Here is a 57,671-nt window from a genome sequence, read left to right as displayed (position 1 = left end):
TGGCCCCAGCCTGTTTTGCGACCCTGGGAATTTCCCTTAGTTATACTTTTGTATTGCCAGATTTTATCTTGTCTGTTATTACTTCGACCAGTATTAGGGCGAGTTTCTACTATATCCTGCTTATCCTATTGGGGATTTTAGGGCTTTATAGGGTCTTTACATTTCACTATATGATTTTGAAGGACCAGTCACTAAATGAAGCCCTGGCTTCTTCTGTTAACCTAATCAAGGTCCACAAGAGGAGTATTGCAGGCAGGTACTTTGGATTTTTACTTAGGACAGGTTTGGTCTTGGTGCTTATATTTGCAGTTTTTGGAATAGTACCATATATAATTCTAGAAATTGCAAGTCCACCCCAGTATATATATAGGTTTTTTCTCTTGCTTATAGTTTTTGTCACTACCTTGCTTGATGGTATATACGGTCTCCTATTTCTATCCTTTCAGTTCATGCGTTTGACCCAGATATTTGATGGATATGAATGTCCGGACCTGGTTCCAAGCAATGATAAAAAACATTTTTCAAGGAAGACCATTTTTATATCGGTTTTAGTTATAGTATTAATGTGTATTTTTAGTGCCATTGGTAGCTCGGTCTTTGATAGGTTATTTTCCGTGGAGAAGTCTACACAGATTATAGCCCACAGGGGTGGTGGCAGGCTTTCTACAGAAAATACCCTTGAATCAATTCAAGCAGCCATAGATAAAAAGGTTTATGCCTCGGAAATTGATGTGCAGAGGACCCGTGATGGTCACTATATAATCCACCATGATACTAATTTTTCTAGGCTGTATGGCGATATCCGTAGACCAGAGGATATGAAACTGGATGAGGTAAAGAGTCTGACTATGAAAGGTCTGCATAATAAAATTGTCAACCCTGCAACTTTGGAAGAAGCCCTGGAGACGGCCAGGGACAAAATTCACCTATATATAGAGCTAAAGGGGAGAACTGCTGATAGGAAGATGGTAGAAGACCTCTACAGGATGGTCAAGGCCAAGGGTATGTTGGGCCAATGTGCCTTTATCAGCCTTGACTATGATATTATCAACTATATGGAAAGCAAGCATCCAGATGCAGAGACTATCTACCTTTGCTATTATAGTTTTGGTGATATAGGCAGGCTCAATGTAGATGGAATTGGTTTAGAAGCGGAGTCTGCAACAGATTCCAATATACGTAAGATTCACAAGTACGGTAAACGCGTAGATGTATGGACCTGCAATGTACACAATATAATAATGCAGTTTTTGATGAGTGATGTGGATGGGATTATAACCGACGAAGTTGAATCTACCCAGTTCCTAAAAAATACATTTAAAGACAGTACAGATATAAACAGGATTATAAATTGGTTGAGACCGGAGAGTTAATTTGAGGCTTATATTTAAATATTCTTAAAGTAGGTAGGGTATAAGACCCTATATAAAGAAAAAGATATATAGACTAAGAGTGAGGAGAAAGAAATATGACTGATGAAAATATAGAAATAAAGGGGTTTGGGGGTGATAGTCAAAGGGCCAGTGACTCAATTATAAAAAGCGATTTTGTAATTAAGACCAGTGATGAATTCAATAGGTGTATAGACCATATATATGACCTATTAAATAGCTCACATGTACTCTATGATAAGGGTCTTTTTCCATCATCTAGCTTCTTTTCAATAGCAGCTATTGAAGAGATAGTCAAGGTCTACAATAGTCTCTTTTCTAAGAATGTAGATGGCCATGCAGGTAAGGGTACAGGCAAGAAGATATTTGGTCCAGACTACTATTTATGGATGGATGATCGTTTGACAGATGCCGTGGAAGAGGAAGACCTAAAGGGTATATTTGACCTTTATAATAGTGGTGGTATGATGAACTTGAAGCTTGACTCTGTATACACCAATCGTAGGTCGGATAGGATGACAATACCAGTAGATCTTGTAGATAAAAAATACGCTAGAAATATGCTTTTATTTGCCATCCAGGCCTATGAGGATAATATAGCCGGCTATAGCCTTTATGCCATCAATATATCTAAAAAGACGGACAAGCTTTTTGAAGAAGTTGTGGGTCAGGTATAGGATAATAAGAAGCTGGGACTAGTAAATAATAAATAAAAAGTAAACCCTAATAGGGAATTTCAAGCATAGAAAAGATATAAGTAGTCGTAAGTTTAGGAGGAAACCATGAAGATATACAAGGAACTAGAAGCTATAAAAGAAGAAGAGTATGCAGCCTTTCAGGCTAGGTTAATACCTAGCATAGACCCGTCTACAATCATGGGGATTAGGGTACCAAAACTTAGGGCATTGGCCAAGTCATATATAAAAGACCAGGAGTGTCAGGATTTTTTAGTTAGTCTACCACATGCCTACTATGATGAAAATATGCTACATGGAATCCTGATATCGGAGATTAAAGATTTCGATACATGCATAGAGAAGATAGAAGCCTTTTTGCCATATGTAGACAATTGGGCAGTATGTGATATTATGTCACCAAGGGTCTTCAAAAAGCACAAGGAGGAACTACTAGATAGGATCAAGCTTTGGATTTCTTCTGATCAAACCTATACATGTAGGTTTGGTTTGGAGATGCTGATGACCCACTTTTTAGATGACGACTTCAAGCCTGATTATTTAGAACTGGTAGCAGGTCTTAGGTCCCAGGAATACTATGTCAATATGATGATTGCCTGGTTTTTTGCTACAGCCCTTGCCAAGCAGTGGGAGGCCAGCCTTCCATATATTGAGGCCAGGAGTTTAGATGACTGGACCCATAATAAGGCTATACAAAAGGCCCGTGAGAGTCTTCGTATAAGCAAGGAGAGGAAGGACTACCTTAAGGGACTAAAGTAGTTATGATTTATGACCTAATATTATCCCGCGAAGAAGGAGGGATAGAAAAGAAAAAAAGTATTAACAACAAGTATATCTTGATGCTATTGAACCTGGGATATCCAGCAGAAGGGGCTGGTCCATTGGCAAACCATGGATCTCGTAAGGCAATAGAAGAAACTGTAAAAAATATATAATAAGATATATATAGGATATATACAATAATATATAACTAATATATAACTAAGATATAAATTAAGATATATACAAGGGGATAGGCATAAAAGTATATATAATAGTTTAGATTGATGGAGGTGGATATATGAATACCCTGATATGCTATAAGAAATGTACTACTTGCAAGGGAGTAGAAAAGATAATGAAGGACCAGGGTCTGGCCTATGAACTTAGGGAGATAGACAAGGAAAATCCTAGTATAGAAGAATTAAAGGCTTGGAGGGAAAGGTCAGGCCTGCCACTAAAGAGGTTCTTCAATACAAGTGGTAAAATCTACAAGGATATGGGCTTGTCTAAAAAACTGGCAGATATGTCAGAAGAAGACCAGTACAAGCTACTAGCTACAGATGGTATGTTGGTAAAGAGGCCAATTCTACTAGTAGGAGATGAAAAAATCCTGGTAGGTCCGGATGTAAAGAAATTCCTACTTGGTGAATAGGTATAGACCTATAAAAAATGAGGTCACCCAGTCCGTTGAAAATACATTCTTTGGGCAGGTGACCTCATTATTTTTAACTCTTAGACCTAGAGTCTATTTTTTTGATTATTGACGAAAGTCCATTTATAGGTACTTATAATAACTAGGCCTGGATCTTTCTTTCCTCTATATAGGCATCAAGCATTTCAGAAACCTGGACTACCAAGTCCTTGCAAGGTGGCTTCTTAGTCATTATAGGCTTGCCTTCAGGTGTTTTTTCACCAGTTAGACCCAATAGTTCCTTACAAATTATAGATCCGTTTTCTTCCTGGAATTTCTCGGCAAGTTTTCTGATTACCTTATAGTGTTCGCTTTTTGCCCCCTTGTCTTTGGGGTCTGTAAAGCCATTTAGTAGGCCTACTACCATAAACATACCACTGACAGCCCCACATACCTCTCTAAGCTTAGCCATTCCTAGGCCAAAGGGTGATGCCATTTTTAAGGCTGTATCCCTGTCTAGACCGGTTTCGTCACTAAAGGCTAAAACTATAGCCTGTGAGCAATTATAGCCCTCTTTAAATAAATCTCTAGCTAGATCTGAATGCTTACTCAATTTAATTTACCTCCATATTTTTACAGATTACCATACTTTCACATATCCATATATTATCATATATAAGAGTAGATTTATAGTCTAATATACTAGATTTTTTATATGGAAATTATAGTAATTTCTTACTCAGAGGTTAAATATTTAAGTACTACTTAACAGTTTTAGCCAGATCTACAAAACTCTGTCCAAAGAATGTAGAAGTTTTTGAACTTATGTTGATTAGTAGCCCATCGTCTTCCCAATCAATACTCTTGTTATTGGACATTATGGCCTTTTTGCTATTTAGGTAAACATACTTAGCATCATCTGTGCTTGTTTCATATCTATTTCCATCTCTTGCAAGTCTTTCCTGCATATAGATCTTTGCCCCATCCTTTTCAAGGATAAAGTCTGCTATATCTTTACCTGGAAGTCCATTTTCATCCTTGTAGATACCAACTTCTATCAGCTTGCAACCTGCTGGTAGCTTAGGCTTGAAAGCCAGATACTTTTGTGCCTCCTCAAGTGTCTTGAACTTGGCAATACCCTCGTCTATAACTTTATCAGCATCCTTTTCTAGGATATATGTTCCATTTTTTTCATCTATTTCCTTTATTTTATTTCCGTCCTTATCGAATACACCAGTATTTTTAGCTTCTTTGTAGCTGATATCATCTACCTGTCTTCCCTGGGCATCATATATTTTTCCCTTTAAATTTTCTGGGAAGTGGTAGATTAGTTTACCCAGGTCAATAAGTGGTTTTTCCTCATGGATAATTATATTTCCATTATCAGTCTTAAGGGTTTTAGTAGTTGTAAAAAATTCATTACCAATAACCGGTATGCCTATGCCTGCAACTATCAGTAAACCTGCTATTGATGCAGCTATTAACTTTCTAGACCAAGGTCTAGTCTTTTTCTTTCCAGCATTGTCTGTATTTCTTACCTTATCTATTTTATTAGCCATAATATTACCTCCCTTTATATCATCTACTGGGCTTTCACTAGGTCCACCAAGCAAATTATCCTCAGAATTTGATTCAAGTAACCTGACCCTAATCCTATTTTTACTAGCCTGGCTAGGCGAAAATTCCAGGTTTAGCCTTTCCTTTAGTTCATCTTCAAACTTTAAGTCATGTAGGCTTTCGACATTCTGATCTGGTCCTTCAAGAATATTATCAATTTCTCTTTCCTGATTAGGGCCAAGATTGATGTCAAGGTCGTTAGATCTATCTATATCTTTTTTATTCATAATAATCCCTCCTATTCTATGTTTTTTAATTTGTATATCCCTACTAAAGATTGTCTTTTTGGAGTTCCTTTTTTAGTTTTTTCAAGGCCCTAAATAGGACGACACCCACATTTGCACTGGATATACCTAAGAGGTCTCCTATATCAGTGTTCTTCATATCCGCCCCATACTTGTAGGCAATGATTGTACGTTCCTTGTCACTTAATTTAGCCAGGGCAAGCTTTAGGTCTGAGTTGATATCTGTCATTTCTACAATTTTTTCAGGTGACTGGTCAGTGTCAACCAGGGGTCCTGTAGCATCCATGCTTACAGTTTGAATCTGCTTTTTTCTATAGAAACTGGCTATTTCATTCCTGACTATTGAGAATAACCAGGTCTCAAAACTAGACTTGCTAGAAGAGTAGGTGTCCAGGTTGGCATGAACCTTCTCAAAGACAAGTAGGGCTATATCCTCAGCATCCATATGATTTAGAGTTTTCATATTTATGAATTTATATACTTTATCAAAATATTTATCAAAGATATCTTCAAAATTCAAAGAACCACCTCCCATCCTTGTGAATTGAATTAATCTAGATTAATTATAACCTCTTTCACCTATATATACGCTTAAAATAGGTTTTTCATTAACAAAAATTTAAAATTCATAAAAAAGCCCTCCTAGATATTTCACTAGAAGGACCCTTATCATGTTTTCCTAATTTTCAATTTTATTCGACTAAGACTCTTTGCTTGGAAGAATAGTTATTTAAATACTATATACATGTTCTTGTCTCTATTTTCTATAAAGCTATATGGATTCTTTTCAAGGACTATAGGTTTTTGATACTTAACGCTCATAACAGAAGTAACTATATCCTTGACTATATATTTGTCGCTTATACAGATGTAGGAAGCAGATTCAGGATACAAGCCTTTAACTATCTTTACAGAAGTATCAAATCTATCTTTGCCTGCTATCTTGTCTACCTTTACCTTCTTTTTACTCAATTGACTATATACATCACTGGTTATAGTCTGGTCTCCACCTATGGCTAATATACTTGAATCCTTTTTCACTAAATCATAAGTATGACCAGGCATACTATTTTTCTTAGTTAGGAGTATAGGAATCTTCTTTTCATAGGAGTATGGAGAGATTGATGGTGTATCGTAAAAGTCTTGTCCACTAACCAGGATAAACTGCTTGTCTGCATTCATAAACCTGGCAATCTTACTCGATGTTTCATACCTATCCTGACCCGAATAGTCATACAAGTTATATCCTTTTGCCTTAAGTTGGTCCTTGACTTTTCTGGATATAAGCTTGTCTCCTGATAGGACATAGATGTTCTTTGCATGAAGTCTGCCTAGTTCACTTAAAAGTTTTTCGTCTAACTCGTCCTTGTCAGACAAAAGTATAGGTGCATCCAGATAACCAGCTATTGAAGCAGAGCACAGGGCATCTGGGATACTATCCTTGCCGACTAGAACGACATTGTCATTCCTTCCAAATGTAGACTCTGATATATGGGCTGACATCTCAACAGGACCACATGATTCTATATTTCTCGGATTATTCAAATTTTTAAGGTTGATACTTACGCCATCACTGGAGTTTAGGACCTTCATAAGCTCTGAATATATGTTAACTTTTGTTTTGTAGGTATTGAAATTATGTGGACTGTCTTTTCTGATAAAACTAAGGATATAGTAGCCATTATCATTGCCATCTTTAGTAAGTCCTATTTCATAATTGTCTATTTCAATTATAAAATCATAGGTCTTAATCCTGGACTCGCTATTATAGTAGTCTCCCTTTATTGAATCCAGTATTTCAGCAAGCTTCTTTTGTGCCTTCTTATCATTTAAAGTGTACTTAGGTCCAAAAAAATCACCGAAGATAAGGCTGTTGGATTCGTTAACTTCTTTATTGATATCAAGATCGATCTTATCAGCCGCGTTTACTGCGACTAGGGAAGAAGCTGAAACTGTAGCAGCTAAAAGAGAAATTATCACTTTTTTATTAGTCATATTATCACCCCTTTTGTATACTTTTCTATAAAAATTACCATCACAAGAAAAATTATTTTATAAATACTTTCCCATAGGCATACCCCCTAAATATGATAATACATATAATAAACGTTTCCTATATATTTCATATTATTATATTTTGTTAAAAAAATCAATTCTGGGGGGGTTGCTGGATTTTATCGGATTAAAAATGATTTGTAGTGGATTCTGCCTTAAAACAGCTTGGAGTTTTAAAGGAGGAAGAAAAAAGATTTATAAATGAAAATGTAGTAATTTGGGAATTTATAAATATGCATGAAAGGGACATAAAAATAGGATAAAATATAATTATATAAAAAAATCTGAAAAATGAAAAATTTGTCTTTAAATATCCTTAGGAATAAGATATAATGAGGTTAAATTAGAATTTTTGGAGGGAATTATGTCGTTTTTAACAAATCACTATGTCTTGTCATTTATCAAATTTGCGATATTGGCAACTCTAGGCGAGGTAATAGCTAACAGCATCAGAAACAAGAAGCTGACTATACCTCATTCAATCGGATACAGGATGCTTATCTGGGGTCTTCTAGGTATATGGATAGCCTTCATGATGGGTATATTTGCCGAGGCTATGGGTGCTAAGTTGGCCAAGTCTAGCTCAACAATCCTGCATACAAAGCTTGCTTTTGCATTCTTAACTTCACTGGTAATGAATACATCATTTGGTCCAGTCTTCATGGTATTGCATAAGCACACAGATACCTTCTTAGACCTAAGGTATGAAACTAAGGGTGCTAAGGTATCTATCAAGGATATCTGCTCAAGGATTGACTACTTTGCCTATGGAAAAAATGTCCTATGGGGAACAATACCAACATTCTGGTTGCCAGCACATACGGTCACATTCTTGCTACCAGGTGAATTCAGAGTTATATTTGCAGCCCTATTGTCAATCTGCCTAGGTATCTTGCTTTCACTAAAATCATAATTAGAGTAAGCCAGTAACAGGTGATATGGGGTCATCCCAGTATCATAGTTGATGGAAAATAGGAAAAGAGCCTTTAATAACCTGGGTCAAAACCAAGGACTTATAGGGCTTATAAAAGAGAATATATGCCGACTTCAATAGTGGGGTAAACCTGCTGGCTGGAGTCGGTTTTTCTTATGCAAGCCTGCCTTGAGAAAAAATTATAATTTTTTTGAAAAATTTTGAAGAAAATTGAATATATATGAAAATATTGGATATATATAAAAATGAATTAAGTTAAGTTGTAAATTTTAGTATCATTTAAATTAAATCCCCTGAGGTTTGCTTATCCTCAGGGGATTTTTTTATGCATTTATTTATATGTAAATTTTCAAGTAAAAGTTTTTTATATGTGGTATAATCCTTATTGTATAATTGAGAGTTTTGTATGTACTATAGGAAGTATATTAGTAAAATTAAGAGCGGTTGGATTGTAAATATCAGCAATAGTATTGAAAGTAAGGTGTTAGATTTTGAAGAAGATTTTTAATAAAGAATTTAAAGAAAAATATATGCCAGACCCATCCAAGGTCCATGAGATTTTATATAAGGACTGTCAAGAGGTTATGAAAAATCGTTTGATAACCATTATAGTAGTGGCCCTAATGATATTTCCATCCTTATATGCCTGGTTTAATATTGAGGCCTTTTGGGATCCATATGGTAATACAAAGAATTTAAGTGTGGCAATTGTAAATCAGGACAAGGACTACGAGTTTAAGAACCAGAAATTGAATTTTGGTAATGATATAGTTAAAAACCTCAAGGAAAATAGGAGTCTTGATTGGAATTTTGTAAACTCTAAAACAGCCATGGAGGGCCTTAATACCGGTAGGTATTATGCTATTTTAACAATACCTAAGGACTTTACAAAATCCCTGATGTCTGTTACCCAGGTAGATGTGAGGAAGGCTAGGATAATATATACAACAAATGAAAAAACCAATGCAATAGCAGAAAAAATAACTGACCAGGGGGCTAATAAGCTTCAGGTAAAGATTAGTAACCATCTTATTCAGGTTATAAGTAAGACCTCATTAGGTGCCATGGGTGGAATTTCAAATATGACTGATGATATAACACCAAAGTTGACAGAAATGAAGAAATCTTTACAGAGGCTAGATGCCCAGTTGGTAAATAGCAAGAAGTTGGCAGAGAATAATAAAAATATGATAGGTGACCTAGACAAGTCCCTGGCGAGTTCTAAGGCGAGTCTTGATGCTATTAAAAGGACTATGAATGGTGCGAAGAAGATCAATGATGATATTGGAAGCATGGCTACGGATGCGACTTCAGGTATACAGAACTCATCAGCCAGTCTAAAGTCTGCCTTAAGAGATGTGTCAAGAATCTTGGAATCATCAGTCAACTTGGCCCAGTCCCTAAACTCTATTGGTGACAAGGGGGCCCAGCAGGCAGTCATAAGTATTGGTAATATTAAAGATAAAATAGACCAGGCAGCTATAAGGGTCAACAATATTAGCCAGGTCCTAAATGATATAAATGTAGTAAATTCAAATGTATTAAATAATGCAGTTACCAGGTTGAATAATGAGTACAGGTCACTAACAGATGCTAGTTCTAGGCTAGCAGGTATTATAGACCAGGTAAACTCTACTAGTAGCTTGACATATTCTCAAGTTCAAGACATTGTAAATATTGTTGCAGACTCTAACAAGGGTATAAATGATATTATTTCGGATTTCGATGACTTGGTCACAAGGCCACTTAGCAGGGTGAATGGAAATGTATCTACAATTACCGGGGATATCAGGAGTATGGTAGACTCTACAGGCCAGTTGTACCCAAGTGTAAATAATTTTATAAATACGGCATCAACTTTAAATGGTAGGGTCGGTTCTAGTATAACAATTCTAGAAAGCTCGATAGATATATTGAGGGGCCAGGTTTCTGACTCTATAAAGATGATTGATGAAATACAGAACAACAAGGATTTAAAGGCCTTTAATAATGTAATCAAGTCAAATATACTTGAAAGGGCAGATTTTATTAAGAATCCAGTTGAAATCAAGGAAGAAAAGTTGTATAAGATGGCCAATTACGGTTCTTCTATGGCACCATTTTACAGTGTCTTGGCAGCCTGGGTAGGGGTTATTATCCTATCGACTATATTATCTACAGAGCCGAGTAAGCAGTATAGGAGTATTGATAGGTACTTGGGTCGTCTATCATTTTTCCTAATCCTGTCTCTTATCCAGTCGATAATAATATCGACGGGAGACCTCTTATTATTAGGGGTGACAGCGAAGGAACCAGTCTTGTTTATATTGATCTTGATGCTGTGCAGTATAGCCTTCTGTATCCTAATATTCACCCTGGTATCATGCTTCAAGACCCTGGGTAAGGGGATAGCCATGTTCTTGTTGGTTATCCAGATAGGTGGTTCTGGGGGAACCTTCCCAGTCCAGATGACACCTACCTTCTTTAGGACTATAAACTCAGTCATACCATTTACATATGGTATAAATGCCTGCAGGGAAGCTATAGGCGGAGTATATATGCAAAACCTGCTTGGAGATATAGGGGCCTTGCTATTATTTGCCATTATACCGCTGATATTCGGAATAATGTTCAAGGAAGATATAAACGACCTTTTAGAACCCCTATCAGAAAAGTTTGAGAAGAGTTTCTTAATGCACTAGCATATTTGTCAAAAGTGTTATATACTGTAGTGAAGTAGAAAAAATTTATTAGGGTAGTATGGAGGAAGTAATATGTTAACTGTATTTGTAAGAGTTAAGGTTAAGCCAAATTTTGAGGATGATTATGTGGCAGCTGCGAAGGCCTTGGTAAAGTCTTCCAGGAAAGAACTAGAAAATATCACATATGATTTTTGTAGGATTGACGGTTCAGACCATGAATATTGTTTTGTTGAAAGATGGGAGAGCTATTCTAGTTTGGAAAAACACCAGGCTAGCCAACACTATATAGATGCCAAGGCTGTCTTTGAAGAGTTAGTTGAAGACATCCAGACTACGATTGGGGAAATGATATAATAATAGATTGTTATAAAAAATAAAATTTCCTATTGACTTTTATAAATTCTAATCGTATAATTAGATACAACAAATAGATAAGAGCCGATGATAAAGAGAGTAGCTTAAATGAATTTACAGCGAGTCAGGGTTTGGTGTGAGCCTGATATTGGAGTTTAAAGTGAAGAGAACTTTGGAGGTTATTAGAGGAATTTTAGTATTCTAATAGGTTTCCCGCCTTAAGGGTTTGAGAGGACAAGTTTTAATTGTCAATAAGAGTGGTAACGCGGTATATTCGTCTCTTAGCTAGTATTAGCTAAGAGACTTTTTTATTTTATTTACTGGGGTTAACTGGCCAGTCCTGGTAGATTGGATAAAATGGTTATATCAACCAAGACGATCGACTTGTCAATAAGAGTGGTAACGCGGTATATTCGTCTCTTAGCCAGTATTGGCTAAGGGACTTTTTTATTTTGAATTATTATATTATTTTTAAAGGAGAAGAAAAATGAAAGCAGGATTGAAAAAATTATTAGCATTAGGATTGGTAGCAGTTTTAGCAACAGGTCTAGTTGGTTGTGGCAACAAGTCATCTGACAATTCAGGTGGAAACCAGACAGCCCTTGAACAGATTAAGAAGAATAAGAAGCTGGTTGTAGCGACATCTCCTGACTACCCACCATTTGAGTTTATGGTATCAGAAAATGGTAAGAGTAAGATAGTGGGTGCTGACATAGACTTGGCCCAGAAGATAGCAGACAAGCTAGGCGTGGAGCTAGAGCTAAAGGCTATGGACTTTGACGCCCTACTACCAGCCCTACAGGCAGGTAAGGTAGATATGGTAATCACAGGCATGACACCAAATGAAAAACGTAAGAAGGCTGTAGACTTCTCAGATATCTACTTCAAGGGTGAAAATGCAGTAATAGTAAATGCTAAGGATGCAGGTAAGTTTACTTCAGAAGACCAGCTTAAGAAGGCTAAATTAGGTGTCCAGAAGGGTTCTACTCAGGAAACATACGTTAAGGACAACCTAAAGGTTACAAATTATAAGGCCCTAGTAGCAGTTCCAGACTTGATTGCAGACATGAAGAATGGCAATATAGATGCAGTAGTATTGAACAGCAAGGTTGCCGGTATAAATGTTACTAAGTATGATGGTATAAAGGTTGTTGAAAACTTGAAGCTAACTAGCGGTGGAGATGAAGAGGCCATGGCAGTTGCTATTAAGAAAGGCGATAATGCAGACCTAATCAAGTTGACAAATGAAGTTATTAAGGAACTACAGGACAGTGGCGAATACGATAAGATATTAGCCAATGCAGTAGACCTGATTTCAAAAGAAACAAAGTAATTGTAGAAGGTATTTATAATAGAGGAGTTTAGGATGGATTTTAGTTTTATAAATGATTACTACCTGTCATACATACAGGGTGCAGGAGTCACAATTTTAATATCTTTCATGGCCTTGCTATTCGGCTTTATAGTTGGTCTAGTAGCATGTGTATGTAAGATATCAAATAAATCAGTATTAAAGTGGATAGCAAATGTATATATAGAGGTTATCAGGGATACACCACTACTTGTTCAGGTCATGATTATGGCATATGGTTTTCCAATGATCTTAGGTGTCAAATACCCGACTATGTTCGGTTATGACGATACATTCACAGCTGCAGTAATGGCCATGATACTGAATTCAGGAGCCTATATAGCTGAGATACTAAGGTCAGGTATATCCTCAGTTGACAAGGGTCAGATGGAGGCCAGTAGGTCCCTAGGCTTGACATACCTACAGTCAATGAGGTATATAATAGTTCCACAGGCTGTAAAGAATATTTTACCAGCCCTGGCCAACGAATTTATATCACTTGTAAAGGAGTCTGCCATAGTAGCATTTGTAGGTGTAACGGATATTATGTTCGTAGCAATTTCAGTTAAGAACTCAACTTATAATGGATTTGGACCATACTTGTTTGCAGCATTGATTTACTTTGTAATTACCTTTACATTATCAAAATTAGTAGGCTTATTAGAAAAGAAAATGACTGTAGAAAGATAGGAGATTATAATGAGCAATAAAGAAGTTTTATTAGAACTAAAAGACCTACACAAGTCTTTTGGAAGTTTAGAGGTAATAAAGGGTATAGACCTCGAAATAGACAAGGGCGATATCCTGGTAATTATAGGGCCATCAGGTTCAGGTAAGAGTACCGTACTAAGGTGTATGAACCTACTGGAAGAACCTACATCAGGCCAGATTATTTTTGAAGGTCAGGATATACTTAAAAACCTAAAAACCATAGACAAGACTAGGGAGAAGATAGGTATGGTATTCCAAAACTTCAACCTTTTTCCAAACAAAACCATCCTAGACAACATAACTCTAGCCACAATGAAGGTGAAGGGTAAGACTAAGGAAGAAGCTGAAAAGAAGGCCAAGGAACTGCTTGAGAGGGTAGGCCTATTGGACAAGACTGATGCCTATCCAGTCCAGCTATCAGGTGGCCAGCAACAGCGTATAGCCATTGCAAGAGCCCTTGCCATGGAGCCGGACATGATGTTATTTGACGAGCCGACATCAGCCCTAGACCCGGAAATGGTAAAGGAAGTTCTAGACGTAATCAAGGAGCTGGCAGATGAAGGTATGACTATGGCAATAGTTACACATGAGATGGGCTTTGCCAAGGAAGTTGCAGATAGGGTCATATTTGTGGATGAAGGCAAGATCGTAGAGGATGGAAGTCCAGAAGAAGTATTTAATAATCCTAAGAGCGATAGGGCAAAAGACTTCTTCGACAAGATCCTGGTATAGTTTAAAAAGTAATTGATAGTTTGAAATTAATAGGGGTACAGCCATTTTTCCAATTTAAGAGGGGAGTTGGTTGTACCTTTCTGTTTATAGCTACATTTAGCACATATAAATATATAGGAATACATATAAATCATATTAATCAGGATAAATTATAAAAAGCATATAAATAGCTTTGGTCCAATCAAAGAAAAAACTTTACATCTAGGCAAGTCTGTAGTATAATATATGAGTCGTGTAATATTTACACAGTAAAGGCATAGCCTTTAAATGGACAATGTAGCGAAAATTCCTACTAAGGTGTGTTTGGTTTAGGAGTTTCACACATCCATTTTTTCAAGTGGACAATGCACAAGGGGTGCATCCATAGTTTATATTTAAAAAGGAGAAAAAATATGTCATCAATTACAAGAGGACCTAAGTTTAAGTTATCTAGAAGACTAGGACTTAACGTTTGTGGTCATCCAAAGGCAATGAACAGAGCTGGTAAGGGAACTGCAAGAAGTGATAAGAAGCTTACACCATATGGTCAGCAGTTACTTGAAAAGCAGAGACTAAGAGCTTATTACGGAGTATCAGAAAAGCAGATGAGAATCTACATGAAGAAGGCTCAGAAGGCTAAAATGACTACTGGTACTGCAGTTATAACAACTCTAGAATGTAGACTAGACAACCTAGTATACAGAATGGGTCTAGCTAACTCAATCAGACAGGCTAGACAGATGGTATCTCACGGTAACATCCACGTAAACGGAAGAAAGGTAGATATACCATCATATATCGTTAGTGTTGGAGATGAAATATCTCTAAGAGAAAAGTACAGAACTAACGAATTATTCAAGGCTAACTTTGAAGCAGCTGCTCTAAGCGAATATCCTTACTTAACTAAGGACCAGGCTAACTTCTCAGCTGTATTAACAAGATTACCTGAAAGAGAAGAAGTGCCAATCGAAATCAACGATGCACTAGTAGTCGAATTCTACTCTAAGTCTTCATTATAAGATTGATAAGAGGGACTATAATAATGTCCTTAGATGTACCGAGTGTGGTTATTCACATTCGGTACTTTTTTTGTAAATAAAGATAATAAAGGGATGGCAAACCATCCCTTTATTACAATTACTTTAAACTAATTAATTCTATAGCCTTTCTAGGCCAGTATCCATGATAAAAGTAGCTACCTGGGCAGCCTTGTCCGGATCCATTGGATGGAGAGGTAGTCTAAAGTTACCAACTTCATAGCCTAGCATATTCATGGCAGTCTTGACCGGTATAGGGTTGACGTCTAGGTTCATAAGGTCAATAGCCTTTAGGGAGTCATTGAAGACCTGTCTAGCCCCAGCAAGGTCACCCTCAATGAACTTGTCATATATATTAAAGATAAGCCTTGGGCATATATTCGCTAAGATAGATACATGGCCACTTGCACCCATAGCCAGGTTGGCCAGGATAGTCTTGTCATTGCCACTTATAAGGGCAAAGTTGTCATTGATTAGTGGTGATAGGTCAGCCAAGTGGTCAAGGTCACTAGATGACTCTATGATACCAACTATATTTGGTATTTCAACTAACTTGGCGATAAGGCCAGGAGCAAGGTTTAAGCCAGTCCTAGCAGGGTCATTGTCAATATAGGCTGGCAGGTCACCAGCTATGGCTATCGACTTGAAGTGGCTGATTAAGCCCAACTCATTTCCCTGGCCATAGTATGGGGCAGATAGGATTAGACTATCTAGTCCTAAGGCCTTGGCCCTTATAGATAGGATTACAGACCTAGAAGTATCATTTAGGCCAGTCTGGGCAAGGACAGGGACCTTCTTGTTGACCTTCTTTATCACAAAGTCTATCACTTCCAAAATTTCATTATCGTTCATAGCATAGAACTCTCCAGTCGTTCTCCCCAAGATAATGGCCTGGGACCCTACTTTTAGGTAGGTATCGACTAGGTTAGCTAGACTATTAAAATCAACTTCATTAGTATCTGTAAATGGTGTAACTATATTTACTCCACGACCCTTAAAAATCATATTATCTCCTCTTTTCCTTTTAAAATTCCTATATTATATCTTAGTCTTATTTTAAATTACCTAAATTTTATCCCACTGACATATATTAAGTCTTCCTAGATGGGACTTATATCTCTAATATAAATTAAAAACCTATTCTATACAATAGTTATTAAAATTATACCCACTAAGGCTATAAATACGCTTAATTTTTTAAGACAAGATGTATAGACCTAATATCTAGAGTATGATATAATAGGTGATGTTTTAAAGTTGAATTATGGAGGTAAATTATGGATACATTAAAAGAGTTATATAAAATAGGTAGTGGACCATCAAGTTCACATACAATGGGACCACAGAGGGCAGCCAAGAGATTTAAGGAAAAGAATCCTGATGCTGCCAGTTACAGGTGTACACTTTATGGATCATTGGCAGCTACAGGTAAGGGCCACCTTACAGACTATATAATAGAAAAGACAATAGCACCAAAGAAGGTTGAATTTATATGGAGAGATGACATCAATCCGGAATTCCACCCAAATGGTATGATGCTAGAGGCCTTGGATGAATCAGGCAAGGCCTTTGATGAATGGACTGTATTCTCAGTAGGTGGTGGTACCCTGGCAGAAGAGGGTAAGAGAAACCAGGTAGATGGTAAGGTGTATTACGAACACTCTAAATTAGACGATATAATAAAGTATTGTAAGGAAAATGACAAGTCGTTTGTTGAATATGTACTAGACAGGGAAGAGGATGACTTCCTGGAGTATATGGGTAATATAGTCGATACTATGAAGGCGGCTATAGACAAGGGAATAGAAAGTAGAGAAATAATTCCCGGTGAACTAAAGTTGAAGAGAAGGGCATCAAGGTTCTACAAGAAGTACCTGGCTACAAAGGACTACACTACTTTAGACTACGCATTTGCCCTAGCTGCATCCGAGGAAAATGCGTCAGGTGGTACTATCGTTACTGCCCCAACATGTGGTGCTGCAGGAGTAATACCAGGTGTATTCTTCTCATTGATGGTACACAATGGCTATACGAGACAGCATATAATAGAAGCTATAATAGTGGCAGGTTTGATAGGTAACCTAATCAAGACTAATGCATCTATATCTGGTGCAGAAGTAGGATGTCAGGGTGAAGTAGGTTCTGCCTGTTCAATGGCATCAGCAGGTGCTGCCTACCTATTTGGTGGTACTCTAGAGCAGATAGAATACGCTGCTGAAATAGGCCTAGAACACCACCTGGGTATGACATGTGACCCGGTATATGGATATGTTCAGATACCATGTATAGAAAGAAATGCAATGGCTGCTGAAAGAGCAATAGCTGCAGCTAAGTATGCCCTAAATACTGATGGTGCCCATACTATATCATTCGACCAGGTAACTATCACTATGAAGGAAACTGGAATAGACTTAATGGACAAGTATAGAGAAACAGCAAAGGGAGGACTTGCTAAGTGGTTCGAGTGCTAATTGAATTTAAGACCATAGTCAAGTTTTAACTTGGCTATGGTTTTGTTTTATATTAAGGAGGAAGAAAATGTTTAGACCAGTTAGAAGAAAAAACAGAGAAATCAGTATAGAAGCTGCAAAGGACCTGCTAAGAACATCACGTCGTGGAGTTTTGGCGGTTAATGGTGACAATGGGTATCCTTATGCCCTACCAATTAACTATACATATGATGAGGCCAGTAATATCATTATATTTCATGGGGCGAGGGCAGGCCACAAGCTAGACTCTATCAAGGCCTGTGACAAGGTGTGCTTTACTGTTTATGGAAATGAGACTATAAAGGAAGAAGCCTGGGCACCTTATGTCCAAAGTACCATTGTCTATGGAAGGTGTCACCTGGTAGATGACCAGGAAAGGGCGATGGATATCCTAAGAGACTTGGCAAAAAAGTACTATCCAAGTGAGGATATTATTGATGAAGAAATAGCAAAAGCAGGTAAGGCAGTCCAGATGTTCCAGATAGAGATTGAATATATAAGTGGTAAGGAAATACAGGAAAAATAAATTTCAGCCAATATAAGTTTGTAGTTAGAGATATAGAAAACTTCATAAGGAGAATATGCAATGAAAAGAACACTAATAAGAAGAATAATAGAGTGCTTGGTTATGTTAGCAATTTCAGCAGCCCTGTGGCAACTAACACTTATACCAATAGCGTCTACTATAAATAAAAAAGCACCATTGACTTTACCTCAAAATGTATTTGTAATAGCAGCATTTTCAGTCCTGGTAATTTTAATTAATTTATATGCCAAAAAACAAAGCTACATAAACTGGAAAGAGTTTTTTTCAGAAAATGCAACCATAAAATGGATATTGTTCGGCTTGCTTGCTACTCTTGTACTTCACTTTTTAGCAACATATGTAGGAAAAATAGAAGGGGTACCGTATTTAGACCCAAATGTAAGCACAGAGGGTCAGTACCTAGTAATAGAGTTTATGAGGACTTGTATTTTAAGTCCTGTTACTGAAGAACTTGTATTTAGAAGGATATTGACAAAGGTAATTTTCCCTGGGAACCTAAAAGTAAGTCTGCTTATTACCGGTCTTATATTTACGGCAATTCATATGCCGGTATCAGTTGGTGACTGGGTAAATCAATTGGGTGCAGCAGCCATACTTTCAGTTATATATTATAAGACTGAAAAGGTTGAAGCATGTATACTTGTGCATTCATTTATGAATTTATTTCTTAATATAATTTTGTGGTGGATTATATAATATATCCAGTGTGTATGCATAGATGTATGAAATATGATATGCTATTATAATAATAATATGCTTATGATAATTATGGTGAGTATACATATTCCAAGATGGATAAGATGTTTTATTAGTAAGAAATACTTACATGAGATGAATAATGAAACTATAAAAGAGAAAAAGAGATACGAGAAAAGTAAGTAGGAGATTAAATCAAAAGGGGGATATTATGAACGCATTCGTTTTGGTTGCAATTAAATTATTAATAGGATTCTTGGCCTTGATTGCAATAATAAATATTTCGGGCAAGGGAAATCTGGCCCCATCATCTGCTAGTGACCAGGTACAAAACTATGTACTCGGTGGTATTATAGGTGGTGTAATTTACAATAATAGTATCAAAATACTAGACTATGTAGCTATTTTGTGTATATGGTGTGCCCTTGTACTTGGTTTAAAGTGGATAAAGAAACATAATGTTAGGGCTAAACAGCTGATAGATGGCAAGGCACTGATAATTATTGACAATGGCAAGGTAAATATAGATAATTGTAAGAAGGCAGGGCTATCTTCCCATGATGTATCTTTCAAGTTGAGAACAAACAATATATATTCAATAAGAGATGTAAAAAGGGCAGTAGTAGAACAAAATGGTCAGTTGATTATTATTCATCCAGGAGAAGAAAATCCAAAATTCCCATTGATAACAGATGGGCACTTGCAAATGGATATTTTAGAGGTAATCGGCAAGGATGAAGACTGGCTAATCGAAGAAATAGAAAAGCAAGGCCTAAATAAATATAGTGATGTATTTCTGGGAGAATATGTCGATGGAAAACTCATATTAGAAGCTTATTCTAAATAAATTTGACTATTATTATATTTGTTGTATAATTGTATTTATGGGAAACTGATGAAATAAAAAATATATATCAGAAATAAATAGTACCTATAGAGGATAGAAAGAAGGCGAAACTATGAGTCAGAAAACTTTTAGAATTTTGGGATGGATAGCAACATGTACGGCTATGCTTATGTATATATCATATTTCCCTCAGATTATTAATAACATACATGGTAATAAAAGTGGTTTCTTGCAACCAATGGTTGCGGCAATAAACTGTACTTTATGGGTAAGTTATGGATTTTTTCAAGACAAAAAAGACTGGCCTATTGTCATAGCAAATGTACCAGGTGTAATATTCGGAACTGTAGCTGCAATTACAGCCTTATAGGTAAATTTAAGTAATTTTAAAACCATAGCTAAGTATTATTATGCTATGGTTTTATTTTTTATATAAGTATATTTTGGGAATGGTAGGAGAAAATGTGTCAAGAATGTTATAGTAGAGAAAATAGGATTACTCCCCTCTTAGATCCACTAGAATGTCTAGAGAATCATAGGCAATATATTTGTGGAACCTGTGGAAGATGTATTTGTATTGAAGCTGACCCAAAGAGGGGGTTACAAAGATGGAATTTTCCTTTTAAATCTTTGGAAATAGCCAAACTATATTTAAGGACGGCTGACTACACGACTAAAAAGCCATGTGGGATTTATGAAATTAAAAATGAAAAAGGTAGGTTATCGTATAAGATTTTTCGAGATGGGCAAGAACTCTTAAAGTATCTCAAAAAGAACAAGGGTAAAACCTGTGAAAAAATGGAACCGGTTTTTAAGCTTGAAGAGTATAGGGAATATCCTAATACAGAGGTAAGGAGATTAAGCCCTGATGAAATAAAGAAATACATGTCAGAAAGATAAAAAGGAGGGACTTGATAGATGCGACTGGTTGGAAGGCAAAAAAGTGTAAAAATTACAGCTGGGATTCTTATAATCAGCGTATTTATTTTGGCCCTATTAAGTCTGTTAGAATTTTTTAAGGATAGGGATAAAAAGAACGATTATGGGGTCTTTCTTGGAATTGAAAAAACTGAAATTCATAAATTAGATGATTATAAGACTGTGGTAATAGACCCTTCCAACTTCACTAAGAGTGATATAGACCAGCTCCATAAGGAGAATAAACTTGTTTATGGATACCTAAACATAGGCTCTATTGAAAAGTTTAGGCCCTACTATAAAAATTATGAAAAACTAACCCTAGCCACCTATGAAAATTGGCCAGACGAACGTTGGATAGATGTTACATCAAACGATTGGCAAGAATTTGTTGTTAAAAACCTTGGAAAGAAGTATGCTGACAAGGGTATAGATGGTTTCTTCATAGACAATACAGATGTCTACTACCAATATCCAAGGGAAGAAATTTTTCAAGGCCTGACATCAATTATGAAGGGTCTTAGGGACTATAAGCTTAAAATTATTATAAATGGTGGTGACCCATTTGTTTCAAGGTGTATAGATGAAAATATAGCCAAGGATCTTTTCGATGGAATAAACCAAGAGTGTGTCTTTACCAGTATAGACTTTGATAATAAGAGCTACGGTATTCAGGCAAGGGATGAAACCAAACGATATAAGGAGTATTTATCCAAGGTAAAGAAGGCAGGCTTGGAAGTGTATCTTTTGGAATATGGGGCAGGTCCATCTATCCAAGATATAATTGACGAATACTGTAAGCAAAATGATTTTAAGTACTATAATGCAGAAAGTTTAGAATTGAAATAATAGGTAATTTCTCTGAATTTAGATTATGTTCTATCTCAAATATCAAATTGATGTTTTGGGATAGAACATAATCCGTTCTAGATAGTCTAAAAAAATGTTAAAAATATGATTTTCTTATTAAATTGTATCTTTTTTTACACAGACACAATCAGAAATAGAAGTTTTTTTAGAATTATATTTTCTAATATCCTTGGGATACATGCCCTTGTATTTTTTGAAACAAGTACTGAATTTGCTATGAGAAGAATAGCCCACAGCTTCAGCTATATCTTGAATTTTAAGTGAGGAGTTCAATAAAAGTATCTCTGCCATATTCATTCGACGTCTTTGAGTGTATTCAGTAATTGTGCATTGATATTTTTGTTTAAACAATTTTTTAAGTTTAGTACCACTCATAGTGGATATTTTTTCCAAAGTTTTTTGTGAAATCAATGTTGCATAATGATCATCTATATAATTAGCAACTATTTCTAGAGCTTCATCATCAGCAATGGATATAGGATTGCTATACTTATTTAAAAATGAGTCTATAGTTATACTCAGCCATTCTTTTGCCTTTGACTCAAAAAAAATTTCAGCAGCAGGGGACGTCATTTTACAATTTAGTATATCTTTTGCAATTCTTTCCAAGGGTTTGTTTATAATCGTACTAGTATTGAAAAATAAATTTTCATAGTCAGAAACCTTATTTTTATAAGAGGATAGACATTCGTCTATCATATATTGTTTGAAATTTATACCTATCCCTAGATAGGGAGAGTTTTTGTGTAGTATAAACCTATAGTTTTTTGCGTTTTTAGTATTTATAACATAGAGTGAATTTGAAGAAAGATTTTGGTAAGGGTTAAAACTTTCTCCATTTGCTGTAACTAAATAAGATGAATAAAAGGAATAGAAATTATCCAAACCGGAAAAACTTGTGTGGATAATTTCTTTTTTTATGAATACATCATGAATATCAATTGTAAAATTTTCACCTTCATAAAACCAATATATACCTTCTGCATCATCTGTATTAAAACAGAATGTATGTCCTGTAGAAGAGTATTTTGTATTATCAGTACATTCATTTGTAGAAAAATAGTTTTTAACAAAGTTGTAAAAATCGCTCATATATACCTCCACTTATAATTTTATCCCGAATAGACATTATTCCCAATAGACATAGTTGGATATATCTAATTGATTGAACTCCTAGTATATTATATAATAAATAAAAGCTGAAAACAAGCGAAAAAATGAGCATTTATTGATAAGGATTTAAAAGATATCTCTTATCATTAGTCTAAATAGGATATTTATACAGCTGGTTAAATATAAGAAAAAGGAGGGGTTATTCATTGAAGAATAAGAAAAAATCAATACTAAAAAGACTGATGCCCTATGGTGGTAAAAAGAGGATTTTGCTTTATATAGCTATGATTATGTCTGCTATTTCGGGCATAATGGTCTTGATGCCGATGGTTTTTATTCATAGGATTGTAAACAATTTGATTTTAAATGAGATAGTGGATTTTTCCTATGTAAGGGTAAATGCTACTTATGCAGCAATATTTGCAGGTTTAGGCATATTTATATATCTTATAGGTCTTGTTCTTTCTCATATTTTTGCATTTGAAGTGGAAGATAATATTATAAAAACTTCGGTAAGAAAACTGATAAATAAACCATTAGGATATTTTGATGATAAAGAAAGTGGAAGAATAAGAAATGTAATTGTATCCGGAGCTTCTGAAACCCATTCATTTTTAGCCCACCAACTTCCTGATATGGCGATGACAGTTATATCACCCATAGTTCTGTTTGTATTTTTCTTTATGTTTAATTGGAAATTGGGGCTTGCAAGTATGGTGCCGATGATTATAGGTATGATATTAATGTCGGCAATGATGACATCTGAAAGCAAAAAAATGAAAGATGAATATTATGCAGGTCTTTCAGATTTATCTTCTCAGACTGTGGAGTATGTAAGAGGAATTCCAGTGGTGAAAACATTTGCTCAAAGTATTGAAAGTTTTGACAAGTTATATTCATTGATTATAAAAATAAAGGATCTTGTTCTCAAGCTTACCATGAGTTATACGAACAAGATGTCATGGTTTGAGACTGTTTCTACATCTACAGCATTTTTCTTAGTACCTGTGGCCTTATTATTAATAAAATTTAATGGTAATTTAGCTAATGTGGTTGCAAATTCTGTTATTTATTTTCTGATAGGACCAACATTTGCCATTTTTATTATGAGAACAGCGACTATTACACAATTTAGCTATTTTGCAGAGCTTGCTTTGGACAAAATTGAAAATATACTTGAATTTGATGATTTTGTTTATGGAGATAAGACAAGCTCTGATGCCGGAATAGAGTTTAAAGAAGTAAGCTTTTCTTATGGGGACGAAAATGTCTTAGATAATATTTCCTTCAAGGTAAACAAGGGAGAAAGGGTTGCTTTGGTCGGAATGTCTGGTAGCGGTAAAACTACCATAGCAAGGCTAGCTGCAAGGTTTTATGATATCAAATCGGGAGAAATTTTAATTGGTGGAATTAATATAAAAGATTATGAAAAAGAATCTTTAATGAAAAAAATCGCTTTTGTTTTTCAAAATTCTAAACTATTTAAAATGAGTATAAGGGATAATCTACTAATTGGAAAGAATGATGCAACTGATGCAGAAATAGATGACGCATTGATTAACTCAGGTTGCGAGGAGATAATTAAAGGTTTAAAAAATGGACTAGATACTATTTACGGGACTAAAGGTACATATTTTTCAGGTGGAGAAGGTCAAAGACTCTCTATAGCAAGGGCATTTCTCAAGGATGCAGATATTATTATTTTAGATGAGGCTACAGCCTTTGCGGATCCTGAAAACGAACACTTGATTCAGGAATCTTTTAAGAAGCTGTCAAAGAACAAGACTACGCTGATGATTGCCCACAGGCTATCTACTGTAGTAGATACAGACAAGATACTTGTTATAGATAAGGGCAGGATTGTAGAAGAAGGCAAACACCATGATTTGATAGAGATGAATGGTATTTATAAGAAACTTTGGGATGAGTACCAAAAATCTGTAAATTGGAAGATAGGAGGTTAGGATATGATTTCATATTTTATGAAACGATATGCCATGTCCGAAAAAGGGGCAATTAACTTAAAAAAGGCAATCATTTCACATACATTTGTTAATTTAACAAAATTATTTGCTCCAATGGTTGCCTTTATGTTTTTGTTCCAGTATATAGGTATTTTAAATGGCATGGAAGCATATAATTTCACTGTGCTTCATTATCTTATATTAATCGCAGTGATGATGATAGTGATGTTTTTAGTTGCCAGGTGGGACTATGTAAGACTCTATACCAATGTGTATAATGAGAGTGCAAATTCAAGGATTGATATAGCAGAAAGATTAAAAAAACTTCCCCTTTCTTATTTTGGAAAAAGAGATTTGGCAGACCTTGCAGAAACTATGATGAATGACATAAATTTATATGAAAACATATTTTCACATGCTGTCCCACAAATATACTCAACTATTGTTTCCACAGCTGTAATTGCTTTAATGCTCCTTATATATAATTGGAAATTAGCTCTTGCAGCATTATGGGTAATTCCAATTTCAATCTTGATAATATTTTTATCAAGGAAAAGCCAGAAAAAAGTGGTGCAAGATTGGATAGATGACAATCGCAAAGTGTTTGATGACTTGCAGGAAAAGATTGAGCAGATAGAACAAATAAAATCATATAATTTAGAAGAGCGAATGCTAAATGATTTTTTTAGAAAATTAAATACATCCACAAAACAAAAAACTAAGGGTGAAATTATTGCAGGAACACTTACAGGAGCAGCTACTGCAATATTAAAGCTTGGCATTATAAGTGTTGCCATTATCGGTGTAAATATGCTTGTGGCAGGTGAGGTAAACCTACTTGTATATATAGTGTTTTTAATGCTTACAACGAGTATTTATCTTCCTATAGAGGGGATAATTACCTTTATGTCGATGATAGTGATGCTTGACGCTGTAGTTGGAAGAATAAAGGAAATAAAAACCATGCCTATTCAAGAGGGTGAAAGGCATATGAAAATAACAAATTATGACATAGAATTTAAAGATGTATATTTTGGATATGATAATTATTCTGTAATAAATGGTGTGAGTTTTATTGCAAAGCAAGGCGAAATAACAGCCCTAATAGGTTCGAGTGGAAGCGGGAAAACAACCCTAACAAAACTTGCTGCAAGATTTTGGGATATAGATAGAGGAAAGATTTTGATAGGAGGAAAGGATATAAGTAAGGTTGATCCAGAAATTTTACTTAAAAATTTCTCTATAGTATTTCAAGACGTTATCCTCTTTAATTCAAGCATAAAAGACAATATTAAAATTGGTAAAAAGGATGCTACAGACGAGGAAATAGCAATGGCAGCTAGAATAGCAAGATGTTATGACTTTATAGATAAAATGCCGGAAGGAATGGATACGATAATAGGGGAAAATGGTCAAAGACTTTCTGGTGGAGAAAGGCAAAGAATATCAATAGCAAGGGCTATTCTGAAAAATGCACCGATTATACTGCTTGATGAAGCAACAGCATCTCTTGATGTTGAAAATGAAAGTCTCATTCAAGAGGCCCTATCTGAACTTATAAAAGATAAAACAGTTATAGTTATTGCCCATAGGTTGAGGACGATAAGAAATGCAAATAAAATTGTTTTACTAAATGCAGGAAAAGTAGAGGCGGTAGGCACAGATGCCGAACTTTGCAAGAGTTCAGAATTTTATAAGGCAATGCTTGAAAGATCAAAAATTCAGTAAAAATATATTTGGAAGGAGATTATGGAAATGGAAAAATTAAAAATTAAGGATTTAGTTACAATAGGTGTATTTACAGTAATATATTTTGTACTTATGTTTCTTTCGGGAATGATTGGAATTGTACCGATTTTATACTTGGCCTATCCTACAGTGGCGGGGATTATAACAGGCATAGTTATTATGCTTTTTATGGCAAAAGTTCAAAAACCAGGCGGATTATTTATACTTGGTTTGATTTGTAGCCTTATTGTTATTGCAATGGGGAACACATATGTAATATTGGTGCATGCCCTAATCAGTATGGCGATTGCTGAAATTATAAGAAAAACTGGTGGGTATAAATCTTTCAAATATAACATGCTTTCTTTTGCTATATTTAACACTTGGATTTGTGGTTTTTTAATGCAAGTATTGTTAGTGAAAGATAAGGTTATTGAAATAGCTGAAACAAGGGGAATGGGCTATGCTTATATAATGAAACTTATAGCACTTTTAAATTTCTCTAGCATGATACTGGTATATATTGGCGCAATTGTAGGTGGGATAATAGGTGCCTATATTGGTAAAGCTTTTTTGAAAAAGCATTTTGAAAAGGCTGGTATCATATAATGCCAGTTTATTTGGATAATCCCTATAATCCAAATCCACTTAGCAAGCTATTGGTGATTTTTTTACTTGGTTTTGCTGTATTTCATAAGGTAAACCTATATTTTGAATGGGGGATTATACTTTTTATTTCGTTTCTTTTCTATAAGAATGGAATAAAAAAGGCTGCATTGAAAAATATATTGTTTTTCAGTATTTTTTCTTTGGTAATACCCAGTTTAGATGTAATCAGGAATATGAATGTTATTTTTATGATGTTTTTTATGTTATTTGCCGTATGTAGGATGTTTTATCTTCCCTTTAGTGCTGGTAGTTTTTTTATAAAAACATCAGATGTAGGAAGCATAATATCTTCAATGGATAAAATTAAGTTACCTCAGACTGTTTCAATACCAGTCGCTGTAATTTTTAGATTCTTTCCATCATTTATAGAAGAAAGTCACAATATAAAACTTGCTATGAGGGTAAGAGGAATTACTTTTAGAAATCCTGTTTCATATATTGAGCATGTAATGGTACCCTTACTTGTCATATCATCTAATATTTCTGATGATATTGCAAAGGCAGCAGAGACGAAATGTATTGAAAATCCTGTAAAAAAAACAAGATATATATCAGTAAAGATAAAAATCATTGATTTTGCCTATGTACTTAGTATACTGTTTATGATTATAGGAGGAATTTTATGGTAGAAATTGAAAATTTATCCCTATCTTATGGACAGAACAAAAAAGTGTTAAAAAATATTTCTTTAAATATAAAAAAGGGTGAATGTGTATTGTTTACCGGAAAAAGTGGCAGTGGAAAATCATCAATTATAAATTCTATCAATGGATTGGCTGTAAGATATGATGGAGCTTCCATAGATGGAAGTATTAGGATAGATAATAAGAATATAAAAAATCTTAAACTCTATGAAATATCTATGCTTGTCTCAAGTGTATTTCAAAATCCAAAGACCCATTTTTTTAATGTTAACACTAGTCTAGAATTGCTTTTTTATCTAGAAAATATAGGACTTTCAAGAGAGGAAATGGATAGAAGATTAACTGAAATGCTGAATTTATTTCCTATAGAACATCTTTTAAATAGAGACATTTTTAAGCTGTCAGGTGGGGAAAAACAAATTTTATGCATTGCTGCTAGCTATATATCGGGAACGGAAATAATAGTTTTAGATGAACCTTCGTCAAATCTTGATGAAGAAAATATTAAAATTATAAAGGAAATGCTTGTAAAACTTAAAAGTAAGGGGAAAACCCTTATAATTTCAGAACATAGAATATTTTATCTTATGGATATTATAGACAGAATATTTTTGATTGAAGATGGAAAAATAAAAAATGAGTATAAGCAAGCAGATTTTATTAAATTATCCGTCAAGAAGCTAAATGAGTTAGGCTTAAGGGATAAAACTAAAACAAAACTTACAGTACCTGAGATTCAAAGTGGTGGAAATTTAAATGTGAAAAATATTGAATTTAAATTTAATGGAATAGATAAGAGGTTTTTCTTTAAAAATATTTCCTTTGAAATGGGTAAAATATATGGTATAGTGGGAAAAAATGGTAAAGGAAAATCAACATTGCTACGATGTCTTGTAGGTTGTGAAAGAAAATCCAAGGATGAAATCTATTTGGATGGCAAAAGACTTTCAAAGGCAGATAGGATTAAAATATCATCGCTTGTAATGCAAGACGTTAATCATCAGCTTTTTACAGATTCTGTTATAGGTGAAGTAAGTCTTGGTATAAAAAATGCTGAAATTGCTTATGTTGAAGATATCCTAAAAAAACTCGATTTGTATGAATTGAAAGATTGCCATCCAATGAGTTTGTCGGGTGGACAAAAGCAAAGGGTAGTAATAGCGTCTATATTGTGTAAAGATTCCAAACTTTTATTTTTTGATGAACCGACAAGTGGTATGGATTTTTATAATATGATGAATATATCCAACCTAATCAATGAATGCAAAACTAACAATAAGATAATATTCATTGTTTCACACGATCAAGAATTTTTAAATTCGATAGCTGACTATATTATATATTTATAGATACCAGTAAAAAGACCACTTAATGTGCATGGCCAGTATACATATGAAATCAAGATAATTAATTTAATAGAAATATATACAAAAACAGTAGATCAAATGATACCTACCGCTTTTACCGGACAAGAAGTTGAGGCTAGGAGTCAAATAGATTTACTGTTTTTTAAATATTACAGATTTAGATAATCTTCTTCTTGAAATGTGTAATAAAAAGGTGCTTGTAGACTGATTTTGTTATATAATGGATAGAGTGCTTGTATGTGTTTGCCAAGGCAAATACAATCTTTTGGTATAAGTATTCTAGTATATGAAATATGACAGAATACGAAGTTTTTGAGATAGACAATTGATAGAGTATAGAATTTGGGCTATACATTGTGATTTAAAGATATATTTAAGTAAGGTGGTAGTTAAATGAGCCAGTATGGTAATTTTGCCTATGTATACGACCAGTTGATGGATGACGTCGACTACGAGGCATGGGTTAAACATATAGAAAGTTTGATAGAAAAAAGTGGTGCCAGTGTAAAGAATATCTTGGAATTGGCCTGTGGTACAGGTAATATTACAATACCCTTGGCCAAAAAGGGCTACGATATTGCGGGCATAGATATATCAGAGGACATGCTGGGCCTTGCCCTGGAAAAGTCAGAAGCCATGGGAGTACCCCTGGTTTTATTAGAGCAGGACATGGTTGAATTGGATTTTGACCTTTATGACCTGGATTGTGTCTTGTGTGCCTGTGATGGCTTTAATTATGTTACCAGTCTAGATGACCTGTACAAGGTTTTTGCCAAGATTTATGACCTGCTAAAGCCAGGTGGAATTTTTGTATTTGATATTAGCTCATACTACAAGTTGAGTCAGGTCTTGGGCAATAACTTTATGGGTGAGTCTAGGGAAGATATTTCATATATGTGGGCTAACTATTATGATGAAGCCAACCAGCTTTTGGAGATGAACCTGGACTTTTTCTTGAAACTTGAATCAGAGGGGGACGAAGCTGTTTACCTTGAGGAAGGTTTGCAGGAAGATGATAACCTATATGAAAGGTATAGGGAAGTTCACCTGCAGAGGGCCCACAGGGAAGAGGAAATAGTAGATATCCTGAAGAAACTTGGCTTTGCTAGGATAGACTCCTATGGTGATTTTGGTCTGGACAGGCCAAGTGACCAGTCGGAGAGGATATTTTTTTACAGCAGTAAAATAAATATTTAGGGAAGAAAGGATCTATTTTAGTCAAAGACAAGATAAAGATAAGGGTTAATAAAGAGAGACTATAGTTAATAAAAAAAGAAGGGTAGCAAGAATAGATGGTAAGAAATAATAGATAGAATAGGTAAAAAATAGAATAATAGTAATAGTAAGAGAAAGAGGTTTAAATATGAAAGATTATTGTATAAGGGTAACAACTGGAAATAAAGAGGTGAGGGCATTTTTTGCCTCAACTAAAAATATGGTGGAAACTGCCAGGGGTTTTCACAATACGACAAAGGTTGCAACTGCAGCCCTAGGTAGGACCCTAACAGCTACATCAATGATGGGTCTCATGATGAAAAACAAGGGTGACAAGATTACAGTTATTATCAAGGGGGGTGGACCTATAGGTACTATCCTGACTAGCTCAAATGCCAATGGTATAGTAAAGGGCTATGTAACCAACCCTGATGTGGAAGTTGAAAACTATGCAAGTGGTAAGCTAAATGTGGCTGGAGCAGTTGGAAACCAGGGTACTATAAGGGTTATTAAGGACCTTGGCCTAAGAGAGCCATATAATGGGGAGTACGAAATGGTTAGCGGTGAAATTGCCGAGGACCTTACTTATTATTTTACTGTATCGGAGCAGACACCGTCAGCAGTATCTCTAGGAGTTTTGACTAGGGCTGATGAGGTAGAAGAGGCAGGGGGCTTTATAGTCCAGATGATGCCGGATGCAAGTGAAGAGACCATTTCAACAATAGAAAGAAACCTGACAGGAATCCAGTCTATAACTCAGATGTTGAGTCAGGGTTTGAAACCTGAAGATATGATGAATATAGTGCTAAAGGACTTAGAGCCAAGTATTCTGGACAAGATAGAAGTAGGCTTTGAATGTGACTGTTCTAAAGACAGGGTGGCAGAGGTATTTGCAGCCATTGGTAAGAAGGAATTAAAGGCTATAATAGATGAAGACAGGGGGGCAGAGGTAGGTTGCCAGTTCTGTGAATCTAAGTATAGCTTTAGCGAGGATGAATTAAAGGAAATATACGACAATATGTAGTAATAAGAGGGCAGGAGGATTAGTATGAGGTTGGACAAGATGCTTAGCAACCTGGGTTATGGAACTAGGTCAGAAATTAAAAAAATGTGTAGGCAGGGTATGGTTACAGTAAATGGCCAGGAGGTCAAAAAACCAGACCACCATATAGACCCAGACCAGGACCAGGTATGTCTAAATGGCCAAGCGGTCAGGTATAGGGAATATATATACCTGATGATGAACAAGCCAGCAGGTTGTGTGTCTGCAACATATGACAAGTATGACCAAACTGTTATCGACCTCATAGACCCTGAATACCTGGCCTTTGAACCATTTCCTGTAGGTCGTCTTGACAAGGATACAGAGGGTCTCTTGGTGATTACAAATGATGGCCAGCTGAGTCATAGGGTCCTATCACCTAAAAAACATGTGCCAAAAATCTACTATGCCGAGATAGACCATGAAGTCCTGGCAAGGGATATTGAAGCCTTTAGCAAGGGGGTATATATTGGAGATGACTATACGACAAAGCCTGCAAAGCTAGAGGTAATCAAGTCATTTGAGGCTGAGGATGGGGCTATACATTCTGAAATATATGTGACTATCAGCGAGGGTAAGTTCCACCAGGTCAAGAGGATGTTTGAAGCAGTAGGAAAAAGTGTCTTATACTTAAAGAGGATCCAGATGGGTGGCTTAAAGCTGGATGAATCCCTAGGGTTAGGAGAGTACAGGGAGTTGACGGAAGAAGAAATTGACCTATTAGAGAAAAAAGACATCTGATATAGGATAACAAGTAATTATGGTTGTATAAATACAACTTGTAAATTTAATATAGAAATAGAATAAAGAACACAAGAAAAATAAGGGAAGAAATGACAGTTAAATACTAATAGAAATAAATCTAGAAAGATAAAAAGAGACAATTTATAGGCCAGTTAGAAAGGTAAGTGTTGATGAAGAGGAAAGATATAATAGAATTTGAAGTAGGAAAGATGGAGTTTGGTGGTGTATCCCGCTCTATTTATGAAGATAAGAGAATAAAGATGAAGGGTGGTATCACAGGCCAGAAGGTAAGGGCAGTGGTAAAAAAATCCAGGTCAGACAGCGGTGAGGTAAAACTATTAGAGCTACTTGAACCATCTGATATGGAAACTGCCCCAGTCTGTAAGCATTTTAGACAGTGTGGAGGATGCTCAATCCTATCCATTCCCTATGAAAAACAATTAGAAATCAAGAGAAATCAGATACTTGAACTTTTCGACAAGGCTGGTATTAAAGACTATGACTTCCTGGGGATCCAGGGTAGCCCTAGCCAGTACGCCTATAGGAACAAGATGGAATTCACCTTTGGAGACGAGTATAAGGATGGTCCCCTATCACTTGGTATGCATAAGGTTGGTAGGTTTATAGACATAGTCACAGTTGATGATTGTAGGATAATAGATGAGGACTTTAGGAAGATAATGGTCGGGACCAGGGACTACTTTGAAGAAAAAGGCCTGCCATACTACAGGACCTTTAATCACCAAGGCTACCTAAGACACCTGGTAGTCAGGAGGGGTGAAAATACTGGTGAAATTATGGTAAATATAGTTACATCTTCCCAGGTCGACTACAGGATGGAAGATTATAAGGACTTCCTATTGGGCTTAGACCTTGAAAATCAACTAGTAGGTATCTTACATACCATAAATGACGGCCTGGCTGATGCAGTCCAGTGTGATGAATTACGAATCCTACATGGTAGGGACTACTTCTATGAGGAAGTCCTAGGCTTGAGGTTTAAGATATCACCTTTTTCCTTCTTCCAGACAAATACCAAGGGGGCAGAGGTCCTATACACTATCGCCAGAGAATTTGCTGGTGACAAGGGAGATGGCAAGGTAGTCTTTGACCTATACAGTGGAACAGGTACTATAGGCCAACTTATGGCCAAGACTGCCAAGAAGGTTTACGGGATAGAGTTGGTAGAAGAGGCAGTAGTAGCTGCCAACCATAATGCAGGCCTTAATAAGCTAGATAACTGTGAATTTATAGCAGGTGACGTGGCCAAGCTAGTGACGTCTCTTCCTGAAAAAGCGGACCTTATAATAGTGGACCCACCGAGGGCAGGTATACTGGGCAATGGTGTCAAGGACATAGCAGAATTTGGGGCAGGTGAGATAGTCTATGTCAGTTGTAACCCTAAGTCATTGGTTGAAAATGTGGTTGAATTTGAATCTAGGGGCTATAAGTTAGACAAGTTGAAGCTGATGGATATGTTCCCGTCAGGACCACATTGTGAAAGTGTGGCATTATTAGTTAGGTCCGAAGGGATATGAATTTATGGAGGTTAATTAGTTGAGATATATACTTTTACTACGTGGAATAAATGTAGGTGGCAAGAATAAGGTATCTATGGGTGATTTAAAAGAATTATTGTTAAATGAGGGCTTTGAAGATGTTAGTTCCTATATCAACAGTGGAAATTTATTTTTCACTAGTATTCAAAGCTCTAAAAACTGTATATCAAAGATAAGAAATTTATTAGAAAATAACTATGACTTTTCTATCCCTTTTGCTTTAATAAGCAAAGAGGCTTATTTAGAAGAAAGGTCAGAATTGCCTGATTGGTGGTACGGAGAGCTTGCAAGAAGAGATGTTCTTTTTATACCAAACCAAATTGATAAATCAGATATTATAGATTTCATAAATGAATCCCAATTCTACAATGAAATAGTTCATATAGGAAGAAATGCGATATTTTGGGGCAAGTACGATGAGTCTGAATATTTAAAATCTACCTACCATAAAAAGCTAATAAAACAAGATTTTTACAAGAAAATTACCATTAGAAATGGAAAGACATATGAAAAGATAGCAGAAATTCTTGAAAAGGAGAATAATTAAATCAATAGTGTTTAATTATCTTAGGTAGACATTTTAAGAATAATGGATATAGGGAGTAAAAGTAATGTCAATTTTAACAGAGAAGCAGATAAAATACGGACATAATTATTTTCATAAAGATGAACCAGACAAGAGGTGTATAGTAGAGGTATCTGACTACAAGGGGGAAAAAGAATTAATCATAAATTGCACCCAATTGGGAGATAGCTTTACACCCCAATACAAGACAGCAAAAGATAAGAAGAGAGTATTAGAGGAATGGTGTGATTTTTTAAAAAATAATAAGACCGCATTTACAGAATTGACATTTGTTACCAGGATGCCTCAAGAATTATTTAATGCTGTTTGTGAGCAGGAAAATCTTAAAAAATTACAAATTAAATGGGGTCTTTATCCTGATATTTCAAATCTTGCCAACTTGACCAAACTTGAGTATCTACACCTGGGATCGGGTGCTAGTGTAAGTAACATAGAGGCAATTTCAAAACTGAAAAACCTTGTGGCCTTGTCGGTAGAGAATTTTCAAAAAATCAACGATTACAGTCCGATTATTGGGCTTAAAAACCTAGAGAGTCTATCTATTGAAGGTGATGGACTTGGACCTCAGTATATTCATGTAAATTCTCTGGATTTTTTAACAGAAATGAAACAGTTGAGATTTTTTAGTTTTTTAACAGTAAGGCTAAAAAGTAAAGACTATACTCCTATCTTAAGCCTTGAAAACTTAGAATATTTAAGCTTGAGACCTTGCAGAGAAACTAAAAAATTATATGACGAATTGATTAAGTTGCCAAAGTTAAAGTATGGCCTATTAATCACTAGGCCGGAATTATATACAAAATGATATAAGGGTAAAAAGCTGGCTTTCGCATATATATTTCTTGTATATATTGGTTAGCTTCCTCCATTGAAGAAGATCATCATACTAAACTAATCGCCTAAACACTTAACAATTGCCTAAAAATATGCTATAATTAGGCGAAAGGAAAGGAGATAGGCGAATGAGGGTTTTTAATTATGAAAATTTAGCAAGAAGCAAATGGGATAGTGAAATAATAAATCTGCTGGTACAAATCCATGAACACAAGGGAAAGCAAGAACTTTTTTTAAAACGCAAACCTGCTGTTTTAGATAAATTAGTTGAAATTGCTAAAATTCAAAGTGTAGAGGATTCAAATAAAATAGAAGGGATTGTTACCACAGCAGTTAGAATAAAAGACTTAATGAATCAGAAAACGACTCCTAGGAATAGGGATGAAGAAGAAATTCTGGGATATAGGGATGTCTTAAATATAATTCACGAAAGTTATGAATATATTCCGATTAGTAGTAATTATATTTTACAACTTCATAGAGACCTATTTAAGTATAGTGGAAAAGGAATTGGTGGTCGATATAAAAACACACAAAATTCTATTGTTGAAAAAGATATATATGGTAATGCAGTAGAAAAATTCAAACCTCTATCACCCTATGAAACTCCGGGTGCTATTGAACAAGTTTGTGATGAATTAAATAGGGCTTTAGATAAAGAAGAAGTAGATTCTCTGCTTTTAATTCCAATTTTTATTCATGATTTTCTTTGCATCCATCCATTCAATGATGGAAATGGAAGAATGAGCCGATTATTGACAACCTTATTGCTGTATAGACAAGGATATTTTATTGGGAAATACATCAGTTTGGAAAGTAAAATAGAGAAAGATAAAGATAATTATTATATGGCTTTGGAAAAAAGTGGTGTAGGCTGGCATGAAAATGAAGAAAATATTGAACCATTTATAAAGTATATCCTAAGAACTATATTGGCTGCATATATTGATTTTGAAGAGAGAGTCGATTATGTAGATGAAAAAGTACCAACAATTGACCTTGTGAGAAATGCAGTGGATAATAAGTTGGGTATGTTTACAAAAAATGATATTATGGAATTAGTTCCAAGCCTTGGTAAAGCCACAATTGAAAATATGCTCAAAAAATTGACGGAAGAAGGCTACATTGAACGACATGGCAAAGGAAAAGCAACATTTTATGTAAAAAATAATAAATAAAGTATATGGGAGTAGGTATATAATGCCTACTCCCATATTGTATGTTGGGCCCTAACGCCATATCGATCAGGCGAATAGTCCGAATTAAAATTAGCTTCAATACGGTATGCCTTCCACAAGGCATATCCGGATGTCTGTAGTTTAAGGCAGAAAAATATATCATTCTTTACTTCCTCATAATCTAGGGGGTTTAGCGAAAAAATATCTCTTAATTTCCGAGTCTTGAAGTCTTTGATGGTTAGTTTTGACAAGTCTATATTATTAAACCTAACCTTGGATAATTGTTCATTATCGGCCTTTATTCCATAAAAAGTCACTATGCAGTTTTTGACCTTGTCCGAATCTGATAACTCTGGTGTAAGGGACACATAGCCATATGGCTTGCCATCTTTCACCAGTTCTACAAGTTCACCATAATAAAAGTGGTCATTACGCTTGTTTACAATCTCACTATCAGGACTTTTCTTGTAAAAGGTAAAGCCTGAAGACAAGAGGTCAGAAGCCCTTGTTTCTCCCACAACCAGGCTGGTCTTGTCTACTTGTACTGTGACAGGCTCAGCAGGAAAACCTGATATGGATATACACAAAGTAAGGATGAAAGAAGTGAAAAAAAAGCCTCCTATTACTGCATTTGATGAAGAGTACATATATATAGGTTTATTGGTCTTGTTACGACTTATCGAAATGATTTTTATAATACCCTGAATGAAGATAGTTGCAAGAACAATAGGCATCTGGGCTCTTAAACAAGTATATAGTGCTTTTTGTAAATTATATGTTTTGTAATAGAGTGCAATAAATACAATAATATTGACGATTACAAGACGCAACATAAAAAAGGTTGCCTCCCTTAGAGCTGTAGAATCAGTGACATCATTAAGGGTATTGTAATGTCTATGCCTAAAACCCTGACCTATCAGATAAATCCATTTAGGAACATCTTCGCCTGCCTTTACAGCCATTGCAAGCCTGAAATAGATATAAATAGTAAATAAAAATGACAGTAGGAAAACAAGGTAAAAACCTATTACTGTTATAAAAAAGCCCATATCTAGTCCTCTTTTCTAGTTTAAAATTCTATAATTAAGTATAAGTAAATTATATCATTATAGAGGCAATCAGGGTAAAAAAATATTCTTAAGGCAAATATAGTTGAGGTATAAATATTATATAGCTTTAAATATGTATACACCTAAATAAAGACAATTTTAACTTATAAAAAACCATGTAAAAATGATATAATGTAAATGAAAAGTAAAAAATAAATAATCAAAAGTAAAAACGAAGGATTAAGAGTACCTGGAAATAATATTAATAGGGAAATCAATGAAGCAGGGAAGTAGCAATAAAAGAGAGCAAAAAAGGAAGTAAATATGAAAAAAATAAAATTTAGATATAATAAATACAGGCCAGACGTCCTATATATACTAGTAATATTGGGAGTAGGACTTGGGTTACTGGCGTTTTTTGGTTTTTTGAAGATAACTGGTATAGATAAGGGGCCAGAATATGGACCAGTATATTTTAGGCAACATCCCATGCATGCGGTTTACTTGATATTCGCCTTGATTCCTATATTTATGCTGGTTCCAACCTGGTTTGCTAAGAAGATTTGGAGTCATGAAGACCTAGAAGGACATATTGACCTTTATGAAAACTATGCCCTATTAAACTGGAGGGAACAAGAGATTCAGATTAATAAGGGGGACCTGGTCATTAAGATACCTAAACCACAGCCCTTTTGGTATGAAACTTATATACTAAAGCTGCCTGACCGGAAAATAACCCTAGTTAGTTCTGTTAGGGAAAATAAGGAAAAGAAAAGAGGTAAAAGAAGCTTGAATATTGCAATAAGGGCACTATCGGACTATAAAGGGTCTAAAAAGTAAAGTGGAATAATTTTATTATGAGTCTGTGAAAAACTTTAATTAGACATCCTACAAAATATGATTTGCAGGAAAAAGCCCACGGCCAATTTGGTCGTGGACTTTTTTAATCCCTATAGATGACCTAACTCATCTTCAACGCTCTTAGATACCGAATTTTCTCCACCAACAATGATTACCTTACGAACCGGATTATTTTTCAAGAATGACCTAACAGCAGGATCTAAATGTTTCTTTGGTGTAAGCAAAATAGGGGCATTATATAGTGCAGTAAAACCAGCAGCTGAAAGTCCATCTGGGTAGTTTTCTCCACTGACTATCACAACAGTATCACAAGGAAGGTTAAGGATGTATTTATTATAATAATTCGAAGCTATCATAGCCGAAGTCTCATACCTATTACGACCCTTTATGATGGTTGGATAGTAAAAACCTTCGCTGTTCAACACCTTTATATCACCTATCAAAAAGCCAAGTGATTCAACACTATCTTCACTTTCCTTCATAAAATCTTCAACACTATGGCAGAATATAAGTGACATTATCCAGCCTGTCTCAAATTTTCTTAGACCTATATAAGGGGCAGCATATAGGGCATCATAGAAATTTTCACCACTCACAGCACCTATATAGTGTCTAGTGATTCCGTCCCATTGTTCCTCTGTCAAGTTTTGTAAATCTATTCTTAACCTATCTATTTTATGAGCAGTTTGGTACCTGTCCTTACCCGCTACCCTAAGTATAGGGGCATTACATATAGATTTAATTTTCCTTATATTAGAATCAGAAATACTGGATTGACCACCTAAAACAAAGATCTTCTTTGGTGTAAATCTACGGAGCTCCATCTTAATTGAGTCGGGTATATTATTCTTTTGTACTAAGAGAATAGGACTTTTAATCTGGGTTGACAAACAGCCACCCATTATTGCATCAGGATATTTTTCACCACTGGCAATTATAAGGTACTGGGAGTTTAAAAAATTAGTGGCTACCAGGGATGAAGTTACATACCTATCCTGGCCGGCAATTCTAGCGATTTCCATATCTGCACTCGCAACAGATGGCAGTAGTAGGGCTAAGGAACACAGTAAGAATAATGATTTTTTTAATAGTTTAATCATAACAAAATACCTCCTGACTATATAAAATTTTAATTGTAGACGATTGTTTTTTAGATTGTAACAGATAGTTTAACTAATAGAAAATTATTTGTATTTATACTTAGATTATATTATTTTTATGTAAAAATTACAATCTAGATGGATAAATAAGTTGAAAAATTAGGGATATTAAATAGACCTGTAAGTACAAGTATAATATGTAATATAAAATAAATTATAAAAAAAGACAACATGTACTTGTATTCAATACAAATACATGTTATAATACATACATAAACAAAGAAGAGGAGGTTAGTATATGGATACAAAATTTTCTATAGCACTTCATATTTTAGTATATATAGAAGAAACCAAAGATATAGTTACATCAGAACTTTTAGCTAAAAGCGTTGGTACTAATGCCAGTTATATTAGGAAGATTATTATCTTATTAAAATCAGCAAATATAATTGAAAGTAAACAGGGGAAAAAGGGGATGAGTTTAAAAATTGCATCAGATGAACTTACCTTGGACATGGTCTACTTTGCAGTATATCCAGAAAAAGAATTGCTTCATATTCATGATACATCAAATCAGGAATGTCCAGTAGGGGAGAATATTAGGGAGGCCTTGCTACCTATATTTGAAGAGTCAGAAAAACAGTTAATTTTAAATTTAAGGAAGGAAACACTTAAATCCTTAGTAGAAAACATGTATAATATTTATAATAAGAAGATTAAGTAGAGGAGTAAAATGAAAGCAACACAAGTAATAGAATATAATAAGAACAATATTTCAGTAGATTTAGTAGACATAGATAGGCCAGCTATAGGAGAAAGGGATGTACTTGTAAGGGTATTAGCAGCAGGAGTAAATCCACTAGACAATATGATTTCTCGTGGTGAAGTTAAGATGATAGTACCATATAAGTTACCACTAGTGGCAGGCAATGAATTTGTAGGTATAGTTGAAAAAATAGGAGCAAGAGTTACAAAAACAAAGTTAAATGACCGTGTTTTTGCAAGGCTACCCCTTGATAGGATAGGTGCTTTTGCCGAATATGTATCTGTAGATGAAAACGCACTCGCATTGGTGCCTGATTACCTTTCAGATATAGAGGCAGCTGCAGTGCCACTAACAGGACTTACAATAATGCAAGCTCTTGACATAATGAAAGCAGAAGCTGGAAAGACAATCTTTATTTCAGGTGGTACGGGAAGTGTAGGTGCCATGGCTATACCTATTGCCAAAGCTAAGGGACTTAGGGTCATAACTAATGGAAGTGCAGAAAATAAAGATAGGGTCTTGGAACTAGGTGCAAGTCAGTTTATAGACTATAAAACGGAAGATTATACAGAGATTTTATCCAATATTGATTATGTATTAGATACACTTGGTGGCAATGAAACTGAAAAGCAGATGTCTATTTTAAAAAAGGATGGAAGTTTAGTATCTCTAAGAGGTATGCCTAATGGAGCCTTTGCCAAGAGGATGAACCTGCCAAAATGGAAGCAGTTTCTTTTAGGCATTGCAGGGCGTAAGTTTGATAAGTTGGCAGACAAGTATGGTATTACATATGACTTTATATTTGTAGAATCTAACGGAAGGCAATTGCAGGAGGTGGCTGACATATTTGAGACTCTTAGAATCAAGCCATCAATAGATACTGTTTATTCCTTTGAAGACGTTAATAAGGCCTTAGACAAGGTTGCCAATGGAAGATCTAGGGGTAAGACAGTAATTACAATAGGAACGAGATAGGCAGGAGTAGATTTTAAATACTATTTCTAACACATTAGAAATATAAGAGGTCATATATTTAAATAAATAAAAATATATTGATATTCAATCGGTTTTTGCGTATGGATAAAGAAAGGAGAGTAAAATATGGAATTCAAGAAAGTTGATAGATTGCCAATTAATGTAAAAGAGGTAATAAAGAGGCGTATTAGTAACAGAACTTACGAAGAAAGGTCATTGACTGAAGAAGATAAAAAGAAGTTGCTGGAATTTAATAGCACTTTGACCAACCCATTCGGTGTTGAAGTTAAGGTCCAGTATATAAGCAAGGAAAAGGGTGCAGATGATGTCCAGCTTGGAACATATGGGACTATAAAGGGAGCAAAAGATTTCTTGGCAATAACAGTAAAAGATCAACCATATGCAATGGAGGCTATAGGTTACCAGTTTGAAAACCTGGTACTATACGCTACTGATATGGGTATAGGCACAGTTTGGCTTGCGGGAACCTTTAAAAGAAAAGATTTTATAAATGCTATTGAAATTGGTGAGGATGACTTATTTCCATGTATTTGCCCACTTGGTTACCCTGCCCAAAAACAATCGTTTCTAGAAAAAATAACAAAGGCTAGTCTGGGATCTAAAAAGAGAAAAGACTGGGATAAACTATTTTTCTTAGAAGATTTCACTAAGGCTTTGACTAAGGCAGATGCTGGAATATACGAGGATGCACTTGAAATGCTTAGACTGGCACCTAGTGCTACAAATTCCCAGCCTTGGGCAGTAGTCAAGGAGAGAAATAAGTTCCATTTCTTCTGTAACTACAAGAATACTTTAAATGATGATGTGAAGAAGATAAAGCATATAGATATTGGTATAGCTTTATCACATTTTCACCAGACTGCTATGAGCAAGGGCCTAAATGGAAACCTTCAAGTAGAAGATATAGGCTTTTCAATTCCAGACAATATGCACTATGTATTATCTTATATTGCAGACTAGGGGAAATATACTAAACTTAGGAGATAAAAGGTAAATATAAATCAGTGAATCAAAATTTATTTATGGGTAGAGATTACTTGATTTTATAATTATAAATAGTCACAAGGTGGTAAAATGAAAGTATTTGAGTATTTTTTGATAGGTATGAAAGAGATGCTTTCATATGATATAGCTAGAAATGCATTGATTCTTATTGCATTTTTCATACTTCTTATAGCTTATAGGAGACTATCTATAGCCATGAAAAGTGGTGGTGGTTTTTGGTCATCCTATAAAATATCAGATGGTTTTTTATACATCCACAGTGGTATAGTTCCAGGAAATAGAAAAATTTTGCTAAAGGATATAGATGAAGTTACAATTCATCTATTACGTGGCAGGAATATGTCCGGTAAGAGATACCATATAGAGTTAACTATGAAGAGGGGAAGGCATAAGGCCTTTATGATAGGAAAATCTAGGAAGGCCGTAGCTGAAATAGATGCAATGAAAAGGCAACTTAAAAAGAATAGGGTAAGGATGCACTATTACGACTATACGAAGGTATAGTGGTTAGAAAAATGTATCAAGAGTAAAAAATACTAATAGTAAAGTTGGTTTCTAAAGTAATACCAATACAGGAAATTTTAGTGTTTGTGAGGGACATACTATGAGTTTGTGCAAGCTAATCCAGGAAAAGATATTTAATACATATGAAGAATGGCACATGAAATCCCCAATTTATGACAGAAATGGCTTCAATATAATAGGGATAGACAATTCACTCAAGGCCATGAGGGATGGATATATAATGTATACGGAAATTTATCCACCGCATGATATAAGGGGTTGTAGCCTAATGAAGGCTGTCGTTGGCAAAAGTCAGGACCATGTTGATATATACATGGATATTGATGACAAGAAATACTGGATGCCCAACTTGACCTATGATGAAGCAATTAGAATCATGAGGAATTTTGTAAAAAAGTCAATCCTTCCAAGTCAAGACCAATATTTTGAGGCTCCTCCAGAGGATAATGAAGCTATAAAAGAGTCATTTTATGACCTGGCAAAGCTACTTTTGGGTGATTCTTCAGATAGCCAAAAATTTATAGGCGGTCTAAAGATTGAAGGCCTTAAGGATATTGATAATGCATGGGAAGAACTCTATGAAGAAGTCTTACAGACAAAGAGAGCCTTTGATTTTGATTGGAAGACCAGAAAAGATGTCTTTATACCAGTTTTAAAGGAATTAATTGTCAATATGAACCTCGATATAGACCTATGTAAGTTAGATGAATTGGATAGAAATATCCTGGACCAGGATGAGGCTATACCACAATGGGGTGCCCAAATCAATTCAATGTGGACGGACTATATATTGGCAGGAATGGATGTGGGAAGTGACTCCTATGTCGTGCTTATTTTGACCAGGGAAGACTTTGCCAAGGCAAAGGAATTGGCTAGGGGTATTTTGCAGAGAATTGCCCTTTTGGAAGAAATGTAGTTAGGAACAGTCAAAATATGATAGGATTGAAATCTATATAGACCAAACCTGATTAGATAAGTTTGGATAAGATATAATGAAATAAGAGTATATTATAATTAATTAGGGAGTAAGGATATGAAGAAGTTTGCCAATATTATAGGGGTAATTCTAAGTTTAATTTTGCCAGCATTAGCCTTGCTGTATTTTGCTGGTCTTTATGAAATATTCCTATACAACTGGTTATGGTGTGGCCTTTATGGCTGTATACTTGTTTGTGTTTTTTGCAGGTCAAAGATTTACAAGGCTGTGGCTATAATTTTGAATTTTTCTGTAATTCTACTTTGTGCATTTGGATCTTTGATGGGTGGTATTAGTGGCCCATTAATAGTTTTACTACATATGGTAATACCATTTTATTCGGCTTGGGTTTAAAGAGATATACTAAAATCCATGAAATCATCAAGAAGGACTTGAAGAAAATATTTTAAAGAAAGTAGGTAAAATTATGAGAAAATTACTAACAATACTTATAGCTATCACGATTTTTATTATTATTTTACTAACAACATTCAATTACAAGGTCCCTAATGAGAATTTGCCATCAAATACAAAAGACACCTCAAGGGTCGAGCAGTCAAAAGAACAAGCCAGAGACCAGGTAAAAGAAGCAAGTCAGGTAAAAGAAACCACTAGTGTAGAAACTAAAGACCAAACAAGAGACCAGGCTAAAGAGATAGCCCTAAAAGAGGCTAAGACTGTACAGGTTATAGGTTATGAACTAGACTATGAATATGGAAAACTAGTCCATGAAATTTTCATCCTTGATGGAAAGTTGGAGAAGGAATATAATATTGATACCCAGACAGGAAAAATCCTGAAGACTGAAATAAAAGACTTGAGCATGGATCCAGAATATAGGTTAATGTTAAACACAAAGCCTAAAATTGATTTGGCCAAGGCAGAGAACCTAGTTAAACAAAAGTACCCTAAGGTAAGGGTTAAAAAATTGAAATTAGATGTTGAGGATAAGGTCCTTGTATATGAGGCTAACCTGAATGAAGCTAATAAGAAAATCGAAGTAAGACTGGATGCCAATACAGGAACTTTCTCACACGAAGATATTGAAACAGAACATGATTAGACAAGTATTATATAGAATCTCGACTAGGGTTTTCCTAGCCGAGATTTTGTATATAAAGGGGTAGAATATATTAACAAAACACTTAGTCAAAAATATAGTCAAAACATCTTATCTACTGCTCTAAAATCTCTTGAAGTGATTCAAAGTCCAGTATTTCTATAGCATGTTTTTTATAGACTATAATTCCCTGGTCTTCTAAACGCTTGAGTTCCCTATGAAGAGATGGTCTTGACACATTCATCAACATAGACCATTTTGTGATAGATTCTGGTATAGGAATCCTATTAGAATTTATCTTGCTTTTCTGCATTATCAAATAAAAAGCGACCTTCTTTACAATACCGCTATAGGAAAGAAGGGCTAGTTTTTGTTGGAGCATATAGGTAGCTGATGAAATCTCCCTAGTGAAGTTTTCAAGCAGGCGTATGTCCTTTTGAATCAAGAGCAGGAAATCTTCTTTTTTAAAAATAATGACTTCCAAGGCCTCCATTGCTACTACATCACAGGGATACTTATGGTTGTTTGAAAAAACTGCTGCCGCACCAATAATATCTCCAGTTTTTCGTATGGACACATTTAACTGGCTTCCATCAGGAAATGGTTTTTGTGATTCGGCCCGTCCTTTAAGGATGATTCCCAAACGGTCTGATGCTTCCATAAGGTGAAAAACCACTTCGTTTTTTGCATATGACTTTAGAGTATATGGAATAAATTCCAACACTTTCCTTATATCTTTTTCAGGTATGCCCTGAAATAAATTGCTTTTTGCTAGAAGAGAATAATCCATAAGTTCCTCCTTTCGTAATTTCATATCATTATTATACCCAAAAAAATATCAAATGTGTATCTGTGGATACAGAAATAGTAAAGAAAATTATTTATAATAGACTTAACAAGAAGGAAATAGATAAAAAACAACTCGTATAAAAAAGACTGAGACCTTATAAAACCAACATTACTCATCTAGAATAGGTCTTGGACTCAAAAAGGAGAAAGAAAAATATTTCCTGATTGATAATGATAATTTCAGTAGATAAAAATTTATAAGTAAAGAAAGAGAGGTAATATTATGGCATTTAAGGATTGGAAAATAGAGGAATTTAAGAAGGTAGATGTTCGTGGAATACAGGGGAACTTCTTCATGGGGCTAAAAGAACAGGCCAAGGCAGTTCCGGCTGGCCAAGGGATAGAGGTAATCCAGAGTTTTGATCCAATTCCACTATATGAGGTAATGGAAGGGTTAGGATATGAATATCACACAGAGCAGAAGGCAGATGCTGAATATCATGTGTATTTTTATAGGGCAGAGGCAAAAGAGGATGAAAAGAATATACCAATGCGTCCAGCGGCACTTACAAATATGCCACTAATTGATGAAACATTAGGCAAGATTGCAGTTGAGTTTTGGGACCTAACTTGGAATGATGAAAAGAGGTACCTACCTTATGAAACTAGGCTACTTCTTTCATTAACAAATGCTGTAGGTGCAGGAAGGATGCGTCAGGCAACTAGAGAACTGGTTAAGGCATATATCCATGGCTTAGATAGTAGAGCCCTTGATGATGTATTTGAACTTTTGGTATGGAACCAGGGTATAGGAAACTTCAGTTCAGAAATTGGACCATCAACACTATTTGCAGCATACAAGACAGTTAAGAATATGGAAAAGCAGGGCAAGGCTCGTAGTGAAATTTGCCAGATGCTAAAGGAAAAATTTGGTGAAAAGAACCCTGATGTCAGAGTTTAATATAATCAATAATCATCAAGATTAGGAAAGGAGCTACCTATGAAGGAAGTAGCAGGAAGGGTATTTTCAATAGCTAAGGACAACGTCCCTATACCAGGCTGCACAGTGTCAAAAGAAATAAGTGGTGGAGATAACTATATATCCATATTTTCCATGGCAGAAGAAACAGATATAAGTGCAGAGATATTCCCCTACCATAAGTTAGTGGTAGTATCTGAGGGAAGAGTGACAGTTTACAAGTCAGATGGTAGTGAAAAAATACTAGAAGTTGGGGATGGAATAGTAACAGATGTTGATACACCGGTCGGTTTTAAGACAGACATAGGTGTTGTATATACAGAAATAGCAATTAGGAGGAAAGATAATATGAATAAGGCGATAAAGGCAGGACAAGTATTTAAGTTTGCAGAAATTATACCATACCAGGATGGAAAGATAGTTAATATGGATATAGTCCACAATGACAAGATGAAGTTCGTAGTTATGGCATTTGATGCAGGAACAGGCTTATCTGAACATGCGGCACCAGGAGAGGCCTTAATATTTGCACTTGATGGGGAGGCTGTAATAGGATATGAAGGTGTGGACCATCCTATTAAGGCAGGGGAAAACTTCCATTTCGCCAAGGGAGGCCTACATTCAGTAAAGGCAGACAAGAAGTTTAAGATGGGACTTCTTTTAACATTAGAATAAGCCTATCGAATTTGAAAGGAGTTTCTTAGCCTGCTGTCAGAACAATTTAAAGAGTATATGGAGGGAAAAGAATGAGAAAGCATGTAAAAGGAAATGTAAGTTGGGTTGGCTATATAGACTGGGAGTTAGAGCACTTTCATGGGGATGATTACTCAATCATGAATGGGTCTAGCCAGAACGCCTACCTAATTGAAGAAGAAAAGACTGTACTGATAGATACAGTATGGACACCACATAGGTTTGACTTTGTGGAAAATCTAAAAAAAGAGATTGACTTAAAGAAAATCGATTTTATCGTAGCAAACCACGGTGAATGTGACCATTCAGGCTCATTGACTACGATCATGGATGAAATACCTGATACACCTATATATTGTACTGCCAATGCTGTAAAGAGTATTGAAGGCCAGTATGGTAAGCGTGGTTGGAATTTTAAGGTTGTAAAGACTGGAGACAGTGTAGACATTGGTAATGGCAAGAAGCTAGTCTTTGTAGAGATGAAGATGCTTCATTGGCCAGACTCTATGGCTACCTATATGACTGGGGACAATATACTTTTCTCAAATGATGCATTCGGCCAGCACTATGCTGTAGAAGAACTTTTCAATGACAAGGCAGACCAGTGTTTGTTGAACAAGGAGGCAATGAAGTATTTTGCCAACATATTAAATCCATTTGCACCAATTCTTAAGAAGAAACTGACAGAAATTATAGGTTTTGACCTGACTTTTGATATTATTGCCCCATCACACGGAGCTATCTGGCGTGAAAATCCTCTACAGATAGTAGAAAATTATGCTACTTGGGCAGAGGCCTACCAGGAAGACCAGGTAACTATAGCCTATGATACTATGTGGGAGGGTACAACCAAGATAGCCCACAAGATAGCAGAAGAAATCCACAGGCAGAGTCCTGACACTATAGTCAAGGTATTTAATATTTCAAAGGCTGACAAGAACGATGTAATGACAGAGGTATTTAAGTCTAAGGCAATTATTGTAGGATCACCAACTGTAAGTAACAGTATCCTTTCAAGTGTTGCTGGCTGGCTAGAATTCTTAAAGCAACTTAAGTTTAAAAAGAAGAAGGCTGCAGCATTTGGTTGCTACGGTTGGAGTGGGGAATCAGTAAAAGTCCTACAGGCCCAGTTAGAGGAAGCTGGCTTTGAGGTCATAGATGAAAGTATCAGATCCTTGTGGAATCCAGGAGATGAAGACTTTGATAAAATATCAGACCTGGTTACATCACTGCTTAAATAAGTGCTTTGAAGGAGTGATAATAAAATAAAAAAGCTGTTCTATGTAAAAAAGCTGATTTATATAAAAAGTCAATCTATATAAAATAACTGCTCTATGTAAAATAGACCTTAACCAAGAAAAATTGGTCAAGGTCTATTTTTATATTAATAAAAATTTTAGGCAATTAAAATTCAATATACTTGGCCAGTCTCTGCCCAACAAAAACAGCAAGAACACAACTTGCAAGGTCCTTTACAAAGGCAAATGGGAATAGGCTGACCAAACATGCAAGGTAGGAAATCTTAGTTCCCAAGGCATAGTTAAGTATAAAGTAGGTATAAAGACTACCAAAACCATATGTAAAGATCATACCTAGTAGACAGGCAAGGAACAACTTTACAAATGATCCAGTTCCGAACTTCTCCCTAAAGTAGCCCACCAAATAGGCTGTAATTATAAAGGCCACCAGGTATCCGAATGTAGGTTTTAGTGTATACTGGGGGCCACCACCTTCTGTAAATATAGGGAAACCAACCAAACCAATCAATACATATACAAGGGTAGACAAGCCACCTCTCTTAGCTCCAAGTAGGACACCGGCCAATAGTACAAAGGTAAACTGGAAACTAAAAACAGTAACCGGGAATGGTATCCTTATAAAGGCACCTATAGCTATCAGGGCGGTAAATAGGGAACAAAGAATCATAGTCTTTGTGTTTAAAAATTTCTTATTCATATAAATCCTCCTAAAAATATAGTAAACCAAATATTATAAAAGGTTTACTAACCTTATGTAAGATAGTTTACCACATTGAAAAGTAGTTGTAAACCATAAAAATATAAAAGTTTACTATGCTTCTAATTAAACGAGAAAGCTAGAGATAGGATAAAAGTCAATAGACCTAATAACAAAAAACCTGGCCACAGGATAGAAGTCAATAGGTCTAATAAGGTCTAGCTATTTATACAAAGATAGTTTACATAATACAGTCAATAAAATATACCCATTAAAATATCACTTATTAGACAGACTAAAATATCCTATGACCCAGTAAAATATGGTATAATGTAGTTTAGCGTATTTTCAAAATACTAGGAAGGGAGGCCTATATGATAGAAGGTTTAAAAATGACAAAAAGGGATGCTGGCGAAAAAACTAGACCCATTACTATAAATACAGATTCAGGCATCATAGAAATAGGTGGCAAGTCACCTATAATAATAGCAGGACCATGCTCAGTTGAGTCTGAGGACCAGATAGTGTCGATTGCAAGGTCGGTCAAGAAATCCGGTGCCAACCTCCTGAGGGGTGGGGCTTACAAGCCTAGAACTTCTCCCTATGACTTTCAGGGCATGAGAGCAGATGGCCTGGACCTATTGAGGATAGCTAAAAGGGAAACGGGCCTACCTATAGTATCAGAAATTGTAGGAATCAGTCATCTGGACCAGTTTGCAGATGTAGATATACTCCAGGTCGGTGCTAGAAATATGCAAAACTTTGAACTATTGAAGGAATTGGGCAAGATAGGCAAGCCAGTCCTACTTAAGAGGGGCTTTTCCTCTACTGTAAAGGAGTGGTTGATGAGTGCCGAATACCTAATGGATAATGGCAATGACCAGGTCATCCTATGTGAAAGGGGAATCAGGACCTTTTCTGATATTACAAGAAATACCCTGGACCTATCAGTAGTTCCTATCTTAAAGGAAGTCAGCCACCTACCTATTATAGTAGACCCAAGCCATGGAACAGGTCTGTCTAGCCTGGTAGGATCAATGTCCTTGGCAGCAATAGCAGCAGGGGCAGATGGACTTATGATAGAAGTCCACAATGACCCGCCAAATGCCCTGTCAGATGGAGACCAGTCAATTCTACCCGGCCAATTTGCCCAGATAGTTGACCAGGTGATAAAAATTAAAGGGGCTCTAGGAGACTAGATATTATGAATAGCATAAATAGTATAAAAAAAATAAAAATAGATGCTAAAAGCAAGTCCTATGATCTACTGATAGGCAGGGACCAGCTGGCAAATATAGGGCAGATAATATTGGATAATATACCAAATAGCAGGGGGACCAAGCTTTGTATAGTAACGGACAGGAATGTAGATTCCATATACTCAGACCAGGTCATGGAATCCCTGACCAAAGCTGGTTACAAGCCAACAAAGTATATAATCGAACCAGGTGAGGCCAGCAAGGACCTGGCCAACTACAAGGCTATCATAGACCATATGTCTGAGGCTGAAATGACCAGACAAGATATGGTCCTAGCCCTAGGTGGAGGCCTAGTAGGAGACCTAGCAGGTTTCTGTGCAGCAACCTACCAGAGGGGGATAGGCCTAGTCCAGGTCCCAACCAGCCTATTAGCTATGATAGACTCTAGTGTAGGTGGCAAGACTGCTATAAACACCGGTCATGGCAAGAACCAGATAGGTACCTTTTACCAACCAGACCTGGTAGTTTGTGATATAGAGAGCTTAAAAAGTCTAGGAGACCTGGACTGGTCATCAGGTATGGGAGAAATGCTAAAGTATGCAGTATTAGACAAGTCATTAGATATAGAGAAGATAGCCTCCAGGTCAGACCTAGGGGCTTTAATAGAAAATATATGCAAGGCCATATCCATCAAGGCCAAGTATGTCCTGGCAGATGAATTTGACAAGGGGCAGAGGCAGGCCCTAAACCTGGGTCACACCCTGGGTCACGCCATAGAAAAATTGAGCGACTACAAACTAAGACATGGCCAGGCTGTAGCCATGGGACTAAACCTCGTATCCAGGTATGCAGTAGCCAGGGGTATGATGAAGTTTTCAGACCTTATCACTATAAGTATGGCCCTGGACAAGGCTGGCCTAGATATCAACTGTCCATACGATATGGACCAGTTAATAGACCTTATAAGGGTGGACAAGAAGAGGCAGGGTGACAAGATTAACCTGGTTATTCCTAGAACTCTCGGTGACTGCCAGATAGTAGAGACAGACATAGATGACCTTGCCAGTTTCGATACAAGACCGGTGAATACTAGAGACATAAGGTCAGGCCTCCTGGGTGAAAAATTATCCCATAGCAAGTCACTAGAACTCCATGCAAGGCTGGGGGACTACGACTACCAACTATATGAGATAACCAAGGATAAGATAGACTCCTATATGGAAAACTACCCACTGGACTGTTCGAATGTCACAATACCCTACAAGCAAACCCTTGTAAAATACTGTGATGACCTATCTCATAGGGCCCAGTCTATAGGGGCAGTCAATACCATAGTCAGGCTAGGAGACGGTAGCCTATATGGGGACAATACTGACTACTATGGTTTTTCCAAGATGGTAGAAGGCCTAGGCCTAGAAGTCAAGGATAAATACGTCCTAATCCTAGGTAGTGGTGGGGCATCCCTGACTGTCAAGGCCTACATGGAAGATATGGGGGCAGGGACTATAGTAACAGTATCCAGGAGGGGACAGGACAACTATGACAACCTGGATAGACACCATGAAAAGGCTAATATAATAGTAAATACAACACCTCTAGGTATGTACCCTCACGTAGACAAGGCTCCCTTGGAACTGGCAGGCTTTAAAAGACTAGAGGCAGTACTTGACCTCATTTACAATCCAGAGGAAACCAGGTTAATTAGCCAGGCCAAGTCTTTGGGAATAAGGACAATAAACGGGATGACCATGCTTGAAGAACAGGCAAGACTAGCCTCATTTATCTTCAAGCAAAAAATATAGGTTTAATATAGATAAGGAAAAAGAAATGTTTGGTTATGTAAGAATAAATAAGATGGACCTGACCTTTCGTGAATATGAACACTACAAGGCCTACTACTGTGGTCTCTGTAAATACCTAAAGAGGAACCATACGGAGTTATCCAGGTTGACTATCAACTATGATATCACCTTTCTGATAGTCCTGCTTAGTTCAATATACCAGCCAAGTGCCCAGATATTTCACGAAAAGTGTATAGTAGATCCAGTTAAAAATAAAAAACACATCATCAACGACATCACAGAGTATGCAGCCAGTATGAATATACTCCTGGCCTACTACAAGCTGGAAGATGATGTAAATGACGAGGGTGGAATCAAGTCAAGGTTGGCAAGACAGGTCTACAAGAAGTCTTTTAAGACGGCCTATGATAAGTACCCTAAGAAGGCAGACTTTATAAAGAAGTGTCTTGGAGAACTGAGGTCTTTAGAAGAAGACCAGTCAAGTTCAATAGACCAGACTTCCAACTGTTTTGCCAGACTCCTTGAAGAAATATTCGACTACAAGGATGATGACTACAGGGACAGGTTGAGGAAGGTTGGCTTTAATATAGGTAAGTACATATATATTATGGATGCCTATGAAGACCTGGATGAAGACCTGGAAAAGGGGCGGTATAACCCCTTTACCAGTTACGAGGATGATAGGGAGGCCCTAAAGGACAGGGTAGACAAGCTAATTGGCATGACCTTGGCCAGACTAGAAGAAGGCATCCTTGACCTGGATATCGAGGTCAACAAGTCAATAATAGACAACATCATATATTCAGGTGTCTACCTTCGCTACAAGGGTCTAATCAATGGGGTCAACAAGAAAAAACAAGAAGAAAATATGAAATAAAAGAAAGAAAATTTAAGACTGCAGAAAAATGTAAGTTATAAGTAGAAAGAAAATAAGAAATAATAGGAAAGTAAGGTAAACAAATTTGACGAATAAATCAAATAAGGAACATATAAAAGAAAACAAGATGGGGACTATGAGCATCAAGAGGCTAATACTGACAATGTCAGCACCGATAGTAGTTTCTATGATGGTCCAATCCCTATATAATGTAGTAGATAGTATCTTCGTAGCCCAAATTAGTGAAGAGGCCATCACAGCAGTATCCATGGCCTTCCCCTTCCAACAGCTAATGATGTCGGTAGGGATAGGTACAGCCATTGGGGTCAACTCCCTGCTGGCAAGGAATCTAGGAGCAAAGAAGTTTTCACAGGTAAACAAGATAGCCAACAATGGTTTATTGCTAGCATTTTTTAGCTTTATAACCTTCTTTTTAGTTGGCCTATTCCTATCAGACAAGCTAATAGGTATCCAGACTGATAATCCAGATATACTTGCCCATGGGCCGGTCTACCTAAGGATATGTCTTATGGGGTCTTTTGGCATCTTTACCCACCTTATGTTTGAGAGGTTGCTCCAGGCAACAGGCAAGACCATGTATACCATGACAGCCCAGATTGTAGGAGCCCTAATGAATATAATCCTAGACCCAATAATGATCTTTGGTTGGTTGGGACTACCAGCCATGGGTCTGGCAGGTGCAGCACTGGCAACTGTAATATCCCAGCACATAGGAGTCCTTGTAGCTGCCTACCTGTGTATAAGTAAGGAAGAGGATATAAAGATAGGTTTCAAGTATATGAAGCCGGAATCAAAGATAATAAGGAATATTTATGCAGTGGGTATACCATCTATAATAATGATATCCATATCATCTGTGACAATATTCTCCTTTAACCAGATATTGGCCAAGTTCTCAATAACAGCAGTTGCCCTTTTGGGTATCTACTTCAAGCTCCAGAGCTTTATATTTATGCCAGTCTTTGGACTAAATAATGGTATAATACCTATAGTAGGTTACAACTATGGTGCTAATGACAAGGAAAGGATGAAAGAGGCAATATTCCTGGGTATGAGGTATGCCGTAATAATAATGTTGATTGGTACTATGATAATGATGGTATTCCCAGACCAACTCCTGGCCATGTTCAATGCATCCGATCAGATGTTGGGAATTGCTAGGGTTGCCTTTAGAATAATCAGTGCCAGCTTTGTATTTGCTGCCATATCCATAATATCTATAGGAGTATTCCAGGCCATAGGTAGGGGAACTCTTAGTATGGTAATATCCATAATCAGGCAATTGGTAGTATTAATACCCCTGGCCTACCTATTCTCCTTGACTGGTAACCTAGACAGGGTATGGTGGAGTGTAATAATAGCCGAGTTGGTTGCCGTAAGCATATGTGTAAGTAATATAAGGAAGATTATAAAGTAATAGAGTGAATAAAAGTGTTAAAGGAGGGCCCAATGAAAAAGTTAGGACTACTGCTGATACTAGTAGGAATTATGTTTGTATCAGTGCCAAAGATATCGGAATATATATTGATGAAAAGAAGCCAGGATGTAAATATTACCCAGGTGTCTGGTGAGGACCTGGAAAAAAATACTAAGGAAAAGACCAACAACTATGACGCATCCAAGGTCGACCCGATAGATATTAATGGGGTAATCCTGAACAGGGACAAGGCAGACCTATCCAAGTTGGTAGGCCAACTAGTAATACCTTCAATCAACAAAAATATAGCTATATTTGAAGGCCTGGAAAACAACAACCTAATGTATGGGGCCTGTACTATGAAACCAGACCAAAGAATGGGCCAGGGCAACTATGCTGTTGCAGGTCACTATTGCAAAAATGACAAGGTTCTGTTTGGTGGCCTGATGAAAATAAAAGAGGGAGACATCATCAAGTTGACCAACAAGAAAAACATCTATGAATACAGGGTAGTTAAGACTATGAAGGTAAAAGAAGACAGGACAGACCTTATAGGTGACGGTCTCCTGGGCCAGTACGAAGGCAGGGCCATAGTATCTCTCATGACATGCTACTATGATGAAGATGGCTACAGGTACTTTGTAATCAGTAGCTTCAGTAAACTTTATCCCTATTCACAGGAAAGGATGCTGGATGGCATTAGTCAATAATAACAAAAAAATTACAATTTTAAAATTTAAGAGCCTTTAGTATATAAAAAACATATAAAAAAGTATATAAAAAGAGGATTAAATTATATAAATGGTATTAAAACTTCTTGCCAATATATAAAATCTGTTGTATAGTGATAGGGGTAATGGTGGATTTTGCATATTAAATAATAAAAAATATGGGATAAATAGCATATTTTATGAATATTTTTGAATTTTTTTGCAAAAACATCTTGAAATTATTACAATTTTGTAATAATATTAAAGTGTGAGAAATGTATGATTCTATGTAATTATGTTCGGAATCATATAGAATTATTAAAAAGAAATGTAATCAATAATATGTTTGGGAGGAATGATAACATGAAGAAACAAATAGCTGTTTTAATGGCTGCTGCGACTGCAGTGACAACTGTAGCTCCAGTAATAGCAAGTGCTGATGTAAATGAGCACAAGGATGCTGCTATATCTACAGTTGTAGATAAGGCAAAGAAGGCTCTAGCAGAAAGGTATACTGACAAGAAGGTTGATGGTCTTGGAAATTCATATGCAAATGATGTAGACGAAGTTCTAAACTCTAGATACATCGTTCTTGTTAACAAGGCTGGTCAGGGCTTTAAGGCTGTAAATGCAAGTATTTACCAGGGAAGAAAGTTCTCTTTTATGTATGATGGTGCTACAATCAGCGAAACTACAAACAACTGGTATGTTGTTGACAGTGCAGTTAAGTTGGCTAAGCTTTTAGAAGCAGACCCTACTGCTAAGGTTGCAATCTACGATAAGGGTAGTGATAAGGGTGCTGCGTTTAAGACAACTACTAAGAAACACTATGTAGCAAAGGAAGCAGGCAAGGATGAAAAGACTCAGGCTTCTCTTGAAAAGCTTATAACTGATCTAGTTAATTTAGCAAAGGCTAATTCAGCTGACACAAAGCCTACTTTCGTGCAGCGTGTAAAGGTAGGGGACAAGGTTCTAGTAGAAGACAAGGTGAAAACTACTGCAGTTGCTCCTGCTGATTATGATACAGTTGAATTAAAGTTAGCAAGTGGTGAAAATTTAACTTTCAAGGTTAGCTCAACTGTTGTAGACCTAGAAAAACCTATGACTAAGGACGGTCAGCTTATAACTGGTAACAATAATGCTCAGAACGTTCTTGATACAGTTGCTAAGTTTGACGAAGTAGCTAACGAAGACAATAAGTCTGTTAATGTTGATATCCCAAGTGGTGATGTTGATGTTTACCTAGTAAGCGATGCTGAAAAGGCTACTATTAAGTTAGAAAATGTATTCACTAAGGAAGGCGGATACACTGAAAAGGGTGCTGACTTTGTAAATAACCTAATCAACTTTAATAAGTTAGCAAATGATAATGACAAGGCTAGATTCAACTTTGGCGGTTACAACTATGAGACTACTAAGAAGAAAGTACAAGATGCTGTTAAGGCTGGTAAGATAGCAAAGACTGCAGATGGTTTTGAATTAACACTAGGTGTTATAAATGTAGAAGATGTTAACGATAAGGGCCAGACTAAGAATATCCAGTTTGTAATCAAGGGTAAAACTCAGGCTGACTTAAATACTGTTTTAGTAGACCTAGGTAAGTCTATAGATGTTGTTGCAGGTCACTTCACTAAGTTATCTGGAGTAAATAGGTATGCAACTGCGATAGAAGTTTCTAAGGACCAGTTTGAAAAGGGTACAGCTGATACAGTTGTTATCGTAGGTGGAATGGCTAAGTTTGACGGTTTATCTGCAGCTCCTCTTGCAGCTTCACAGAATGCTCCTATGCTATTGGCTAGTCCAAAGACTGGTTTAAGCCAGGATACTCTAGATGAAATAGGTAGAGTAACTAAGAACCTATCTAAGAAGACTGTTTACATAGTAGGTGGAGAAAACTCTGTACCAGCAAGCGTTGAAAAGCAGTTAAAGGATAAGTTTGATGTAGTTGTAGTCAGACTAGCTGGTCTTGATAGAACTGCTACATCTCTAGAAGTTGCTAAGAGATTAAAGTACAATGGTCACAATGGAACTACAGCATTCTTCGTAGGTGCTAATGGCGCTGCCGATGCTATGTCAGTTTCTGCAGTAGCTGCAAAGAAAGATGCTGGTAATAAGGTATCTCCAATACTAGTAATGAAGAAGGATGGATTTGATAGATCTACTAGAGAATTAATAAATGGTTTAAATGTTAATACTGCATACATAGTAGGTGGCTCAGATTCTGTATCTAGTGCAGGTTACAAGGCTGTTAAGAGTGTACCAGGCATTGCTACTTTAAGCAGATTATCTGGTGATGATAGATATGCTACAAATGTAGAAGTAGTAAATGAATTCTATCTACATGATGGAAATGGTAAGCCTGCTGCAGAAGGTGCAATATTTGCTTCTGGTGCTAACCAGTACCTAGTAGATGCTCAGACTTCTGGTGCTTATGCAGCATTCAAGAAGGCTCCAATAGTATTAGCTGGTTCTAAGATGACTGCTGATCAGGCTTCTCTATTCAAGAAGAATGCTGTTCTAGATGGTAAGAAGGCAGTTGTTCAGGTTGGTGGAGTTGTTGCTGCTGACTTCATGAAGGCTGTAGTTGAAAAGCTAGGTCTTTAATAACTAGAGATAATTAAAGAACAATACTAATTTATTAGTAATATAGATATGGATAGAGGTTTTCCTCTATCCATATTTTTTTATATTCTCCTAGGAGAATA

The 57,671-nt window shown here is 36.0% G+C and carries 58 protein-coding genes and 1 other annotated feature (1 of these 59 running past the window's edge); of the genes, 48 read left to right on the top strand and 10 right to left on the bottom strand.

What is annotated here, in order from left to right:
- The 5 genes from HMPREF0634_RS08135 to HMPREF0634_RS08120 form a co-directional block, all read left to right on the top strand.
- Positions 1 to 1,373 carry the 3' portion of a glycerophosphodiester phosphodiesterase family protein gene (locus tag HMPREF0634_RS08135; RefSeq protein WP_040565922.1) on the top strand. It extends 412 nt beyond the left edge of the window, so only the last 1,373 of its 1,785 coding nucleotides appear in the window; its start codon lies beyond the left edge, outside the window; its stop codon occupies positions 1,371 to 1,373.
- A gap of 95 nt (positions 1,374 to 1,468) precedes the next feature.
- On the top strand, positions 1,469 to 2,068 hold the full coding sequence (locus tag HMPREF0634_RS08130; RefSeq protein WP_040565921.1) for an AbiV family abortive infection protein: 600 nt from the start codon (positions 1,469 to 1,471) through the stop codon (positions 2,066 to 2,068).
- 105 nt (positions 2,069 to 2,173) lie between these two features.
- Entirely contained in the window at positions 2,174 to 2,845 is a 672-nt protein-coding gene (locus tag HMPREF0634_RS08125; RefSeq protein ID WP_007790830.1) for a DNA alkylation repair protein, read from the top strand.
- 2 nt (positions 2,846 to 2,847) lie between these two features.
- Positions 2,848 to 3,021: a hypothetical protein gene (locus HMPREF0634_RS09810; protein ID WP_165480197.1), complete on the top strand. Its 174-nt coding sequence runs from the start codon at positions 2,848 to 2,850 to the stop codon at positions 3,019 to 3,021.
- Between the two features lie 125 nt (positions 3,022 to 3,146).
- The gene (locus HMPREF0634_RS08120; RefSeq protein WP_007790849.1) at positions 3,147 to 3,500 is read left to right on the top strand and encodes a Spx/MgsR family RNA polymerase-binding regulatory protein; all 354 of its coding nucleotides are present in this window, start codon (positions 3,147 to 3,149) and stop codon (positions 3,498 to 3,500) included.
- Positions 3,501 to 3,642: 142 nt separating this feature from the next.
- Here the strand turns inward: HMPREF0634_RS08120 and HMPREF0634_RS08115 are convergent, their stop codons facing one another.
- The 4 genes from HMPREF0634_RS08115 to HMPREF0634_RS08100 form a co-directional block, all read right to left on the bottom strand.
- Positions 3,643 to 4,092 (bottom strand): C-GCAxxG-C-C family protein, encoded by a 450-nt coding sequence (locus HMPREF0634_RS08115; protein WP_007790783.1) that lies wholly within the window; start codon positions 4,090 to 4,092, stop codon positions 3,643 to 3,645.
- Between the two features lie 148 nt (positions 4,093 to 4,240).
- Entirely contained in the window at positions 4,241 to 5,323 is a 1,083-nt protein-coding gene (locus HMPREF0634_RS08110; protein ID WP_040565920.1) for a hypothetical protein, read from the bottom strand.
- Positions 5,324 to 5,366: 43 nt separating this feature from the next.
- On the bottom strand, positions 5,367 to 5,861 hold the full coding sequence (locus HMPREF0634_RS08105; RefSeq protein WP_007790749.1) for an RNA polymerase sigma factor: 495 nt from the start codon (positions 5,859 to 5,861) through the stop codon (positions 5,367 to 5,369).
- A gap of 206 nt (positions 5,862 to 6,067) precedes the next feature.
- A complete protein-coding gene (locus HMPREF0634_RS08100; RefSeq protein ID WP_007790882.1) occupies positions 6,068 to 7,336 on the bottom strand; it encodes a cell wall-binding repeat-containing protein in 1,269 nt (422 codons plus the stop codon).
- A gap of 424 nt (positions 7,337 to 7,760) precedes the next feature.
- Here HMPREF0634_RS08100 and HMPREF0634_RS08095 point away from each other — a divergent pair, with 424 nt between their 5' ends.
- From HMPREF0634_RS08095 to rpsD, 7 genes are all read left to right on the top strand, one after another.
- Positions 7,761 to 8,309, top strand: coding sequence for an Mpv17/PMP22 family protein (locus HMPREF0634_RS08095; RefSeq protein WP_007790846.1), 549 nt, complete (start codon positions 7,761 to 7,763; stop codon positions 8,307 to 8,309).
- A 512-nt stretch (positions 8,310 to 8,821) separates the two neighbouring features.
- Complete coding sequence (locus HMPREF0634_RS08090) at positions 8,822 to 11,011, top strand: YhgE/Pip domain-containing protein (protein ID WP_007790788.1); 2,190 nt, start codon at positions 8,822 to 8,824, stop codon at positions 11,009 to 11,011.
- Positions 11,012 to 11,083: 72 nt separating this feature from the next.
- Positions 11,084 to 11,365, top strand: a complete 282-nt coding sequence (locus tag HMPREF0634_RS08085; RefSeq protein ID WP_007790862.1) for a putative quinol monooxygenase — start codon at positions 11,084 to 11,086, stop codon at positions 11,363 to 11,365.
- Positions 11,366 to 11,443: 78 nt separating this feature from the next.
- Positions 11,444 to 11,650 (top strand) — a binding site (T-box leader).
- A 202-nt stretch (positions 11,651 to 11,852) separates the two neighbouring features.
- Entirely contained in the window at positions 11,853 to 12,698 is an 846-nt protein-coding gene (locus tag HMPREF0634_RS08080) for a transporter substrate-binding domain-containing protein (protein WP_007790865.1), read from the top strand.
- A 33-nt stretch (positions 12,699 to 12,731) separates the two neighbouring features.
- Positions 12,732 to 13,406: an amino acid ABC transporter permease gene (locus tag HMPREF0634_RS08075; protein WP_007790844.1), complete on the top strand. Its 675-nt coding sequence runs from the start codon at positions 12,732 to 12,734 to the stop codon at positions 13,404 to 13,406.
- A gap of 9 nt (positions 13,407 to 13,415) precedes the next feature.
- Positions 13,416 to 14,159, top strand: coding sequence for an amino acid ABC transporter ATP-binding protein (locus HMPREF0634_RS08070; protein WP_007790815.1), 744 nt, complete (start codon positions 13,416 to 13,418; stop codon positions 14,157 to 14,159).
- Between the two features lie 392 nt (positions 14,160 to 14,551).
- The gene (rpsD, locus tag HMPREF0634_RS08065; protein ID WP_007790871.1) at positions 14,552 to 15,157 is read left to right on the top strand and encodes a 30S ribosomal protein S4; all 606 of its coding nucleotides are present in this window, start codon (positions 14,552 to 14,554) and stop codon (positions 15,155 to 15,157) included.
- A gap of 138 nt (positions 15,158 to 15,295) precedes the next feature.
- Here rpsD and dapA read toward each other — a convergent pair whose 3' ends face one another.
- The gene (gene dapA / locus HMPREF0634_RS08060) at positions 15,296 to 16,180 is read right to left on the bottom strand and encodes a 4-hydroxy-tetrahydrodipicolinate synthase (RefSeq protein ID WP_007790855.1); all 885 of its coding nucleotides are present in this window, start codon (positions 16,178 to 16,180) and stop codon (positions 15,296 to 15,298) included.
- A gap of 272 nt (positions 16,181 to 16,452) precedes the next feature.
- Here dapA and HMPREF0634_RS08055 point away from each other — a divergent pair, with 272 nt between their 5' ends.
- The 7 genes from HMPREF0634_RS08055 (at position 16,453) to HMPREF0634_RS08025 (ending at position 21,521) form a co-directional block, all read left to right on the top strand.
- Positions 16,453 to 17,646: an L-serine ammonia-lyase gene (locus tag HMPREF0634_RS08055; protein ID WP_007790779.1), complete on the top strand. Its 1,194-nt coding sequence runs from the start codon at positions 16,453 to 16,455 to the stop codon at positions 17,644 to 17,646.
- A gap of 67 nt (positions 17,647 to 17,713) precedes the next feature.
- The gene (locus tag HMPREF0634_RS08050; RefSeq protein ID WP_007790841.1) at positions 17,714 to 18,190 is read left to right on the top strand and encodes a pyridoxamine 5'-phosphate oxidase family protein; all 477 of its coding nucleotides are present in this window, start codon (positions 17,714 to 17,716) and stop codon (positions 18,188 to 18,190) included.
- Positions 18,191 to 18,250: 60 nt separating this feature from the next.
- Positions 18,251 to 18,907: a CPBP family intramembrane glutamic endopeptidase gene (locus HMPREF0634_RS08045; protein ID WP_007790842.1), complete on the top strand. Its 657-nt coding sequence runs from the start codon at positions 18,251 to 18,253 to the stop codon at positions 18,905 to 18,907.
- 211 nt (positions 18,908 to 19,118) lie between these two features.
- The gene (locus tag HMPREF0634_RS08040) at positions 19,119 to 19,754 is read left to right on the top strand and encodes a DUF421 domain-containing protein (RefSeq protein WP_007790786.1); all 636 of its coding nucleotides are present in this window, start codon (positions 19,119 to 19,121) and stop codon (positions 19,752 to 19,754) included.
- Between the two features lie 112 nt (positions 19,755 to 19,866).
- Positions 19,867 to 20,124: a SemiSWEET family transporter gene (locus HMPREF0634_RS08035; RefSeq protein ID WP_007790797.1), complete on the top strand. Its 258-nt coding sequence runs from the start codon at positions 19,867 to 19,869 to the stop codon at positions 20,122 to 20,124.
- A gap of 92 nt (positions 20,125 to 20,216) precedes the next feature.
- Positions 20,217 to 20,654 (top strand): hypothetical protein, encoded by a 438-nt coding sequence (locus HMPREF0634_RS08030; protein WP_040565918.1) that lies wholly within the window; start codon positions 20,217 to 20,219, stop codon positions 20,652 to 20,654.
- A gap of 18 nt (positions 20,655 to 20,672) precedes the next feature.
- Positions 20,673 to 21,521 carry an endo alpha-1,4 polygalactosaminidase gene (locus tag HMPREF0634_RS08025; RefSeq protein ID WP_007790755.1) on the top strand — a complete coding sequence of 283 codons (849 nt, stop codon included), beginning with the start codon at positions 20,673 to 20,675 and terminating at the stop codon, positions 21,519 to 21,521.
- Positions 21,522 to 21,638: 117 nt separating this feature from the next.
- Here the strand turns inward: HMPREF0634_RS08025 and HMPREF0634_RS08020 are convergent, their stop codons facing one another.
- Complete coding sequence (locus HMPREF0634_RS08020; RefSeq protein WP_007790744.1) at positions 21,639 to 22,634, bottom strand: helix-turn-helix domain-containing protein; 996 nt, start codon at positions 22,632 to 22,634, stop codon at positions 21,639 to 21,641.
- 227 nt (positions 22,635 to 22,861) lie between these two features.
- On the opposite strand from HMPREF0634_RS08020, the gene HMPREF0634_RS08015 reads away from it, so the two are divergent.
- The 12 genes from HMPREF0634_RS08015 to HMPREF0634_RS07960 all read left to right on the top strand — a co-directional run bounded on the left by HMPREF0634_RS08015 (position 22,862) and on the right by HMPREF0634_RS07960 (position 36,185).
- Positions 22,862 to 24,619: an ABC transporter ATP-binding protein gene (locus tag HMPREF0634_RS08015; protein WP_007790810.1), complete on the top strand. Its 1,758-nt coding sequence runs from the start codon at positions 22,862 to 22,864 to the stop codon at positions 24,617 to 24,619.
- Between the two features lie 3 nt (positions 24,620 to 24,622).
- Positions 24,623 to 26,347 (top strand): ABC transporter ATP-binding protein, encoded by a 1,725-nt coding sequence (locus HMPREF0634_RS08010; RefSeq protein WP_007790858.1) that lies wholly within the window; start codon positions 24,623 to 24,625, stop codon positions 26,345 to 26,347.
- Positions 26,348 to 26,368: 21 nt separating this feature from the next.
- Complete coding sequence (locus HMPREF0634_RS08005; protein WP_040565917.1) at positions 26,369 to 26,956, top strand: MptD family putative ECF transporter S component; 588 nt, start codon at positions 26,369 to 26,371, stop codon at positions 26,954 to 26,956.
- Positions 26,956 to 27,645 (top strand): energy-coupling factor transporter transmembrane component T family protein, encoded by a 690-nt coding sequence (locus tag HMPREF0634_RS08000; protein ID WP_007790804.1) that lies wholly within the window; start codon positions 26,956 to 26,958, stop codon positions 27,643 to 27,645. Before HMPREF0634_RS08005 ends, HMPREF0634_RS08000 begins: the two co-directional genes overlap by 1 nt.
- Positions 27,639 to 29,009: an ABC transporter ATP-binding protein gene (locus HMPREF0634_RS07995; protein WP_007790876.1), complete on the top strand. Its 1,371-nt coding sequence runs from the start codon at positions 27,639 to 27,641 to the stop codon at positions 29,007 to 29,009. The genes HMPREF0634_RS08000 and HMPREF0634_RS07995 overlap by 7 nt, the downstream gene beginning before the upstream one ends.
- 411 nt (positions 29,010 to 29,420) lie before the next feature.
- The gene (locus tag HMPREF0634_RS07990) at positions 29,421 to 30,224 is read left to right on the top strand and encodes a class I SAM-dependent DNA methyltransferase (RefSeq protein WP_007790743.1); all 804 of its coding nucleotides are present in this window, start codon (positions 29,421 to 29,423) and stop codon (positions 30,222 to 30,224) included.
- Positions 30,225 to 30,390: 166 nt separating this feature from the next.
- Complete coding sequence (hslO, locus tag HMPREF0634_RS07985) at positions 30,391 to 31,266, top strand: Hsp33 family molecular chaperone HslO (RefSeq protein WP_007790766.1); 876 nt, start codon at positions 30,391 to 30,393, stop codon at positions 31,264 to 31,266.
- 24 nt (positions 31,267 to 31,290) lie between these two features.
- Complete coding sequence (locus HMPREF0634_RS07980; RefSeq protein ID WP_007790775.1) at positions 31,291 to 32,025, top strand: pseudouridine synthase; 735 nt, start codon at positions 31,291 to 31,293, stop codon at positions 32,023 to 32,025.
- Positions 32,026 to 32,198: 173 nt separating this feature from the next.
- Complete coding sequence (rlmD, locus tag HMPREF0634_RS07975; RefSeq protein WP_007790813.1) at positions 32,199 to 33,566, top strand: 23S rRNA (uracil(1939)-C(5))-methyltransferase RlmD; 1,368 nt, start codon at positions 32,199 to 32,201, stop codon at positions 33,564 to 33,566.
- 19 nt (positions 33,567 to 33,585) lie between these two features.
- Positions 33,586 to 34,134: a DUF1697 domain-containing protein gene (locus HMPREF0634_RS07970; RefSeq protein WP_007790869.1), complete on the top strand. Its 549-nt coding sequence runs from the start codon at positions 33,586 to 33,588 to the stop codon at positions 34,132 to 34,134.
- Between the two features lie 64 nt (positions 34,135 to 34,198).
- Positions 34,199 to 34,978 carry a leucine-rich repeat domain-containing protein gene (locus HMPREF0634_RS07965; RefSeq protein ID WP_007790770.1) on the top strand — a complete coding sequence of 260 codons (780 nt, stop codon included), beginning with the start codon at positions 34,199 to 34,201 and terminating at the stop codon, positions 34,976 to 34,978.
- A gap of 157 nt (positions 34,979 to 35,135) precedes the next feature.
- Positions 35,136 to 36,185, top strand: coding sequence for a Fic family protein (locus HMPREF0634_RS07960; RefSeq protein ID WP_007790776.1), 1,050 nt, complete (start codon positions 35,136 to 35,138; stop codon positions 36,183 to 36,185).
- Positions 36,186 to 36,211: 26 nt separating this feature from the next.
- On the opposite strand, the gene HMPREF0634_RS07955 is transcribed toward HMPREF0634_RS07960, so the two are convergent.
- Positions 36,212 to 37,234 carry a hypothetical protein gene (locus tag HMPREF0634_RS07955; RefSeq protein WP_007790827.1) on the bottom strand — a complete coding sequence of 341 codons (1,023 nt, stop codon included), beginning with the start codon at positions 37,232 to 37,234 and terminating at the stop codon, positions 36,212 to 36,214.
- A gap of 324 nt (positions 37,235 to 37,558) precedes the next feature.
- On the opposite strand from HMPREF0634_RS07955, the gene HMPREF0634_RS07950 reads away from it, so the two are divergent.
- On the top strand, positions 37,559 to 38,074 hold the full coding sequence (locus tag HMPREF0634_RS07950; protein ID WP_007790824.1) for a hypothetical protein: 516 nt from the start codon (positions 37,559 to 37,561) through the stop codon (positions 38,072 to 38,074).
- Positions 38,075 to 38,184: 110 nt separating this feature from the next.
- Here HMPREF0634_RS07950 and HMPREF0634_RS07945 read toward each other — a convergent pair whose 3' ends face one another.
- Positions 38,185 to 39,195 carry a cell wall-binding repeat-containing protein gene (locus HMPREF0634_RS07945; protein WP_007790760.1) on the bottom strand — a complete coding sequence of 337 codons (1,011 nt, stop codon included), beginning with the start codon at positions 39,193 to 39,195 and terminating at the stop codon, positions 38,185 to 38,187.
- 298 nt (positions 39,196 to 39,493) lie between these two features.
- Here HMPREF0634_RS07945 and HMPREF0634_RS07940 point away from each other — a divergent pair, with 298 nt between their 5' ends.
- The 7 genes from HMPREF0634_RS07940 (at position 39,494) to HMPREF0634_RS07910 (ending at position 44,526) form a co-directional block, all read left to right on the top strand.
- Positions 39,494 to 39,919 (top strand): Rrf2 family transcriptional regulator, encoded by a 426-nt coding sequence (locus HMPREF0634_RS07940; protein ID WP_007790784.1) that lies wholly within the window; start codon positions 39,494 to 39,496, stop codon positions 39,917 to 39,919.
- 9 nt (positions 39,920 to 39,928) lie between these two features.
- Positions 39,929 to 40,936, top strand: coding sequence for an NADP-dependent oxidoreductase (locus tag HMPREF0634_RS07935; protein WP_007790763.1), 1,008 nt, complete (start codon positions 39,929 to 39,931; stop codon positions 40,934 to 40,936).
- Between the two features lie 126 nt (positions 40,937 to 41,062).
- A complete protein-coding gene (locus HMPREF0634_RS07930; RefSeq protein ID WP_007790792.1) occupies positions 41,063 to 41,917 on the top strand; it encodes a nitroreductase family protein in 855 nt (284 codons plus the stop codon).
- A gap of 114 nt (positions 41,918 to 42,031) precedes the next feature.
- On the top strand, positions 42,032 to 42,466 hold the full coding sequence (locus tag HMPREF0634_RS07925; protein WP_040565916.1) for a hypothetical protein: 435 nt from the start codon (positions 42,032 to 42,034) through the stop codon (positions 42,464 to 42,466).
- 100 nt (positions 42,467 to 42,566) lie between these two features.
- Positions 42,567 to 43,403 (top strand): DUF6630 family protein, encoded by an 837-nt coding sequence (locus HMPREF0634_RS07920; protein ID WP_040565915.1) that lies wholly within the window; start codon positions 42,567 to 42,569, stop codon positions 43,401 to 43,403.
- Positions 43,404 to 43,520: 117 nt separating this feature from the next.
- Complete coding sequence (locus HMPREF0634_RS07915; protein WP_040565914.1) at positions 43,521 to 43,817, top strand: hypothetical protein; 297 nt, start codon at positions 43,521 to 43,523, stop codon at positions 43,815 to 43,817.
- 73 nt (positions 43,818 to 43,890) lie between these two features.
- Positions 43,891 to 44,526 carry a PepSY domain-containing protein gene (locus HMPREF0634_RS07910; RefSeq protein WP_007790880.1) on the top strand — a complete coding sequence of 212 codons (636 nt, stop codon included), beginning with the start codon at positions 43,891 to 43,893 and terminating at the stop codon, positions 44,524 to 44,526.
- A 112-nt stretch (positions 44,527 to 44,638) separates the two neighbouring features.
- Here HMPREF0634_RS07910 and HMPREF0634_RS07905 read toward each other — a convergent pair whose 3' ends face one another.
- Positions 44,639 to 45,313, bottom strand: coding sequence for a Crp/Fnr family transcriptional regulator (locus HMPREF0634_RS07905; protein WP_007790752.1), 675 nt, complete (start codon positions 45,311 to 45,313; stop codon positions 44,639 to 44,641).
- 282 nt (positions 45,314 to 45,595) lie between these two features.
- On the opposite strand from HMPREF0634_RS07905, the gene HMPREF0634_RS07900 reads away from it, so the two are divergent.
- The 3 genes from HMPREF0634_RS07900 (at position 45,596) to HMPREF0634_RS07890 (ending at position 48,225) form a co-directional block, all read left to right on the top strand.
- The gene (locus tag HMPREF0634_RS07900; RefSeq protein ID WP_040565913.1) at positions 45,596 to 46,273 is read left to right on the top strand and encodes a DUF2249 domain-containing protein; all 678 of its coding nucleotides are present in this window, start codon (positions 45,596 to 45,598) and stop codon (positions 46,271 to 46,273) included.
- 39 nt (positions 46,274 to 46,312) lie between these two features.
- The gene (locus tag HMPREF0634_RS07895) at positions 46,313 to 46,966 is read left to right on the top strand and encodes a cupin domain-containing protein (RefSeq protein ID WP_007790790.1); all 654 of its coding nucleotides are present in this window, start codon (positions 46,313 to 46,315) and stop codon (positions 46,964 to 46,966) included.
- A gap of 71 nt (positions 46,967 to 47,037) precedes the next feature.
- On the top strand, positions 47,038 to 48,225 hold the full coding sequence (locus HMPREF0634_RS07890) for an oxygen-binding di-iron domain-containing protein (RefSeq protein WP_007790821.1): 1,188 nt from the start codon (positions 47,038 to 47,040) through the stop codon (positions 48,223 to 48,225).
- 163 nt (positions 48,226 to 48,388) lie between these two features.
- Here HMPREF0634_RS07890 and HMPREF0634_RS07885 read toward each other — a convergent pair whose 3' ends face one another.
- On the bottom strand, positions 48,389 to 48,940 hold the full coding sequence (locus tag HMPREF0634_RS07885; RefSeq protein ID WP_007790794.1) for a biotin transporter BioY: 552 nt from the start codon (positions 48,938 to 48,940) through the stop codon (positions 48,389 to 48,391).
- Positions 48,941 to 49,314: 374 nt separating this feature from the next.
- On the opposite strand from HMPREF0634_RS07885, the gene aroF reads away from it, so the two are divergent.
- The 6 genes from aroF to HMPREF0634_RS07855 all read left to right on the top strand — a co-directional run bounded on the left by aroF (position 49,315) and on the right by HMPREF0634_RS07855 (position 57,570).
- The gene (gene aroF / locus HMPREF0634_RS07880; RefSeq protein ID WP_007790852.1) at positions 49,315 to 50,139 is read left to right on the top strand and encodes a 3-deoxy-7-phosphoheptulonate synthase; all 825 of its coding nucleotides are present in this window, start codon (positions 49,315 to 49,317) and stop codon (positions 50,137 to 50,139) included.
- Between the two features lie 5 nt (positions 50,140 to 50,144).
- Entirely contained in the window at positions 50,145 to 51,941 is a 1,797-nt protein-coding gene (aroB, locus tag HMPREF0634_RS09420; RefSeq protein ID WP_007790836.1) for a 3-dehydroquinate synthase, read from the top strand.
- 25 nt (positions 51,942 to 51,966) lie between these two features.
- Entirely contained in the window at positions 51,967 to 52,818 is an 852-nt protein-coding gene (locus tag HMPREF0634_RS07870; protein WP_007790833.1) for a DUF5685 family protein, read from the top strand.
- A gap of 85 nt (positions 52,819 to 52,903) precedes the next feature.
- A complete protein-coding gene (locus HMPREF0634_RS07865; RefSeq protein WP_007790838.1) occupies positions 52,904 to 54,256 on the top strand; it encodes an MATE family efflux transporter in 1,353 nt (450 codons plus the stop codon).
- A gap of 32 nt (positions 54,257 to 54,288) precedes the next feature.
- Entirely contained in the window at positions 54,289 to 54,966 is a 678-nt protein-coding gene (locus tag HMPREF0634_RS07860) for a class A sortase (RefSeq protein ID WP_007790817.1), read from the top strand.
- A gap of 363 nt (positions 54,967 to 55,329) precedes the next feature.
- Positions 55,330 to 57,570: a cell wall-binding repeat-containing protein gene (locus tag HMPREF0634_RS07855; RefSeq protein ID WP_007790802.1), complete on the top strand. Its 2,241-nt coding sequence runs from the start codon at positions 55,330 to 55,332 to the stop codon at positions 57,568 to 57,570.
- Positions 57,571 to 57,671: the final 101 nt, after the last annotated feature.

Source organism: Peptostreptococcus stomatis DSM 17678 (genome assembly GCF_000147675.1).
GTDB lineage: Bacteria > Bacillota > Clostridia > Peptostreptococcales > Peptostreptococcaceae > Peptostreptococcus > Peptostreptococcus stomatis.
This window is presented reverse-complemented; position numbering and strand designations above follow the sequence as displayed.

Excerpts from the sequence above, each read along its gene's own strand:
- HMPREF0634_RS08130 (WP_040565921.1), top strand. The coding sequence starts at position 1,469 with ATGACTGATGAAAATATAGAAATAAAGGGGTTTGGGGGTGATAGTCAA.
- HMPREF0634_RS08125 (WP_007790830.1), top strand. The coding sequence starts at position 2,174 with ATGAAGATATACAAGGAACTAGAAGCTATAAAAGAAGAAGAGTATGCA.
- HMPREF0634_RS09810 (WP_165480197.1), top strand. The coding sequence starts at position 2,848 with ATGATTTATGACCTAATATTATCCCGCGAAGAAGGAGGGATAGAAAAG.
- HMPREF0634_RS08120 (WP_007790849.1), top strand. The coding sequence starts at position 3,147 with ATGAATACCCTGATATGCTATAAGAAATGTACTACTTGCAAGGGAGTA.
- HMPREF0634_RS08110 (WP_040565920.1), bottom strand. The coding sequence starts at position 5,323 with ATGAATAAAAAAGATATAGATAGATCTAACGACCTTGACATCAATCTT.
- HMPREF0634_RS08100 (WP_007790882.1), bottom strand. The coding sequence starts at position 7,336 with ATGACTAATAAAAAAGTGATAATTTCTCTTTTAGCTGCTACAGTTTCA.
- HMPREF0634_RS08095 (WP_007790846.1), top strand. The coding sequence starts at position 7,761 with ATGTCGTTTTTAACAAATCACTATGTCTTGTCATTTATCAAATTTGCG.
- HMPREF0634_RS08085 (WP_007790862.1), top strand. The coding sequence starts at position 11,084 with ATGTTAACTGTATTTGTAAGAGTTAAGGTTAAGCCAAATTTTGAGGAT.
- HMPREF0634_RS08080 (WP_007790865.1), top strand. The coding sequence starts at position 11,853 with ATGAAAGCAGGATTGAAAAAATTATTAGCATTAGGATTGGTAGCAGTT.
- HMPREF0634_RS08075 (WP_007790844.1), top strand. The coding sequence starts at position 12,732 with ATGGATTTTAGTTTTATAAATGATTACTACCTGTCATACATACAGGGT.
- HMPREF0634_RS08070 (WP_007790815.1), top strand. The coding sequence starts at position 13,416 with ATGAGCAATAAAGAAGTTTTATTAGAACTAAAAGACCTACACAAGTCT.
- rpsD (WP_007790871.1), top strand. The coding sequence starts at position 14,552 with ATGTCATCAATTACAAGAGGACCTAAGTTTAAGTTATCTAGAAGACTA.
- dapA (WP_007790855.1), bottom strand. The coding sequence starts at position 16,180 with ATGATTTTTAAGGGTCGTGGAGTAAATATAGTTACACCATTTACAGAT.
- HMPREF0634_RS08055 (WP_007790779.1), top strand. The coding sequence starts at position 16,453 with ATGGATACATTAAAAGAGTTATATAAAATAGGTAGTGGACCATCAAGT.
- HMPREF0634_RS08050 (WP_007790841.1), top strand. The coding sequence starts at position 17,714 with ATGTTTAGACCAGTTAGAAGAAAAAACAGAGAAATCAGTATAGAAGCT.
- HMPREF0634_RS08045 (WP_007790842.1), top strand. The coding sequence starts at position 18,251 with ATGAAAAGAACACTAATAAGAAGAATAATAGAGTGCTTGGTTATGTTA.
- HMPREF0634_RS08040 (WP_007790786.1), top strand. The coding sequence starts at position 19,119 with ATGAACGCATTCGTTTTGGTTGCAATTAAATTATTAATAGGATTCTTG.
- HMPREF0634_RS08035 (WP_007790797.1), top strand. The coding sequence starts at position 19,867 with ATGAGTCAGAAAACTTTTAGAATTTTGGGATGGATAGCAACATGTACG.
- HMPREF0634_RS08030 (WP_040565918.1), top strand. The coding sequence starts at position 20,217 with ATGTGTCAAGAATGTTATAGTAGAGAAAATAGGATTACTCCCCTCTTA.
- HMPREF0634_RS08025 (WP_007790755.1), top strand. The coding sequence starts at position 20,673 with ATGCGACTGGTTGGAAGGCAAAAAAGTGTAAAAATTACAGCTGGGATT.
- HMPREF0634_RS08020 (WP_007790744.1), bottom strand. The coding sequence starts at position 22,634 with ATGAGCGATTTTTACAACTTTGTTAAAAACTATTTTTCTACAAATGAA.
- HMPREF0634_RS08010 (WP_007790858.1), top strand. The coding sequence starts at position 24,623 with ATGATTTCATATTTTATGAAACGATATGCCATGTCCGAAAAAGGGGCA.
- HMPREF0634_RS08005 (WP_040565917.1), top strand. The coding sequence starts at position 26,369 with ATGGAAATGGAAAAATTAAAAATTAAGGATTTAGTTACAATAGGTGTA.
- HMPREF0634_RS08000 (WP_007790804.1), top strand. The coding sequence starts at position 26,956 with ATGCCAGTTTATTTGGATAATCCCTATAATCCAAATCCACTTAGCAAG.
- HMPREF0634_RS07995 (WP_007790876.1), top strand. The coding sequence starts at position 27,639 with ATGGTAGAAATTGAAAATTTATCCCTATCTTATGGACAGAACAAAAAA.
- HMPREF0634_RS07990 (WP_007790743.1), top strand. The coding sequence starts at position 29,421 with ATGAGCCAGTATGGTAATTTTGCCTATGTATACGACCAGTTGATGGAT.
- hslO (WP_007790766.1), top strand. The coding sequence starts at position 30,391 with ATGAAAGATTATTGTATAAGGGTAACAACTGGAAATAAAGAGGTGAGG.
- HMPREF0634_RS07980 (WP_007790775.1), top strand. The coding sequence starts at position 31,291 with ATGAGGTTGGACAAGATGCTTAGCAACCTGGGTTATGGAACTAGGTCA.
- rlmD (WP_007790813.1), top strand. The coding sequence starts at position 32,199 with ATGAAGAGGAAAGATATAATAGAATTTGAAGTAGGAAAGATGGAGTTT.
- HMPREF0634_RS07965 (WP_007790770.1), top strand. The coding sequence starts at position 34,199 with ATGTCAATTTTAACAGAGAAGCAGATAAAATACGGACATAATTATTTT.
- HMPREF0634_RS07960 (WP_007790776.1), top strand. The coding sequence starts at position 35,136 with ATGAGGGTTTTTAATTATGAAAATTTAGCAAGAAGCAAATGGGATAGT.
- HMPREF0634_RS07955 (WP_007790827.1), bottom strand. The coding sequence starts at position 37,234 with ATGGGCTTTTTTATAACAGTAATAGGTTTTTACCTTGTTTTCCTACTG.
- HMPREF0634_RS07950 (WP_007790824.1), top strand. The coding sequence starts at position 37,559 with ATGAAAAAAATAAAATTTAGATATAATAAATACAGGCCAGACGTCCTA.
- HMPREF0634_RS07945 (WP_007790760.1), bottom strand. The coding sequence starts at position 39,195 with ATGATTAAACTATTAAAAAAATCATTATTCTTACTGTGTTCCTTAGCC.
- HMPREF0634_RS07940 (WP_007790784.1), top strand. The coding sequence starts at position 39,494 with ATGGATACAAAATTTTCTATAGCACTTCATATTTTAGTATATATAGAA.
- HMPREF0634_RS07935 (WP_007790763.1), top strand. The coding sequence starts at position 39,929 with ATGAAAGCAACACAAGTAATAGAATATAATAAGAACAATATTTCAGTA.
- HMPREF0634_RS07930 (WP_007790792.1), top strand. The coding sequence starts at position 41,063 with ATGGAATTCAAGAAAGTTGATAGATTGCCAATTAATGTAAAAGAGGTA.
- HMPREF0634_RS07925 (WP_040565916.1), top strand. The coding sequence starts at position 42,032 with ATGAAAGTATTTGAGTATTTTTTGATAGGTATGAAAGAGATGCTTTCA.
- HMPREF0634_RS07920 (WP_040565915.1), top strand. The coding sequence starts at position 42,567 with ATGAGTTTGTGCAAGCTAATCCAGGAAAAGATATTTAATACATATGAA.
- HMPREF0634_RS07915 (WP_040565914.1), top strand. The coding sequence starts at position 43,521 with ATGAAGAAGTTTGCCAATATTATAGGGGTAATTCTAAGTTTAATTTTG.
- HMPREF0634_RS07910 (WP_007790880.1), top strand. The coding sequence starts at position 43,891 with ATGAGAAAATTACTAACAATACTTATAGCTATCACGATTTTTATTATT.
- HMPREF0634_RS07905 (WP_007790752.1), bottom strand. The coding sequence starts at position 45,313 with ATGGATTATTCTCTTCTAGCAAAAAGCAATTTATTTCAGGGCATACCT.
- HMPREF0634_RS07900 (WP_040565913.1), top strand. The coding sequence starts at position 45,596 with ATGGCATTTAAGGATTGGAAAATAGAGGAATTTAAGAAGGTAGATGTT.
- HMPREF0634_RS07895 (WP_007790790.1), top strand. The coding sequence starts at position 46,313 with ATGAAGGAAGTAGCAGGAAGGGTATTTTCAATAGCTAAGGACAACGTC.
- HMPREF0634_RS07890 (WP_007790821.1), top strand. The coding sequence starts at position 47,038 with ATGAGAAAGCATGTAAAAGGAAATGTAAGTTGGGTTGGCTATATAGAC.
- HMPREF0634_RS07885 (WP_007790794.1), bottom strand. The coding sequence starts at position 48,940 with ATGAATAAGAAATTTTTAAACACAAAGACTATGATTCTTTGTTCCCTA.
- aroF (WP_007790852.1), top strand. The coding sequence starts at position 49,315 with ATGATAGAAGGTTTAAAAATGACAAAAAGGGATGCTGGCGAAAAAACT.
- aroB (WP_007790836.1), top strand. The coding sequence starts at position 50,145 with ATGAATAGCATAAATAGTATAAAAAAAATAAAAATAGATGCTAAAAGC.
- HMPREF0634_RS07870 (WP_007790833.1), top strand. The coding sequence starts at position 51,967 with ATGTTTGGTTATGTAAGAATAAATAAGATGGACCTGACCTTTCGTGAA.
- HMPREF0634_RS07860 (WP_007790817.1), top strand. The coding sequence starts at position 54,289 with ATGAAAAAGTTAGGACTACTGCTGATACTAGTAGGAATTATGTTTGTA.
- HMPREF0634_RS07855 (WP_007790802.1), top strand. The coding sequence starts at position 55,330 with ATGAAGAAACAAATAGCTGTTTTAATGGCTGCTGCGACTGCAGTGACA.